Consider the following 57671-nt stretch of genomic DNA (forward strand, 5'->3'; position numbering starts at 1 on the left):
GCGTACTAACGACCAGGTAGCGAAAGCGATGATGGACAACTTGTCATTCACAACTGTTAAGAACAAACAGGGTGAAGACGAGAAACAGAAATCATTCAACAGCATCTACATGATGTCTGACTCTGGTGCCCGTGGTTCCGCAGCTCAGATTCGTCAGTTGGCTGGTATGCGTGGTCTGATGGCGAAACCGGATGGTTCGATCATTGAGACACCAATTAAAGCGAACTTCCGTGAAGGTCTGACAGTACTTCAGTACTTCATTTCAACACACGGTGCGCGTAAAGGTTTGGCCGATACAGCACTGAAAACAGCGAACTCTGGTTACCTGACTCGTCGTTTGGTAGACGTTGCGCAAGACTTGGTTATCACTGAGCCGGATTGTGGTACGTTGTCTGGTCTTGTCATGACTCCGTTCATTCAAGGCGGCGACGTGATCGAGAACCTGGGTAGTCGAGTACTGGGTCGTGTAGTTGCTGAAGATGTGAAACGTGCGGGTACTGAAGAAGTTATTCTGCCGCGTAACACATTGATCGATGAAAAACTTGCAAACTACCTGGAAGAGCAAGGTGTCGATGAAGTTAAAGTACGTTCAGTCGTATCTTGTGAATCTACTTTCGGTGTTTGTGCGAAATGTTACGGTCGTGACCTTGCACGCGGTCACTTGGTAAACCCAGGTGAATCTGTGGGTGTTATGGCTGCTCAGTCAATTGGTGAGCCGGGTACACAGTTAACCATGCGTACCTTCCACGTAGGTGGTGCTGCGAGCCGAACTTCTGCTGCAAACAGCGTACAAGTTCGTAATAAAGGTACTGTACGTTTCCATAACGTAAAAACTGTACAACATGCCAAAGGTCACTTGGTATCAACTTCACGTTCAGGTGAAATCGGTATTGCAGATGACTTAGGCCGTGAACGTGAACGTTACAAACTGCCATATGGTGCGTCTATCTTGCTGAAAGATGGTGAAGCTGTAGAAGCAGGCGGTATCGTAGCGACTTGGGATCCGCATACACATCCACTGGTTACAGAAGTAGCTGGTAAAGTTCGCTTCAGCCAGATTGCTGATGGTGTAACTGCAACATCGAAAACTGATGATGCAACTGGTATGACCACTGTTGAAATCTTGCCTGTAACAGCACGTCCTGCTTCTGGTAAAGATTTACGTCCAGCTGTTGTGCTTGACACAGTAGATGGCGGCGAACAGTTCTACTTCTTGCCACAAAACACTATTCTTTCTGTCCGTGATGGCGAAACAATTGGTGTGGGTGACGTAATTGGTCGTGTACCACAAGAATCTTCACGTACTCGTGATATTACCGGTGGTCTGCCACGTGTTGCTGACTTGTTCGAAGCACGTAAACCGAAAGAACACGCAATCCTTGCAGAAGTGTCAGGTGTTGTAAGCTTCGGTAAAGAGACTAAAGGTAAAAACCGTCTGGTCATTACTCCAGATGACGGTTCAGAGATTTACGAAGAGCTGATTCCGAAATGGCGTACCATTAACGTGTTCGAAGGCGAACATGTGAACCGTGGTGAAACTATTTCTGATGGTCCACAGAACCCGCATGACATCTTACGTCTGAAAGGTGAAGTGGCGTTGACCAACTACATCGTGAACGAAGTTCAGGACGTTTACCGTCTGCAAGGTGTAAAAATCAACGATAAACACATCGAAGTGATCGTACGTCAAATGCTGCGTAAAGTGGACATCACTGACGGTGGCGATACAAGCTTCATCAAAGGTGAACAAGTGGATTACATCCGTGTGATGCAAGAGAACCAAGCTGTTCTTGCGCAAAACAAGTTCCCTGCGAAGTTTGAACGTCAATTGATGGGTATTACCAAAGCGTCGCTTTCTACTGACTCGTTCATCTCTGCTGCATCGTTCCAGGAAACTACTCGTGTGTTAACTGAAGCGGCTGTAACAGGTAAAGAAGATGATCTACGCGGTCTGAAAGAAAACGTAGTTGTAGGTCGTCTGATCCCAGCGGGTACAGGTCTGGCTTACCACTTAGAGCGTCGTCGTCAAGAAGCAGAAGCTGCAGAATTTGAACTGCACAATGACTTCTCTGATGTAGACCAAGCGTTGAGCCAAGCATTCAGCGATGAATTTAACGGTCTGTAATTAGCCGCTAAATCATTTTAAAAAGCCACCTCCGGGTGGCTTTTTTATTTCCTAAAATTATTCATATTTATATCGCTAGAAAAGGTCAGATTGTCTGAAATTTACTGATCCTAAATATGGATAAATCCTCAATAAAACATGATCTTTCATGCGCTCTTTACAAAATAAATCATGAGGGTTTCAAGATTTAACATCTTGTTATGAATCGCTCCTTAAAATCAGGTTAATCTTAAGTCAAAGCACGAAGGAAGGCCAAGATCATGAAAAAGTTAATGAGCGTAATGGCTGTTGCAACTATCTCCACTTTTATGTTGGCAGGCTGTGAAAATATGTCTGCTAAAGATCAGCGTATTGGCGCAGCTGCGCTCGGTGGTGCAGTGGGTGGTGGTGTAGGTAACAGAGTAGGTGGTGGTGTTGGTGCAGCAGTTGGCGGTGGTGCCGGTGCAGCAGTCGGTAGTAAAGCTCAAGGTGGTTCAAACCGTAATGCGACCTATAGTGGTGTCGGTGGTGCTGTAGGTTCTGCAGTGGGTAAAAGCATCTTTGGCGGTACAGGTGGGGCTGCAATTGGTGGTGCCATCGGTGGTGGTGCTGGTGCAGCGATCGAACAGAATAACCGTCGTCGTTAATCGACAGAACTATCCTCCAGATCGATTTAAAAGCGCCTCCATGGCGCTTTTAGTTTATTCAATTTCGTTATTTAGCTTCTCGAGGCTTGCCTTTGCTCTGTTTAAGGCGGATATAAACGGTCTTTTGTACCTCAGCGATACGCACACCGGAATCATCATAAATATTAAGCTGATACTGGCGATAAACCGGACTATGGTTAGCTGCCAGTTCTTTCACTGTTTGTACTTCCTGCTTGGAAATCCGGATGTCAGCATAGACTGTTCCGCGTCCTGGCGCCAGAAACTGAATGGTAGAGCTTTTATCCCAAACAATGTATTTCGGACCAAGATGATGCATCAGCAATAACATATAAAAAGGGTCGACCATGGAATACAGGCTGCCACCAAAATGTACTCCCACAATATTCTGATTCTTGCGAGTCAGTGGCATTTTCACGCGAACGTGATAATTGGCAAAGTCCATTTCATCAATGACAATGCCTGCTCCACGATAGGGGGCATAGCGATTCAGGATAAATTTGGATAATAAAGGCAGTTGCTGAATTTTTCGTAATAGGCTCATGCGGATATTCTTTTTTCTGGTCTTGTATGCATACTAGAACAACAAAAATAAGCTGGCATTGATAAATCGTGCCTATTTCAACAATAAAAGAGTCAATCAGCGAATAAGGATACATCTATGCAAAGACATAGCCAGTGGGTAGATACTAGCGATCATCAACGTCTCTATGTGAAAACCTGGGGTGAGCCTGAGCGACCGGCTTTGGTGCTGGTTCATGGTTATCCTGACCATCAGGATGTCTGGGAAGCGGTGATTTCTCACCTCGTTCAGGATTATTTTGTGGTGACCTATGATGTACGCGGAGCAGGAGACTCTAGCGTTCCCAAGAAAATTCGGGATTATCGTCTGGAACGTCTGTGTGCAGATTTAGAGCAAGTGGTCGATCAGGTCTTGCCAGGACGAGCTTTCCACCTTGCGGCTCATGACTGGGGGTCAATCCAGGCTTGGGAAGCAGTCACCGAACCTAAATTTAAAGGCCGGATTTTGTCTTTTAGCACCATGTCAGGTCCATGTCTGGATCATGCTGCTTTCTGGATGCGTGAACAGTTTAAACAGTATAAGGCCAAGTTTTTTAAACAGATGACCAAGTCTTGGTATATCGCGGTATTCCAGCTACCTTTTATAGCACCTACAGCATGGAATTTCTTTAATGCAGAACGTTGGGGCAAAATGATCAGTCAGCTGGAACAGCAGGATAATCTGCCGCTAAACCAGAATATTGTCAAAGATGGAAAATATGGCGTCAATCTGTATCGGGCGAACTTTTTGCCGCGTTTATCTCGACCTAGACAGCGTTTTGCGGTCTGTCCGGTACAGGCAATTGTGCTCAAAAAAGACCAGTTTGTTGGCCCGGATCTGATTGATGAAATGCCAAAATGGGTGGAAGATTTTTCCAGGGTAGAATTAAATGCCAATCACTGGGCGATTTTGAGTCAGCCGGAACAGGTGGCTCATCTGATTCATAATTTTATTCAGCAAAAATTAACAGCAACTACTTAATATGGAGATTGGGAACGTGACTCGGCAGGGATAAGTGGAAGAATTTTTATCCGGATTTTCTGATAAAATAGCCGTTTTCTCTCATTCCCAATTCATTATGTTCGCAATTCTTGCTGCTATTGGAGTCATGTTTGGACTCTCATTGGCACGTGTACCTGTGGTTTTTGCCCTGGTCATTGGTGCTGTTACGGGTGGTTTGCTGGCAGGTCTTGGCCTCCAGGGAACTTTAGATGCATTTAACAATGGTCTGGGCGGCGGCGCTAAAATTGCCTTGGCTTATGGCATCTTGGGTGCTTTTGCTTTGGCCTTGGCACGTTCCGGTTTGCCTGACTTGCTGGCCTATAAAATGATTACCACCTTAAAAGGTGAGGCATCAGAAAAGGCACAGAACAAGGTTAAATATCTGATCTTCTGTACAGTGGCATTGGCTGCCGTTTTCTCACAAAACGTGATTCCGGTACACATTGCCTTTATTCCGGTTCTGATTCCACCATTATTGCTGGTATTTAACCATCTGAAGCTGGATCGCCGTTTGGTGGCCTGTCTGCTGACCTTTGGTCTGGTGGGAACATATATGCTGGTTCCAGTCGGTTTTGGTGCCATCTTCCTGAATGATATTCTGGGCCATAACATCAATACCTTTGGTAAACCTTATGGCTTTGAGATTACTTATGACCAGATTCCCGCTGCGATGGCGATTCCGGTCTCAGGTATGCTCGTGGGTTTGCTGGTGGCCATGTTTATCAGCTACCGTAAGCCGCGTCTCTATAAAGATATCCATGTGGAACAGCAGCAAAGTATCTCTGCTGAACTGGGTGTAGAACAAAAATCAGCGAAACCGCAAATTGCCAAACTGACCATCTGGATGGCAGCGATCGCGGTGATTGCAACTCTTGTGGTACAGCTCTATTCAGATTCCATGATTCTTGCCGGTCTGGTCGGTGTCGCAATCTTGAGTTGTGCCGGAATCTTTAAATGGAAAGAAGCAGATGATGTGATCATCACCGGTATGCGTATGATGGCCCTGGTTGGCTTTATCATGATTGCCGCGCAAGGTTTTGCTGCCGTGATTGAGGCAACAGGACAGGTTCCTGCGCTGGTTGAAGCGTCGGTTGACTGGATTGGTAATAGCCAGGCACTTGCCGCCTTTTTAATGTTGTTGATTGGTCTGCTGATTACTCTGGGTATCGGTTCATCATTCTCTACCATTCCGATTCTGGCGATTATTTATGTACCGCTCTGTATTCAATTTGGTTTTAGTCCTGCAGCAACTATTGCGATCATTGGGACTGCGGCTGCTTTGGGCGATGCCGGTTCTCCAGCATCAGATTCAACTTTAGGCCCAACATCCGGTCTGAATATGGATGGTCAGCATGACCATATGAAGGATAGTGTGGTTCCAACCTTCATTCATTTTAATATTCCGCTTATCATTTTTGGCTGGATTGCAGCCATGGTTCTGTAAGTCCTTTTTATAATCTGCTCTGATATAAATCGGAGCAGATTTGCCTAGATTTAAAATAAATTATAAGATGTATTTAAAATATATATTTAAATAAAAAATTAATATAAACCTGATTATTTTACTCTGAATATTATTATTTTAATCTGATTAAATTACTGGGTATTTAAAACCAACCAATATGGTCAATTTAAAATAAATATATAATAATTACATATACTTAAATAATAAATAAAATTTATTTTTATAATCTCTATTGCATAATAATTTAAGCCATGTTTATTATTAATTAAGAAATATTTTCTTAATAATTATTCTTCCCTTGGGGGTATTTTAAAATGTTAAAGCAAGTAGCTCTTATTGCATTAATGGGTCTTTCAGCATCTGCGATGGCAGGGCAATGGCAAGTGAAAGTGGGGGCTTCTGTATTAGCGCCTACTCAGGAAACTGACCTGATTCCTGGTGTAGTTGAAGATGCTAAAGCAAGTAGCGAACTCAATTTTACTCCTTCAGTCGAATATTTCTTCAATGACAATATTTCAGCCGAATTATTATTGGCTACCCCATTTAAACATGATGTTGAGATGGCGGGTGATGTGAAAATTGCATCATTAAAACATCTACCACCAACGATTACAGCCAAATATAATTTTAAAAATTCAAGCCGCTTTACTCCATATATCGGTGTAGGTGCTACAGTATTCATTCCATGGGATGAAGAATTTAGCCAAACTGCAAAAGACGCATTAGGTGCATTAGGTGTAGCAAAGCTTGATGCAGATGTTGCTTATGGGGTAGCTGGCCAAGTCGGCTTTAACTTCCAGCCAGCGGATGCAAAAAACTGGGGTGTCTTTGTTGATGCACGTTATGCAGACTTAGATACAGATCTGGAAGCAAAGACTGCTGATGGGACAAAAATTAATTTAGGTGAATTTGGAATCGATCCTTGGGTTTATACGATCGGTTATAGCTATAAATTCTAAGCTCCAATTTTTTGGTTCACTTTTCCAAAAGCCTCATCCTGAATGGGGCTTTTTTTCAAAATAACAACGATTTATAACGTATTGAAATTGAGCAGATTGGCAATACTCAAATATATTAAAACGAATAAAGTAAATATTAATTGAATACGACTTAATAATAAGGAAGATCAAAGCATGAGTTTTTTGTCGAAGAGTCTTTTGATCTTCAGCACGCTGTTTATTTCACAGAGTTATGCTGCCAGTTTTAATTGTCAGAAAGCGACAACCGCGACTGAGAAAACAATTTGTGAACATCGTTTGCTGAATGATGCTGATGTCAAAATGAGTACCAGCTATAACATCTTGCGCCGTATGGTGCCGATGGGAACACGTTCGGTGATTCAACGCGATCAGGTGAAATGGCTGCAGTTCCGTGACCGCTGCCAGGAATCCGTATCCTGCTTGAGTCAGGTCTATAATATGCGTCAGCAGCAGCTGGATCTGCATTTTGATCGTATCTATAAGATGGGACCTTATTAAGTCTTGTCCATCCCATCAATTAAACTGATAAAAATGAAAGCCATAAAAATATTTTTTGCGAAAAAATTATTTTGAGGCTATTGAAAATTATTGAACTCACTCCATTCATATAGGCAGCAGTTAACATCTGTATCTAAAATAATAGGAGTGATTCATGAGCGATTTAAGCGTACAAAAACACAGTTTCCAGGCTGAGGTAGCGCAGTTACTGCACCTCGTGACCCATTCGCTTTATTCAAATCCTGAAATTTTCCTGCGTGAATTAATTTCTAATGCTTCAGATGCGTGTGACAAATTACGTTTTGAAGGGATCAACCATCCTGAATATTATGAAAATGATCCTGACCTTCGCGTTCGTGTCAGCCTCGATCCAGAAAATAAAACTATTACCATTTCAGATAACGGGATCGGTTTAAGTCAGCAAGAAGCCATTGAAAATCTGGGGACGATTGCCAAATCAGGGACCAAAGACTTTATGTCAAAACTGACGGGTGATCAGAAAGCTGATGCGCAGCTGATTGGCCAGTTTGGTGTCGGTTTCTACTCAGGCTTTATTGTGGCTGATAAGATTACTGTAGAATCACGTCGTGCCGGTACGGATACCTCAGAAGGGGTGCGCTGGATCAGTGGCGGTACTGGTGAATTCGAAGTTGAACAGATCACTAAAGAAGGTCGTGGTACCGATATTATCCTGCATCTGCGTGAAGATGCACTGGATTATCTGCAAAGCTATAAAGTCAAACAGATCATCAATAAATACTCAGATCACATCAGCCTGCCAATCCAGATGCAAAAAGAAGTCTGGCAGGAAGAAGAAGCTGCTGAAGGTGAAACACCAAAAGGCGGTCAATATGTGAAGACCGATGAGTGGGAAGCGATTAACTCGGCCAGCGCACTGTGGACTCGGAATAAATCTGAGATTACTGAAGAGCAATATACCGAATTCTATAAAAACCTAACCCATGATTTTGCTGCACCATTGGCTTGGGCGCATAATCGTGTTGAAGGTAGTACTGAATATACCCAACTGCTTTATATCCCAAGCAAAGCACCACAGGATATTTTCACTCGTGAAGCCAAGGCCGGCATCAAGCTCTATGTGAAACGTGTCTTCATTATGGATGATGCGGATAACCTGATTCCAAACTATCTGCGCTTTGTACAGGGCGTGGTGGACAGTGCTGATCTGCCATTAAACGTGAGTCGTGAATTGCTGCAGGAAAGCCGTGATGTGAAAACCATCCGTGAAGGCAATACCCGCCGTATTCTGACCACTTTGGATAATCTGGCAAAATCTGAAGATGAAAAAGATCAGGAAAACTTCAAAACTTTCTACCGCGAATTTGGTGCGGTGCTGAAAGAAGGTTTAGGTGAAGATTTCGGTAACCGCGAACGTATCTTGAAACTGCTGCGCTATGCAACTTCGACCAATGATGAGGTGAGCACTTCATTGGCAGACTATAAAGCACGCATGAAAGAAGGCCAGAAAGCGATTTACTACATTACCGCTGAAAGCCTGAATGCTGCGAAAAACTCACCGCAACTGGAAGTATTCAAGAAAAAAGGCATTGAAGTATTGCTGATGTCAGAACGCGTCGATGAATGGGCAATGAACTTCGTGCATGAGTTTGATGGTACCCCATTGCAAAACGTATCTAAGGGTGCAGTCGACCTAGGTGATCTGCAAGATGCAGAAGAGAAAAAAGCACTGGAAGCTGCTGCTGAACAGTTCAAACCTGTGGTTGAAAAGCTGACAGATTCTTTGAAAGACAAAACCAAAGAAGTACGTGTAACGACTCGTCTGGTTGATTCACCAGCCTGTCTGGTCACAGGGGAAGGGGAGCTTTCTCCACAACTGATCCGTATGCTGAAAGATGCAGGTCAGCCTGTACCGGATGTGAAGCCGATTCTGGAGATTAACCCGGAACATCCATTGGTGAAAAAACTGGAAGGTTCTGCCCAGTTTGATGATCTGGCCAATGTGATCTTTGATCAGGCAATGATTGCAGAAGGTGGTCTACCAGAAAATCCGGCTGAGTATGTAAAACGTATTAACAGTCTATTGTTGGGTTAATTTTTATATTTCAAAAATCCCTCTACGGAGGGATTTTTTATGTTCTGAAATTAGCTATTAAAACTTTAATTTTCTTTTAATAATTTAAAAAAACGATAGCCAGAATAAAAAAATACCTTTAAGTTTTAAATCTGAAAAATAGATAATATTTTATATATTAATTTATAATATCGATTATTAAGTTTAGAGAATTCTCCCATGAAAAAATCACTGATGATGAGTCTGAGTACAGTCATTCTGATGTCAATGAGCGCAGCCACAATGGCCGATACTGAGTCCAAAAAAGTGACTCGTAGCGATCGTATTAGTTTTCAGGCACCCATGAAAAAAGAAGCGCCAAAAGTAAAACGAATGCAGCGTACCGACCGCGCGGTATGGAATATGCCACAGATGGAACAGCCTTCTTTGCAGCAAAAACGTATGATTCGTAGTGATCGAATTGCCTTTACAACGGTTGAGCACCGCCAATAAAAACTTATTGGATTCAGACATTAAAAAGCCCATATTTTATGGGCTTTTATAGTTTCGGATTTGTTCAAATTTAGAAAATGGCCTCAAGACGTACCATCGCACCCAGATAATGGCTTCGGTCCAGTCGGTCATCATTCAGATAGTTCAGGTCGCCTTGCACAAAGAACCATTCACGTAAGAAAGGCTGTCTCCAGGACACATAAGGTCCCCAGCGATTTAAGCGTAAATCTTTATCATCCAGATAGCCGCCCGTATAGATGCCATAGTTAAAGCGGTTGCCTTGGAAAAATTGATGCTGTCTGAAGGTATAGTTGTCCCAGGTCAAATCGTCTTCCTGCTCATCTGCATAGGTTAAACTTAACTGATTGGAAAAAAAGGCCTCATTGGGACGAGCATGGATCAGTTCCAGGTTGGTCCGCAAATAATTTTCACTCTGCAATCCATAGCGATAAATCTGTTCGGCATGAAAAGAGAAGTCATTCTGCATCGCCCAGTCTTTACTGATTTTGGCCCGTACATAGATATCATCCCCAGAACGTACTCCCAGATCCAGATCGCTATCGAAAGGTAGGCCATTTGAAAATTCTGACCAGCGTAGTGCAAACGAGCTGTTGTTTTCACGGGTACGGCGAATATCCAGATTTTTATCCCGGGCATTGCCAGGATTTTCATTGGTAATTGCGACATTGCTATCCAGTTCGTTATCCAGGCTGTCATCACCAAAGACCAGACTTAACTTTTGTTCCAAGGTTGGAAGCTTGATTTTTCCTCGAATCCTCGGCTTGATTTCATAGTTTTCATATTTGTCCCAGCTATTATCCAGGATGATTCGCAAAGTCGCAGTTGCTGGCTCATCCGGGTTGGTCTGGCCAAACCAGTTATCAATCTTATGTGCGGTGCGGTCTGCCCATTCACGGATTCTTTTCTGCTTTTTGTCAGCCCAAGATTTATCTTCTGTTTCTTCGGTGGTGGGCACCATCGCTTCGTCTGACTGTTCAGGTAAAATCGTAGGCGTGGCATCGATCAAGCGTGGAATCTGATCTAAAATACCTGTACCTGTACCTGTACCTGTACCTGTACCTGTACCTGTAGGCTGTTCTGTTTCTGCAGGTTCTGTAGGAGATGCTTCTGCCCAAACTGGGCTACTACTTAATCCCACGCCAAGTGATAGCAATAAGATTCGAGTAATTTGGTTTATTCGCATGAGTTGATTCTTGCTCTTATCGTATTTTATTTACTGCGCTAGTTTTCTAAAAAATAAGGAAAAAAAGCAAGGATAAACTACATAACTACATCAATTATTTAATGATTTGTGCCTGAATTGCCATATAAAGATCTAAAACCCGTACCGGCTGTGACAATCCTAAAACAATTTGATGAATTTTTTGCCAATTCAAATCCTTATCACGTTTGAGTATTAAATAAGGATAAGCGATTTCCTGATTGGACAATGCCAGGCGACGTTCTCCATGAATCACCCGAATTTTCTGATGTTCCTGTAGCAATAAAATTGGAGTAGAAAAATCAGCGGGCGCTTCCTCAAAAGTAATAAATTTCTTTTGATGAATACACCGAGCCGGAATATAGGCATAGCTTTCCTCAGGCATCCAGACCGTTTCGGCTTGTTGCAGATATATTTCACTGAAAAGATCTATCTGATCAAGACAGGCACCTAAAGCTGCCCATGATATGGATTTTATCTCTATACAACGCCGTCCACGTTGCGTGCCCCAGTGCTGGATACAGGAATTGGCCTGCAAGAGGCTCGGTGCGCCTAAGAGCATCAGATATTTCAGACCTTGCCCTTGCTGATCGGTCTGCATGGAGAGATAAACAGGACGTGCCTGCCAGTGCTCTTCCTCGGCATAATATAGCGCTATTTCCAGATCGGCCGGTTGGGAGACAGTCGGTTGTAATTCTAGGGCACAGAGACGCCGTATAGTCGCTCCAGCATGTTCTAAGGGATGCAGCAGGGCAGAGAATTTACCTAGCTGTATAGATTCAGGAAAATTAATATTTTCATCTATTATCAAAATAGAGGATGAACTATCCGTATTGTCTATTTCTATAGACAGCTCAGCTGTTTCAGCTTCTTCTGTTTCGCTAGTTGCTCTGTCTAAATCAGGTTTAATTGTTTTAGACAATTGAGGTGCAGTGATCTTGGTCTGGATCTGCAAACTGCCCTGATGATAACGCGCGATTTCTAGGGTAAGCGTATTGAATTCGGCATCCTGAACAGATAAAGCCGGAATACTCAGTTGGGGATCGAGAGGAAAATATGCGCCTTGTTGCTGTTGCTGCAAAAGCCAGTGATGGCAATTTGCTAATTCATCCCATTCACTATGTAAAAAATCAGATTGCTCTACAGGACCCAGCCAGATTTGCCAGCCTTGTTGTGGCTGATGCAAAAAGGCCCAGCCTGTTTCTCTATGCGCAGTCAGTGCCTGTTGCAACTGGACAGGATTCTTAAAATAACTGCGATAACAGTGATGAAACTCGGTGCTCGCCGCAAACTGATGTGCTGCCAGCTCAGGCTGGACACGGGATTTAAAACTTAAAATCTGATTTTTAAAAACAGGTTCATCACAGAGATGAAAAATATCCTGGAGTCGTTTTTTGGTTCGGGCGGCTTCATATAAACTGAGGGATTTATGTTCTAGTTGCTGCCCCAATTCATTTAATTCTTTAATTAACTTTGCTTTTTCTAAAGCATTCATTTTAGCTCTCTAGATATATTTGAGTGCTTTATCCAGTGACTTGGCCATGATCATATTGACTGCAAGTTCTACCAGTTTATATTCGGTAGAGTTGGGATCTGGATAACGCTCAGCCATTTCAATCAAAAAATCCACAGAAATTGCCTGCGGAGAAATTTTTCCCTGTATTAATGCTTGAAGCTGGTTCATAACAAGAAAGTCTGAAATCCATAAAAGATCAGGTTCTGATTATAAGCATCTGATTGAAAAAATACTTGATTATTTTGAGTATTTTTTAAGCGAATTTGGTGGTTTTTTTTGAATAAAAAGTGAACGAAATCAAAATAAAATAAAAAATAATGAGGTTTTTAATGCTCTTTAAATAGAAGAACAAGTTAAATTTTCGAAGCCCTGAAATAAAAACAGGCTGAATAATTCAGCCTGCTGGGAGATTTTGCTTAAAGACTTAAGCCGCTTTTTCAGTTTCTGCAGTTGCAGTATCTGTAGCTACAGTTTCAACTGGAGCTTTGCTCACAGGGAAATCTGGAAGATAAACCACTTGAGCCATTTGTGCTGAAGCTTGTAGAGAAAAAGCCATCACAGTTGCTGCGCATAAAAATTTAACAGTTTTCATAACATGACCTTTTGATATCTGGATGTTCAAGAGCTTGAACAAGGAAAAAATTAGTCTTAAATCACGTGAAAAATAATATCAAATGGCAATTAATAAAAAATGATCAAATCGGCAAGAAAAGCAACTAAATTTAGATAAAATACTCTATAAAACAATATATTAGAATATTTGCTCTAGATGGTTTTGGATTGTTTTTTATACATTTTTTAGATGTTTTAGAAGCTTTTAAGCAAACATTTATTTGTTGATTATTTAAAACTAGAGATCCAGATTTAAATTTTTTTTAAAGCAGTAAGGGCAGATCAGTATTTGTTCATTCCCTGTAAGTTTTTGCTATTACTTGTTTGCTAGGAGCTGTAGAGAAATTTAAATCGACTAAGATGAATGCTTCTATCTTCACAGAGTGAGTGTTGAATCATGGCAATTGCAAAAGTGGTAGAAGTCAATTCAAGCAGTAGTAAAAGCTTTGAGGATGCAATTCAAAGTGGCATCGCAAAAGTCACAGAGACGATCAAAAATGTTCAAGGTGCCTGGATCAATGAACAGAAAGTCGTGATTAATGACAATAAAATTACCGAATATCGTGTCAATCTAAAGATCAGTTTTCTGGTTGAATAATTCACATCATTCATAAAAAAATCCCCATCTTAAATGGGGATTTTTTGATTTAGTTTTTACTCAGGCTTTGCCGGAACATCACAAGCATCTGTAGAACACTGATCAGCTGCTGGCTGTTGTTGTGGTTCCTCTAAAGCTTTTTCAAGAACTTGCAAGAAAACTTCCTTCGGCTGAGCACCCGCCAAAGCAATGCGTTGATCAAATACAAAGAACGGAACACCGGTAACTTTGAGCTGGTCATGCGCTACTTCCTGGTCAAACTTAACAAAATCCGCAAATTCATCCGAGTCGAGTAAATCATCTACTTCAACCGGGTTCAGGCCAATACGCGCCGCGACATCTTCCAACGTTTCACGTTCACCAATTGGCAGGCCTTGCGTCATATAGCTGTAGAAAAAAGCTTCCTGAGCTTCATTGCCCAAGCCTTTGCTTTGTGCCAGGTGAATGATGCGATGCGCATTCAAGGTATTGCCAGAGTTGGCACCTTCCCAGTTAAATTCAATGCCTTCCTGTTTGGCCATGGCTGCGATATTGCGCTGCATGTCTTCAACTTCTGCCACTGAACGGCCATATTTTTGTGCCAAACGCTCAGAGTTGGAAACTTCCTGACGGACTGGCGCTTCAGGATCTAGCTGAAAACTATGCCAATGGACTTCAAGTTCAATTCCGCTTTCCTTTGCAGCAGCTTCCAGCCGTTTTTTACCAATATAGCAAAAAGGGCAGACCACATCTGACCAAATATCTACGCGCATGTCATGTCTCTAATCTTTGTCTTGTTAGAAGTATGAGGGTGAAGAACTGGAATTTAAAGCCCTGCATCCAGACTAAGTGCAGTTTTTTAATCATTCAAAATATTTAAGAAGTTAAGCTGATCAGATTCTTATGGATAGATTTGTCTTTGTTTATTTATTATTTTTCCCATAAAAAAACGCCCCGTGGGGCGTTTTCTGAAGCGGTCAATTAAGCAGTTTTGACTGCAGCTTCTACTGCAAGCATATGACCATTTTCTGCAAAGTTAGAGTGCCAAGATAATGCTTCACGAAGCAGGTGAGGTGTATGGCCACCTTTTGCACATGCACGGTCGAAGTAGTCATTCAATGCATCTCGGTACATTGGGTGTGCACAGTTGTCGATGATCGCACGAGCACGTTCACGTGGCGCCAAACCACGAAGATCTGCCAGACCTTGTTCAGTCACTAAGATATCTACATCATGTTCAGCATGGTCAACGTGAGACGCAAATGGTACTACTGAAGAGATGTCGCCACCTTTCGCGATTGATTTAGTCACGAAGATTGCAAGGTGCGCATTACGAGCGAAGTCACCTGAACCACCGATACCGTTCATCATTTTGGTACCACAAACGTGAGTTGAGTTCACGTTACCGTAGATATCGAATTCAAGCGCAGTGTTGATCCCGATAATACCTAAACGGCGTACCAGTTCAGGATGGTTTGAAATTTCCTGTGGACGTAATACCAGTTTGTCTTTGTAGTGCTCAAGGTTGTTAAATACTTTTTCGCCATATTTAGCAGAAAGTGTAATAGAAGAACCTGAAGCAAACTTCATTTTACCGGCATCGATCAATTCAAAGGTACAGTCTTGTAGTACTTCTGAGTACATGATCAAGTCTTCGAAGTTTGAATCTTTCAGACCCGTCAATACGGCGTTTGCAATGGAACCGATCCCTGCTTGAAGAGGGCCAAGGTTTTTCGGTAAACGCTCTTCAGCTACTTCTTTTTCAAAGAAAGCGATCAAGTGGTTAGCAATTGATTGAGTCTCATCATCTGGTGCAGTTACAGTTGATGGAGAGTCATGCAATTCATTGTTGAATACGATACCCACGATTTTTGAAGGATCAATATTGATTGCATGTGTACCGATACGCTCATCCACTTGAGTCAATGGAATTGCTTGACGTGTTGGACGGTAAGTCGGGATGTAGATGTCGTGCAAGCCTTCAAATGCAGGACTTAAATTCGTGTTGATTTCAACAATCACTTTCTCAGCAAAAATTGCAAAACTTGCAGAGTTACCTACAGAAGTTGTTGGAATGATGCCGCCATCTTCAGTGATCGCAACTGCTTCAATCACCGCTACATCAGGTTTTTTTAACTGTTGGTTACGCATCTGTTCAACGGTTTCAGACAAATGCTGATCGATGAACATCACTTCGCCTTTGTTGATCGCTTTACGTAAAGTGCTATCTACCTGGAAGGGTAAACGACGTGCCAATACGCCTGCTTCAGTGAGTTGCTTGTCCAAATCGTTACCGAGTGATGCACCTGTGATCAACGTGATTTTCAGTGGATTTGCTTTTGCGCGTTGTACCAAAGCTAAAGGAACCGCCTTCGCTTCACCAGCGCGAGTAAAGCCACTCATACCCACAGTCATACCATCTTCGATGAATTCAGCAGCTTGTTCAGGGCTGATGACTTTGTTGTGTAGGGAGGCTAAACGGATACGATCTAAAGACATTTCAACTCTCATAAATTCTTAAATAATGATACGGATTGTACCGATCAAAAAATGTATTTTGCATAGGTGTTAGGCTAAGGTCTAATTTTTTAGCTAAATGTAGGTATAATGAAAAATGATGTTTTTTAAATGATTGAATTATTGAAAATTAAAATGAATTGTATAGAAATACTAAAAAGTCGTTTGTTGCTTTTATGATCACTTACTAGAAGTGATCAGTGAGCGTTTGACGAATTTTATCTAAGGTGGTTGGGGCAGCGGGTGCCTCGGAATCTGCTGTTTTCAGGGGTAAGGCGATAATGGCTTCCAGACCGCCTTCAGGCCGATTCTGGATATGCAGCTCACCTGAGTGAATATCTACAATACGTTTGACAATGGCCAGACCCAGACCACTGCCTTGTACGGTACGCGCAGAATTTCCACGAACAAAGGGTTGCATCAGTGCTTCAATCTGGTCTTCTGGAATCCCTTCACCATGATCGGCCACACTGATCATCAGTTTATGGTCCTGCACATAGGCAGCCAGCTCGATCGGTTCCGCACCATAGCGTTTTGAGTTGTTGATCAGATTACCAATCAGACGTTTCAGCGACATGCTGCGTACCTCAACCAGCGGTATCTCTTGAGGTGTAAAGCGAATATCGAGTGGCTTAAACTGCTTGACCAGTTCCTGCAACAGCACATTGACATTGGTTTCTTGCAGCTCTTCATCGGAGCCATCCCGCATATAGGAAATGAACTGATTTAAAATCGCATCCATATCCTCGACGTCATAAATCAGACCTTCCTTGAGGAAGTCTTCATCCGGCATCATTTCTGCACTAAGACGGATACGGGTCAACGGTGTACGCAGGTCATGTGAAATCCCCGCGAGCATAATTCGACGATCACGCTCGGTTTGATCCAAGGTATAAATCATCTGGTTAAAGGCATGATTCACCTGACGGATTTCCAGCGGACCATGATTGGTATCCAGATAAGGGGCGGAACCATTTTTACTATAGCTGTTTGCTGCATTCTGTAGGCGGCGTAAAGGACGGTTCAGCTGACGCACCAAGGTCAGGATAATAATTCCGGCAATGAGTGGCGTACCAAGCAGCCAGCCTAGAATCAGTTCAGGGCTATAGTTGGCATAGGTTTTAAGAGGCTCACGTACCCAGTTGCCATTCATTTCTGGAGTTTGAATCCAGATGCGTGGACTTGGCTTGAACTGGAAATAAACGGTTGCCTGTTCGATTCTTAATTCTTTGGCCAGTTTGGTTTCAATCTGGTTAGTAAAGAATTCGGCAATGACCTTGTCTTTTACATTCGGATATTCAGCCGGATTGGTGACATATTCGATTCCGATCCGGTTTTTGAGCCAGGTATCAATATCGACTTCCTGTTCTTTATGATAAAGACGCAGGTCCGGATTATTGAGAATTTCCAGCTCCATGGCCAGATAACGCGCGTGTTGCTGAATTTCAGGTAAATAAAGCGTACGCCAGAAAAACCAGATTGACATGAACAGGCTGAAACAGACCACAAAGACCACCAGTACAGTGGTTCGCATCGCTGCGGAGCGCGGCTTGATCTTGTCCAGAAAGCGTTCCCAAGGGGTACGTTTTTTTTCTGAGTAACTGACAAAATCGGTAAATTTTTGTGGGTCGATGGGGTCGAGTCTCACTGAGCAATCCTGTGCTATGACTTCAGCAAATTATTATGAGTTGATTAAAAGGCCTTATCACACCGGAGTCAAACCATCTGTAATTTAGATATAGGTTGAAACCTTCGGTTCGACCTACTTTTGTTTTGGCAAAAGTAGGCAAAACCATTTTCATTCGCAAAACTCGTCAAATTGCGGCAAGTAATCAATTTATCGCAGAAACATTAGAGATGAATACCTCCTGCCTCAAACAGTTGCGAATGAATTTGTCACGTAATTCAAAACTAGATTTATAGACGGACGAATATTTTACTTTCTTCTAATAAGAAAATTATTCAGCACCATCTGGAACAAACACATAACCGACACCCCAAACGGTTTGAATATAACGCGCACGGGCAGGGTTTTCTTCAATCAGGCGACGTAAGCGTGATACCTGAACATCAATTGAACGCTCCATCGCACCCCATTCACGGCCACGTGCCAGATTCATCAGTTTGTCACGCGTTAAAGGTTCACGTGGATGCTGAACCAGTGCTTTCAATACCGCAAATTCACCAGTGGTCAGGGTCACTACCTGGCCCTCACGAGTCAGGGTACGTGTCGACAGATCCAGTGACCATGGGCCAAAGGATACCACTTCCATTTGCTGGCTAGGAGCGCCTGGAACTTCACGGACTTGACGACGTAACACTGCACGGATACGTGCCAGCAATTCATTTGGATTAAATGGTTTAGGCAGGTAATCATCTGCACCGGCTTCCAGACCTGCAATACGATCTGAATCGCTGCCACGTGCGGTGAGCATAATGATTGGAATATCAATATTCGACTGGCGTAGGCGACGACAGATGCTGAGGCCGTCTTCTACAGGCAGCATAAAATCGAGCACAATCAGAGAAAACAGTTCCCGCTGTAATAGTCGATCCATCTGGGTAGCATCGTGCGCAGTTTTAACGACGAAGCCTTTATCTTCAAGGAAACGTTGTAACAGGGTACGCAGACGCACATCATCATCGACAACCAGGATGCGCTCGACCCGGTCGGTTTCGGTATGTACAGCATCGGGTTTTTCAGCAGGTACCACTAAACTCATGAGGTGCTCCTTTATTCTTTATTGTCGTCATAAACAAAAAATGAAATATGCTTTGAGTATACGATTCATTACTATTAATTGACTATGCTCTAAAGCATCAAATATTGCAGTTAAAATCAAGACATAGATACCAAATATATACATCTATATGCGAAAAAAATCGCCCCGGAACAAGAATAAAATGCAAAGTTCATGCAAACTTTAGTGGAAAAACTGGAAAACGATCGTATACGGTTATCTGAAGCTTATATAAATTAATAAAAACAATGGTGGATTTTATAGACCTGGTCTTTATAATCATGCCATTTAGTACTTATCCTTGTGGGATCAAACACGATGACTGACTTAGTTCAGCAGTTGGCAAAAGAACTTGCCGTACGTCCAAATCAAGTAGAAGCTGCCATCAAACTGATTGATGAGGGTGCCAGCGTTCCTTTCATTGCACGTTACCGTAAAGAAGTAACGCAGGGCTTAGACGATACGCAACTACGCCAGCTCGATACACGTTTATCGTATTTGCGTGATTTATATGAACGCCGTGAAAAGGTGATCGAATCACTAAAAGAACAAAATAAATTATCTGATGATTTATTGGCACGGGTGAATGCGGCAGAAACTAAAAATGCCCTAGAAGAAATTTACGCACCATACCGTCCAAAACGTACCAGCAAATCGTTTAAAGCCAAAGAAGCCGGTTTAGGTCCGATTGCAGAAAAAATCTTTACTGAAGCCGTGGATCCAGCAGAAGCTTTAGCGGGCTTTAGCCATGAAGATTATCCAGATCAGGAAAGCCAGCTCAATGCGATCCAGCATATCGTGATTGATGACTGGGCGCAGAATATTGCGTTGACCACTGAGCTTAAAGCAATGTTTGCTAAAACTGCCGTGCTGAAAAGTCTGGTCGCTAGCGAAGAGAAAAAAGAAGTTGGTAAAAAATTCCGTGATTACTTCGATTTCTCTGAAAATCTGAACAAGGTACCTTCTCATCGTTTATTGGCAATGCTACGTGGCCGTCAGGAAAATGTACTGGGCCTTAAAGTAGATGGTGAAGATGATGCACCATTGGCACGTATTGAAACTGAATACAACCTGGATACCATTCAGCCGCAATCTCGTCAGGATTTCTTAAAGCAAACTGCGAAACTGTTCTGGCTTGGTAAAGTTCGTCCAACGATCGAACATTCATTATTGACTGAAAAACGTCTGGCTGCTGAAGCTGAAGCAATGCAGGTCTTTGCTGAAAACCTGCGTCATCTACTGCTTTCTGCGCCTGCAGGCGCACGTACGACACTGGGCGTAGATCCTGGTATCCGTACTGGCGTAAAACTGGCAGTGGTGAATGAATCAGGTGATGTATTGGCACATAGCACCATTTACCCATTTGCACCGAAAGATGATAAAGAAGGTTCACTGGCTGAATTGGCACGTCTTTGCCGCGAATTCAATGTTGACCTGATTGCAATCGGTAATGGTACGGCAAGCCGTGAAACTGAAGCGTTAGTTGCTGAAATGATGGCTGCAAATAGCGACCTGAAATTGACTCGTGTTTCTGTTTCAGAAGCGGGTGCTTCTGTTTATTCAGCATCTGAACTGGCTTCTCAGGAATTGCCTCAACTGGATGTATCGATCCGTGGTGCAGTATCAATTGCACGCCGTCTGCAAGATCCATTGGCTGAACTGGTGAAAATCGATCCTAAGTCCATTGGTGTAGGTCAGTACCAGCATGATGTAAACCAGACCGGTCTGGCAAAAACTCTTGAAGCAGTGGTTGAAGACTGTGTGAACTCGGTCGGTGTGGATGTGAATACTGCATCTGCTGCGATTTTGGGTTATATCGCAGGTCTGAACAAATCAATCGCGCAGCAAATCGTGGACTTCCGTAAGGAAAATGGCCGTTTTGACAACCGTCAGGACCTGAAAAAAGTGCCACGTCTAGGTGAACGTACTTTTGAACAGGCAGCGGGTTTCTTGCGTATCCAGCAAGGTTCAGAACCACTAGATGCGTCTGCAGTTCACCCTGAGTCTTATCCACTGGTATCTAAAATTGTTGAAGCGAAAGCAACCACTGTAAAAGATATTATTGGTAATACTGAAATCATTCGTCAAGTGAATGCAGAAGAGTTTGTCGATGATAAATTCGGGCTGCCAACCGTTCAGGACGTTTTGGCTGAACTGGAAAAACCTGGCCGTGACCCGCGTCCAGAATTCCGTACCGCAAAATTCCGTGATGATATTACTGAAGTGGCTCAATTGACTGAAGGCATGCAGCTGGAAGGTGTAGTTACCAATGTGACTAACTTCGGTGCTTTCGTGGATGTTGGTGTACATCAGGACGGTTTGGTACATATTTCTGAACTAGCGAATGAATTTGTGGCTGATCCGCATAAAGTGGTGAAACCAGGTCAAATCGTACAAGTTCGTGTACTGAACGTCGATGTTGAACGTAACCGTGTCAATCTGTCGATGCGTCCTGAAGGTTCGGAAGCACCAGTGAAAGCACCACGTCAACCACGTCGTGACAATGAGCAACGTGGTGAGCGCAAGCCACAAGGCAAACGTCCACAGCATGCGCGTCCGCAAGGTGATCGCCCGCATGGCAAGAAACCTCAAGCGGCTAAACCACAAGAAAATAAAATTGGCGGTTTAGGGGCATTGTTATTGCAAGCAGGGATTAAAGGTTCGAAATAATCTTTAGGCTCTAAAAGAAAAACCTCCCGTATGGGAGGTTTTTTTATTTAGGTAACTTCATGCTGGAAAGAAATATCTCGGATCTTTATAAAAGATATAGGCATTGAAGTGTCACAATGACAATGTGTATCGTCAAATAACACAATATTAAAACCGTCACCATATGAGCTGTTAAAAATAATACCGTCCTTATTACCATGAGTTTTAAAAAACTCGGTAATAAATTGGGTTGGAATATATTCTCGTTGAGAATTGTTTGGTGAAACAGGTAATGAAAGCTCGCTAGCAAAAGTTTCTAATAAACTTACCAATTTTAAAATATCGGTATAATTCATTGATGATAATGATAAAAATGAAATATTTTCCCTAGGGGTTCTGAGATCAATCACATTTAACTCTTGGTCAACGCGGAATTTAGCAATCGAAATAGTGTCTCCATTATTAGGTCTAATTTCTTTGATGCAAATTTTTTCTGTTTCAGCTAAGTAAAGGTATGAAATCCCATAGGGATTAGCGCGTCCCAAAGTTGCTAAAGATTCAGGTGGTTTACCCATATCTTTATGTTCTAACGGCACTGAACTTAATCGACCTCTAAAAAATTGTTCATTTGGATGTAAAGATAAATTTAGTTGTTCTATAAGCTGTTGGAATGTGTTGTATAAATCACTACCACGTAAAAATGCTTCTTGATATATAGTATTTTGTGGGAAAAATCTGTTCTTGTGAAGAATTTCGCTTTTGAATTCAATCCATTGCTCGTGCATTTCCTTAGTGTTTACGGACCTGTAAGATTTATTGAATAGAAAAGGTAAGCTTGTTTGAAATTCTCTTTTAAGAAGATGAATATTAGTTTTTTTACTAAAAACTTTAAAATCAATATCTAAAATATCTATAAATTCAGTTCCAGCATTATCCTCATCAAACATATCTGAAAGGGCTTCAAGTATAGGAGTTATTTCAGTGATTAACTGAGAAACTGAAATAGTTGCTACTCTATTGGTATTACAATAATGACAACGTCCAATATACTGGTGACCATTAATTATCTTTTTTATCGTGTCATCGTGAAAACATTCAACACAGCAAAGAGAGGTACTCATCCATTTACCTCCACGGAGGCAGATAAGAAGCTATTTATAGTTTCAATATGATGCTTTATAGACAGTTTTTTGACTTGCCCTAAGCCTGGAAAATGTTCAATTTTGTGTAAATATTGAAATTCTGTTAGAGAAAAGGTAGGGATGAATGGGATTTGACCAATACCAATATCTTTAATAAGTTTGTCTAGGGCTTCAAGAAATTTAGCCCCTGGGTTAGTTGGTGTGCCATCATTTTCTGAAGAGTAATGTCGAATAAAGAGCTCATCAAATCTTTTTTGATCAATATATGAAATATGGATTGTAACGACATAAGCTGGTCCACCACCTTCACTAAAATCATCACCAGTAATTGTATAGTCTGAAAAACCTACGTTATTTTCTTCTAGATAATAACTATGGAGAGAAGAAAAAGGTGACTCTATAGGGTAGTCTGCGTTTCTAATTTGCTTTCTAAAAAAGTCCTCATAAGAAACCCTATTTTTTATTCTCTTTTTAATATTTGGATTTATATCATTTTGAATAAAATTAATTTTTGAAAAATTGGTGAAATCTAATAGATCTTGATCTATTCCTTTTTGTATAAATAAACCAAAGCTACCGATTTCAAGAAAATCATTATATTTTTCTGTATTTTGATTAATAGAATACAAAACTTGGTATTCAATATTGTCGAATAATTTTAGTGCTTTAAATAAACTGTGAGGATCTGATGCGAAATCACCGACAGTTGGATTAATGATTATGTAAGGTTCTATAGAGTATTCATTAAGACTTTCAATAGTCTTAACTAATGCTTTGATATCCTTTTTAACAGGTTCAATAACAGGCGTAAAGTTTTTAAGCTCCAATTGAGCAAGCTCTCGTAGGGCTAAAAGCTCATTCAGTTTTCCCCTCAAAATTGGATAGTACATCGGTTTGGTTCTCCGAGAATTTTCTTATTAATGCGTTGATTTTATTTTCATCAAACTTGTAGCTAATTAGAGCATTAGTTAAAAAGAAAGGCAAAGAATTAATAGCTTTGGCATTGTTTTTACGAGTTTTCTTTAAAGTTGCTATGAAGGCTTTTCTTACAGCTAAAGGATCGTGAGATTTGACAATTTTTTCACAGAGTTCGTAGAGACGTGTGTTTGGCACATCAATTTTTAATTTATATAATTCTTCTGCAATAGATTGATATTCATTTTTTCTTAGAGATTTCATCATCAATTCGACATCTAATTGATTTGTCTGAATCGGTTCACGAATAACTCTTAACGTATTTTTAGAACTTAGTTCAATCACACCTACTTCTATGGGGGATATATGTAGGACAGATTCAAGCATATATTGTGAACAAACCACGTTTACTTTATCAAAAATTTTGAGATAGGAATCTAACTGATCTTCGAGACGAACCAAGCTATCGTATTCAGTTTTAATCTCATAGCATGTAGAAGATCCATTTAGGAGGACAAGATCCGCTTTATTTGTACCGACTCTAAATTCAGATAAAAGGATCGATGATTCTAATGAGTGTCTCCCTAAGAGTATCTTTTGGGCTATTAAGTTCTTATAGATATATTCATTTCGATAATTTTTGCTTAAATCAATATAAGCTTTATAGTAAAGATCATAGTAGTTATAAGCATGATATTTATAAGATATTTCTTTAATTTTTGATTTTTGAAGAGATGACAAATCTTCACTAGCAATTGCATTAAGGCAATTACTTGTAAATAGTTTGGCAATTTCTCTTTCAGCAATCATATTCATAACTTAAGTTAAGTATCGTTCTATTGTATAAAAAAACCTCCATAAAAGAAGGTTTTTTATTGGAACTTTATGAATTAATAATCGGAACAATCCAGCTGGTAATAATCAATAAAATACCCAGATGTCCCAGTTTACGTGTCACATAAACCAGTTTAGACGGTGGTTGTTCCAGCTGTTTGGCATACTCTTCCATGGTGATGCCTTGTTTGCCTTTACTGGTATATAAAAACACACCCAAATCCAGACAGATCAGAATGGTGCCAATATCTGCCACCAGTTCCATCAGCTCAAATTGCTGGGTATACAGCGACATGCTAACGCTATAAATTAGATAAAGTCCAAAGGCTATACATACATATTGCAGGATCACTAAAAATTTCTGCATAAATCTCAACAGTTCAAAAAATTAAGGCAATTATACAAACAATTCGGACAGGCTGTGCCCATTACAGGCTTTGCATCACATCGGCAAAATTCTGCTTCTCGACCAGTTCCAGAAATTCATCTCCCAGGCGCTGACTTTCAGCAATACATTGCTTCCAGAGCTGAATCCGCTGAGCTTGATCCAAACCTTTCAAAGTGAAGTCTTTACGATCCGGTAAACGACCCAAAGGCAAACTTTGCAAATATTCCTGAGAGGGTGAAATTAGCAAAGTTCGTGCCTGATTTTCCGGGCGTGCCGTGCGTTTAAACAGTTTATCGAACCAGCCGGGAGTAATGCTGTCAGTAAAATGCGGATACAGCACGATGCCTTTGCTCTGGAAAGGCAGGTCAATATGATAGTCAATCAGACCGCCATCGCGATAATAACCTTGCGGTGCATCCGGAATATTATTGACTGCTGCCATCACGCCCGGAATAGAGGCAGAAGCCATCAGCCAGGACAAAACACTTTGCTCAGTCAAGGCGTGATAATGTGTAGTAAATCCATCATCGGCAATTTTAAACTGTTCACCGGTATTCGGCTGGCTAATCACACGTTGCATAAAATGGCGGCTATGTTTACGCGCTACAGCGGTAGTTCCCACAATGCCAGCTACAGAGGCGAGTAGGGGGAGCGCCTTGTCACTCTGGAAAATGTGCTGGGCTTTAATCGACAATACCGTCAGATGATAATCTGGATGATTCACCAGATCGGTTTCTTTGCCTTGTACCAGATCCAGCAGCATGCCACGACAAACGTCACTGACCTCCTTACGGGTCATTTTCTTGTGAAAGTATAGATGGGTATACAAGTCGGCAAGACGTTCAGTGCCTGCTTTGGCTCCCCACGCCGCGACACTGGCAAAACGCCAGCTACCAATGGATGAACCGACTAAGGTTCTACGCTGAGGAGCACGTGGGAAAAACTCGCCAAAAATGGCCTGATCCAGTCCCTGAATACCAATACCTTTGGGTCCACCTGCAGCACCCGGCACAATATCGACCTGTTCGGGTTGCAAACCTTCTTTCAGAATCAGCTCACGAGCCTGATGCCCAGCGCGGATTTTCAGAGCAGGCGCATGTTTTTGTAAAATCTGCATAAAGGTTCAACCCATATTTGACCAATGAGGACATATTTTAAGCATCTGGTCACAGAGCCCAATGGCAAGATGTACCCTAAAGTGACTTTGCAGTCATAGGGGAGGAGAAAAATAAAAAAACCTGAACAATGTCAGGTCTTTTAAGAAGGTTATTTCAGTTATTTTGCAATCCGCCAGACTGCGAGTACGCTTGCCAGTACGATCAAAATCACTGACACAAACCATGGTGAAATGATCGCAATCGAAAGCAGAATGGCCATGATGCTGCCGAAAATCCAGCTACGTTTTTGCTGATGTTCCATTTGCAGGCGCATGCTTTGCAATTCATTGAGCTGCTTGGCATGCCAGGCGGACTGGTTTTTCAGACCGTTCAGGCTGTCGATCATCAGGGTCGGTAAATCCTGCGCGCCCAAAAGCAGATCCGGGATTTTTTGTCCGAGTTCCTTGATATTCTTTTGCGGATTCATCTGGGCTTTGACCCAATCGGTGAGGATCGGTTTAGCCAGACTCCAGATATCCAGCTCAGGATATAAGTCTGTTCCCAGACCTTCCACATGCACGAGTGTTTTCAATAGCAACATCAGTTGTGGCGGGATTTCCAGATGGAAACGACGGGCGATGTCCATGACCTGAATCAGAATCCCGGCAAAATCCAGTTCATGCATCGGCTTGGAGACCATTGGACCCACGGTGCGACGCATTTCGCGTGCTAGCGCGTCCTGATCGGTACCCGGTGGAATCCAGCCGGCCTGATGCACAATCTGAATCAGCTGCATGAAGTCGCTGTTCATGACCGCCAACAGCATACGTGCTACGGTCATCTGGTCATGCTTAGACAGCTCTCCCATAATCGCGCAGTCCAGCGCAATAAAGCGCGGATTGGCCGGATTGATAGTTTCTACAAAGACATTGCCTGGATGCATGTCCGCATGGAAGAAGTTGTCGCGGAAGACCTGAGTAAAGAAGATAGTTAAACCTTTACGTGCCAGATCAGCACGGTCCATACCCAGTTCATCAAAGGTGGCAATATCCGAAATCGGAACACCGGTAATCCGTTCTGCTACCAGCACGTCCTTACTGTCCATATAGACTTCAGGCACATACATCATGCTGGAGCCAGTGAAGTAATGACGCATACGGCGGGTATTGTCCGCTTCCAGAGTCAGGTCCAGCTCATTCAGAATGATCTGGCGATAGTCCTGAATAATTTCAGACAAGTGTAGGGCACGCGCTGCTTCCAGACGCTTTTCCAGAAAATCACCCAGCCAGCTTAGAATCTCAAAATCCTGCAAGATCTGTTGACGAATATTCGGGCGGGTCACTTTGACCACCACTTCACGGCCATCATGCAGGGCTGCAGTATGCACCTGTGCAATCGAGGCGGCTGCCAATGGCTGAACATCAAATCGGGCGAACAGGGTATTTACATCCGCTTTTAAGGATTCCTGAATACGCATCTTGGCGACATCATTATCAAAGGGCTTGACCTGATCCTGTAGCAGGACCAGTTGTTGCAGCACTTCAGGTGGAATCAAGTCACGACGGGTCGAAAGCAACTGACCCAGCTTGATTGCCAGTGGTCCCATTTCTTCCAATGCCAGTTTCAGCTTGAGCGGGTTTTTACGCTCACGGCTGGACCAAGCTGCCGGATGCATACGGATCAAAGATAAAATATGCCGGGCTTTCTCAGGAAGTTCTTCCGCAGGAAACAACGTGTCGAGTCTATAGTGCGCGGCGATGCGCCAAAGTTCGAGTAAACGTGAAACATGCGGAATCATAAAGCGGTGTACCTAGTATTGAGAAGGAATATGAGGTGTAGCAGGAGTAAATGGCTGATCAGTAGAATCGTCAGATTCAATCTGTGCCTGAAGCTGACGGATTTTGGCTTCGACGCGATCTAAATTCTGGTTCAGGATACGGGTATCCTGATTCAGGTCATCCATTTGCCAGCGCGGGGCAAAGAGACCACTATCTTCTTTCAGGGCATCTTCAGCGAAAAATAACTGGCTTTGCAAAGTGCGTTTTAAATGCTTCGGAGCCAGCTGCAACTTGCCAATTTCATGCGCCAGAGCAGGGCCAATCCAGGGACTTAAATGCGCCGCCAGATCAGGTTCAGCCTGCTGCATAATACGCTGGATTTCTTGCAGAAGTTTATAGTCACCTTGCAGCGGAATATTGCCGACTTCATCAGCAAGCAGCAGCTTAAGCAGCTCTACGACATTATTCACCTGTAGCGTCGCCGTTGCTTCAGGAATTTGAGTACTATTGGCTTCATAAGGGCGCTGTTCAAAAATCGAAGATTCTTCAGTATGACCGGTTGGCGTTGGTTCCAGACGAACCTTGCCCTCATCAAAGAAGACATCGACGGACAGTTGCGGTGAGGCAATGACCAGCCGCAACATTTTGCCGGCTAAAGCATTGAGCTGAATGCGGGTAATCGCATCCAGATCAATCATATGATGAATCAGGCGTTCAACAGCACCGAGAGCGAGAAGTGACCACATATCGGGTACGACCCTTAAAGCTTGAAGCCACGGTGAACGGCAACGATACCGCCGGTCAGATTGTGATAATCACAGTTCTGGAAGCCAGCATTTTCCATCATACCTTTTAAAGTACGCTGGTCTGGATGCATACGGATTGATTCAGCCAAGTATTTATAGCTTTCTGAATCATTTGCCACGATTTTGCCCATGATTGGTAAAGCGGTGAATGAATACAGGTCATACAGTTTTGAGAATGGCTCAAAAACTGGTTTAGAGAATTCCAGAATCAGTAAACGACCACCTGGCTTAAGCACACGATACATGGCTGCCAGTGCAGCATCTTTATCGGTGACGTTACGCAGACCAAAAGAAATCGTTACCAGGTCAAAGCTGTTGTCGGCAAATGGCTCTAGAGTTTCTGCATTCGCCAGAACGAAATCAACATTGGTACAGCCGGCATCAATCAGACGATCACGGCCAACATTCAGCATGGATTCGTTAATATCAGACAGTACTACATGACCGGTAGGGCCCACTTCACGGCTAAATACTTTGGCCAGGTCGCCTGTACCGCCAGCAATATCCAGCACATGCTGGCCACGGCGCACGCCTGACATATTAATCGCAAAACGTTTCCACAGACGGTGAATGCCGAATGACATCAGGTCATTCATGATATCGTATTTGCTGGCCACCGAATGGAATACTTCAGCCACTTTCTGGGCTTTTTCGTCACTGCTCACAGTCTTGTAGCCGAAGTGCGTGGTTGGACCGACGTTACCGGTATTGGCACCGCGTGGCAGGTTATATTTAGGGACAGTTCCAGTCACAGGCGTATCGGTCAGGCGTTGTTCTAGAGATTGTTGCTGACCTTGTGGAGCGCCTTGCGGAAGCGGAGTGGTTAAGAATGGGCTCACTTTGTCTGTCTGTTGTGCCGACTCGGGTGTAGGGGTAGGCGTTTGATTTTCATTCGACATTGGAGTCACTCCTAACATATCAATCGGGTTAATCTTGCATTGCCTGCATAATGACAGATTCTTGGATGTTATTCAGCAATCATGATGCAATTGTTATGAATAATATACAGAAAAATAGGAATATGGGCGGAAATCTTCACTGCCAGTGATCGAATAATTCATATGATTTATCACTGGCGATGGCCTGCCATAAAAACCTGAAAATATCAGGATCAGGCAGGACCGCAAGCCTTCCTCATCATGGATGGGACAGGAGTGTATTATTGGAATGGTGTTGGATCACCTGAATGCACCTTATCAATAATACCGCGTTCAATCGCAGTAAAGTCATGCACGAATTTTTCTGCCGACTTTAACGGTTTCATGGCCTGGAAACCGTCCTGCATAAACTCATACATCACCTGAAAATGATATTTATTGGCTGCGCCTTTACACATCTTGAAGGCGGTATAAACCACAAAGGAACGCATATATTTATCCAGGCTGACACCCAGCTGATCCAGCAATGCCAGCTGTTTCAAGCGCGCCTCACCCTGATCCAGTTTCAGATAGGTCACACGCATCATTTCATCGGTCAATGGTGCGTTGGCAGGATAATCCTCTAAAAGCTGGATTGCGACCTGTTCATCCAGCTGTACCGCCAGAATCGCCAGTTCGACACCTGAGGTTCCGGTTTTTAGGGCATTTTCCGGAATCATTTTTTCTGCCTTGTGCGCATATTTCATCAGTCGGGCAATCTGCTCGGCCAGTGCATCAAAGTCCGGGCCGCCGTAGAGCCGGTTCAGGAAATATTCGGCCATCAGCTGGTTATTTTTTTCAGAAAAATGCTGATGATGGCTACGCTGCATCCGTGCCTTTTGCCATGCCTGCACATCCTGTAAACGGCTTAAAATTTCAGGCTGAGTGTGATACTTCAGCTGATAATACTGTTCTAAGAGTTCATCTAATCGGGCAAGTTTGGACATGTATTTTCAAATATGATTTTTCGATCTCAGAATCTTAGAGGGTGTGGCGCAATCTCGCTATGACAAATTGATCAATGATTCCTTATTTGAATGTCAATTTGCTGTTTAAACAGACAATCTAATCGTGTGAAAAACGTTGCTAATGCTATTTTTGCGTTCAGACTCCTCGCTATACTGCCCACAAGAATAAAAGATGAGGGATCTCCATGCGTACAGAAGAACAAAGTTTCCAGTTAATGGATGAAGACGAGCTATCCCTTGCATTGATCAATGCCCAGTATGATCTGAGAAAAACCCAAGGTCAGAAAAATGGCAAAAGCCTGATTGTTCTGGTCAATGGAATCGAGCTGGCAGGTAAGGGCGAAGCAGTCAAACAGTTACGTGAATGGGTAGATCCTCGTTATTTGCAGGTGAAGGCCGATCAGCCGCAAGTATTAGGAGAAAAACAGACCTTCTGGCAACCCTATACACGGTTTATTCCTGCCCAAGGCCAGATCATGGTCTTGTTTGGTAACTGGTACAGCGATCTGCTCAGAACCACCATGCAGACTGGTGCCATTGATGATGCCCAGTTTGATGCCTATCTGGAAGATATGCGTGTCTTTGAGCAGGATCTAAAAAATAACTATGTTGATGTGGTCAAGGTCTGGTTCGACTTGCCTTGGAAAACGCTACAAAAACGCCTGGATCAGATTGATCCGAGTGAAATGCAGTGGCACAAACTGCATGGCCTGGACTGGCGCGACAAAAAAAAGTACGACACCGTGCAGCGTTTGCGAGAGCGGTTTACTAAAGACGACGACTGGCTGATCATTGATGGGGAAGATGAAAAACGGCGTGACCAGCAGTTTGCACAGCATATTTTGCAGGCTTTAAAACATTGTCCGAATCATCCGGTTCGGGCCAAAGGACGATGGAAACAGGCCAAAATTCCAGAATTATTGCAGCATCCTTCGCAAGAGCTTGCCAAGACAGAGGACTATAAGGCGGAACTGAAAAAACTGTCTCCTCAGGTGGCCAAGGCGCTGCGCTCAGACCCACGTAATGTGATTTTGCTGTTTGAAGGGATGGATGCAGCAGGCAAGGGCGGAGCAATCAAGCGGATTGTGAAAAAGCTGGATCCACGTGAATATGAAATCCAGACCATCGGGGCGCCGGAAAAATATGAACTGAATCGTCCTTATTTATGGCGTTTCTGGAACAAGCTGCAAACTGATGATGATATCTGTATTTTTGACCGCTCCTGGTATGGTCGGGTGCTGGTAGAACGGGTAGAAGGCTTTGCCAGCCCGGCAGAATGGCAGCGGGCCTATGATGAAATTAACCGATTTGAACAGAGCCTGATTAACCATCAAACCGTAATTATTAAATTCTGGCTGGCGATTTCCCAGGAAGAGCAGGCGGCCCGTTTCAAGGCGCGTGAAGATACCCCACATAAGCGCTTTAAAATCACCGATGAGGACTGGCGTAACCGGGAACGTTGGGATGATTATTTAAAAGCGGCAGCCGACATGTTTGAACGTACGTCGACAGAACAGGCACCATGGCATATTATTGCCACTGATGATAAAAACACCGCTCGGGTCGAAATTTTAAAAACAATTTTAAAGCAGCTTCAGGCAGATTAATCTGCCTGAGTTTTGAAAAGTTTGGGGATAAAAAATGGGGCGGGAAATTTATTTGCCTTGAGCAATCTGTTTTTGCTGGATATTTTTTGCTGTGCGATAACAATCTTCAACATGCGCTTCAGCAATTTTCTTCATGACAAAATAACCGAGGCTCGCGGCTACCAGTTGACCACCCAGCGGAATGAATTTTGTGACTTGCTTTGTGATCACTTTCGCTGCAACATTGTTCAAAGATTTTTTGACTGCTGTACGTGCTACTACCAGACCGGAAAACTCGATTCCGCGTTTACGCAGTTCATTCCAGTGCACCTGCTTGGTTGCAGGATCAAACACACTGATCTGTTCAGGGGCCAGACCAAAGCGGGCATTGATCTCCGGGATCAGTTGCGACAGAATGCCGACATCAATGACCACGTCCAGAAATGGCACCGGAATCACAGCTGCTCCGGCAGAATAATAGGCACGTTTTTTGGTTAGCTCTAAGCACTCGTTGCGAATTCTGTCTAAATCTAAACTTGGATCGATACGATCTGGAATTTTGTCTAATTTCATGGGCATTACCTAAAGCTAGATGTTGTTTTTTTCTGTTCAAACATCAATAAGATGCTTTTTTCAAAGAACTTTTTTGACTGAAGTATGAGTTTTAAAGTGACATAGACAGTTCGGTAAGTATAGTAAATAATCTTTATCATTTTGTAGTACTGCTCCATCTCATTTTTCAGGGGAAACGATGGCAATTCATGTTATTCAGAGTCAACGCATTGATGTGCTTTTGGATAGTATGCTGCGTATCGTCAACCAGAGCGCAAAAAATCCCTTGGCTGTGTTACAGCCGCGGCATTTTATTGTGCCATCTCCTGCAGTCGAGGCCTGGCTGACCCAAAAAATTGCCGAGAAAAAGGGCATCAGTGCCAATACCCAGTTTCATCATCGGATCCGTGCCTTTCAGTGGACTTCCTATCAGTGGGTGCTGAATAATCCCAAAGAAGTCGAACAGGTTCGTGAAGCCAATATTCCCCGAATTATTATTAAATGGCGGGTATTTCAGGCATTACGTAAATGCATTTTGCCTGAGCAGATTCCATTAGAGATCGATCATCCACTGTATTCGATTATCAAACGGATTTATGACAGCGCAGATCGTCTGGAACAGGGCATAGAGAAGCAGCTGAAAAAACAAAGCATGCTGTACTGGGTATCCGAACAGGTCTCGCGCCTGTTTAGCCATTATATGGATTACCGTGGTTATTGCGCGCGGAATTGCCCACCACAGGAATGTCGTTGTCCCACTAACTGGCTGGCGTCCTGGGGGCAGGATATTGCGCTCGATGTTGAGCATATGATCTATATTCCTAAAGATGAAAATGGCCATGAAATTCCGGTGGCAGACTTCGTCAAGATTCAGGCACGCGAACTGGAAGCCTGGCAGCGCTGGTTGTGGCAGCATGTCTTTCAGGATGATTATGCCAAGATTCTGGACATCGAACAGATGTACTGGGAACGTCTGGAAAATGAAGATACTCAGGTACAGGCTTTAAAACGTTTGCCAGAACAGGTCGTGGTCTTTACCTTGCTAGAATTGCCACCGAGTCAGCTGGATTTCTTGCGCCGTCTCGGTCAATACATCGATATTTATATTTTCCACTTTAACCCGTCACAGGAATACTGGGCCGATAGTGTCGATCCAGACTGGAAAGCACGTTATGACCTTGGCGTGCAGGAACGTTTCATCAAGAAATTTGAAAAATCTCAGGGACGTTTGCCGACTGATACCGAAATCCAGCATTTCTTTGCAGCCTTTCAGTTGAACTTTAATGCCGAAGACCGAGAATCGCGTCATCCCTTGCTGACCCGCTTTGGCAAGCAGGCACGTGATCATTTCTCGTTATTGTCCAAACTGTCTTCAGGTGAAGAAGGTCTCTGGGCCGATGCTTTCGTGGATGAATATCAGGATAAGTTACTGGCCAAAATCCAGTCGGATATTTTGTACCTGCTGGAACCGGAAAAACACCAGTATCCGCTCAAACCCGACGATGATTCGGTACAGATTCATGTCTGTCATTCCTCACTGCGCCAGCTGGAAGTCTTAAAAGAACAGATGATTCACTGGCTGGCCCAAGGCACGGAAGATGCCCCACGTCAGCCGAGCGATATTCTGGTGCTGGCCCCGAACCTGAAAGAGCTGGAGCCGGCGATCCGGAGTGTCTTTGCACCACCACCGCGAGAACGGGAAGGCCATAGCCAGCGTCTGCAAAAAGACAACCTATATCTGCCAATCCAGATTGCCGGGGTGTCCCGACTCGATGTCAGCAATGCCTGGCGCGCGGTACTGGGCCGGATTCAGCTGGTGCATCGACGTTTCAGTATCGAAGATTTTGCCGACTGGCTCAGCCTGAATGCGACCCAGCAACTATATGCGCTGGACTACGCGCAAGTTGAGCGCATGTTGCAGTTACTGGGCGAAGCGGGCTTTAAACGCGGTCTGGATCAGCAGCATTTACAGCAAAGCCTGACTGCCGGTGATGAAGACTACCGCTTCAGTTTTAAGTTTGCGCTGGATCGGCTGGCACTCGGGCTTGCAGTTCCGGAACATGCCCTGTTTCAGGATACCTTAAGCTATGCTCGGGTCTTGAGTAGTGATTTTCCTCTCATTTCGACTCTGATCCAGATTTATCAGGATCTGGTACAGCGCCGTGACTGGCTGATTTTGCATGAACAGGGACAACGTACCCCGGTAAAAACTTGGCTGGAATATCTGCGTGAAGACTTGAATGAGTTCCGTGAAGCCGGGGTTGAGTCCTTAAAGACGGTCGCAGAAATCATTGACAAGCAGATGCGGATGCTGACGTTGGCCGATTACCATGATCAGGATGATCCGCAGGCCAGCCAGGAGCTGGTCGCCTTAAGTCTGCCATTGCCTTATGTACTGGAAGAAATTCAGAATACGTTGGAGATGCAACTGGATCAGGCCGAGCCGACCGGACAAATTACCTTTAGTCAAATCGGCCAGATCCGTCCGTTGCCGTATAAGCTGGTGGTGATGCTGAATCTGGATACCGGTAAATTTCCGAGCCGGAATCAGCAGGTGCCATTTGACCTGATGAACAGTCTGAAGCCGCAACTAGGGGATCGTTCCCGTCTGGATGATGACCAAGGTGCTTTTCTGGATGCATTGCTATTGGCGCAGGACAATTTATGGCTGTTCTATAATGGCTTTGATGTTGATGATGGTGAAGCGCGTGATCCATCCACTTCATTGCAGGAACTGATCCAGCATATTGCCCTGATCTGCCAGTCAGACCAGCCCGATGCTGAAGTCGATGAAACGGTTGAGATGAATGGTTTGAGCGTGGCCAAGCATATCCGTCAGCTCTATCATGTGCATCCACTACAGCCGTTCGATCCGATCGGTTACGTCGAATCTCATACTCCACGTTATCAGACCCAGTGGTTTGCTGTAGCAGAATATATTCGCAGTGCAGAGGGCAAGCGCAGCAGCTGGATCAATGCCCATTATCCGGCCTTGATGCAGAAAGAAATCCGGGTGCTGAAAGGGGATGAGTGGATTCGTGACATGATTTTCCCAGCACGTCTATTCCTGAAAAGTATCGGTGTTTCCAGTGTGAGATATGCCGATCTGCCAAGTTCACGAGAACCCTTATTGCTGAATAAACTGGAACAGTATCAGGTCCGTGATTTCCTATTACAACAGGATCAAGAGATTGAGCCACAGCTGATGCTGGACCGCTTGCCGGTCGGAAAAACTCAGGAAGCGACCTGGCTCAGCAGTCAGCAGGAACAGCAATCGCTAAAAGAACGTTTATTGCAGCTGAATAAAGAGCTGACACCTGTAACGCAGCAAACTTGGCAATATAACCCTGAATTGCTGATTCATATTACCTTGCCGCAAGTGCCGCACAGCAGTTACTGGCTGAGTATGCAGTCTTCCTCCGCTTCGGAAAAACGTCGGGCACAGGTCTGGCTGGAATATCTGCTCTGGCTGGCCTATCTGAATAATGATGAACTGTCGCCGCAGCTGGAACGGATTGTCATTTTCAGTAATAAAACCCTGAAATTCTCCGGACTGCGTTCTAGTCAGGCACGTCATCATTTACAGGCTTGGCTGAAAGCTTGGGAAGTGGGACAGACCCAGCCGCTGGTATTGCCTGCCGAATTGCTGATGAAAAAAGCCTGGGAATGGACCGAAAATGAACAGGGACAGATCACCATTGCCGAGATGCAGGAACTGCTAAAAGCCTGGAACAACAGCTATGAAAGTGCCAAGCCTTTGGCCAGCGATGAATCCAGCCAGTTGCATCAGGACTGGCAGTTTATTTTGCAGGATCAGGACCCGGATCTGGCCTTGCAACGCTGTTGCCATGACTTTGCCCATGCGCTATATGCGCCGATTCATGAACATCTGGAATGGATAAAAGAACAATGACCATGTTACCGAACCAGAGCAGTAAAAAGATTTCAACCAATCCGATTCAGGACATGCGCTTTAGCGGCCTGCACTGGATTGAAGCTTCGGCGGGGACGGGTAAGACCTATACCTTATCCAGTTTGATGGTGCGGATTTTTCTGGATCAGTATTATCCGCATCAGGTGATTGCCACAACCTTTACCCGTAAGGCTACAGCTGAACTGAAAAACCGGGTACGTCTTAGGGTTGAAGAAACACTAGCCTTCATTCAGCGTCATCAGGAGCTGAATTCGGTCGAAATCACCGCCAAAATCCAGACTGAATCGGATCCACTATTTCAGCAGGTGTTGAAAGATTATGGCTCACGCATGGACTATGCCCGGCGCCGTCTACGTCTGGTTCTGAACCAGCTGGATGAGCTGTTTGTCGGAACACTGGACAGCTTTAGCCAGAAATTATTGCGTGAATTTGCCTTTGAAAGCGGCAAGATTGAACGGGCCGAACTGACTGAAGATCAGGACCTATATATCCAGCAGCTGATTCATGATGTGCTACGAGAATGGATCCAGCAGCAGCCGCAGTATATGGTCAATCATCTATATCTGCAAAACCTGTTGAAACCAGTAGAACACTATACTGGACTAGTTCGTGATGCTCTAAATTTCCGTGTGCAATACTTTCAGAAGGTAGAAAAAGTCGAATGGGATCTAGCTGAACTAGAGCACTGCATCCAGCGCTTATTCGATGTGCATGAATATGAAATTGAAATCATTCGGGAGTATTGCCAGAATTCTCCGAAGTATTTTCATAAGAGTTTTTTGACCAGATTAAGTGACGTTTGTGAAAACTTTATGACCTGGATGGCGGCACTGAAAACCAAAGGTGTGATGAGCTTTTTTGATCCAGAACTGCATGCGATCTTATTGAATCTGTGTTATTTGCGCCGCAAGAAAACCGATTTTCAACCGGTCTCAATGAAGCAAGTATTTAACAAAAGCTGTCCGGAAGCAGAGCAGCAGCAGATTCTGCAACATAGCCTGATTCAGGCCATTGATGGATTGTGCGAAGTCAAAGAGAAGATGGATGCACAGTTGAAGCAGCTGACCACCTATCTTGAATATCATATTATTCGCAGTGTGCAGAACCGTCTGCCGCAAACCTTGCAAAAACAGGGTGAAACCACATTTTCCCAACAGATTCGAACCTTGGCTGAAGCTTTACAGGGACAGCAAGGTCAACGCTTTGCCCAGTTTGTACAGGCACGCTATCCACTCATTCTGGTGGATGAATTTCAGGATACCAACCAGGATCAGGATGATCTGCTGGCTAAAATCTGGCGTGATCCGAATCGAGTCAAAGCCGGTTGTATGATCATGGTGGGTGATCCGAAACAGGCGATTTACGGTTTCCGTGGCGGTGACATGCTGACCTATAACAAGGCGCGTGCCGATGTGCTGCAAAAGCAGGGCCGTGAATATACTCTGATCCAGAACCATCGCTCGGTAAAGCCTTTAGTCGAGGTGGTGGACGCGTTGTTTCAACGCCAGATGGATTTTGGTGAACAGGTGCATTACACCCTGATTCAGGCGGGGAGCCGGCCACATCCGGATTTAATCGATAAAACGCTGAGCAATCCGCATCCACTGCGCTGGATTCAACTCGGTGAACAGGACGTTGAAGCGGATCAGGTGGTCTGGAAAATCCGCCAGTTATTGAATCAGTCTGAACAGCAGCAACTGTATTTCCAGCAGGGTGACAATGTTCGGCACTTAAAAGCGGATGATATTGCAGTCCTGAGTTTTGGCCATTATGCGCTGGAACAGGTCAAGCAGCGTCTGCAACGTATGGGTATTCCCTGTTATAAGGAATCCAAGCAGAGCATCTTTGCCAGCCCGGTGGCTCAGGATGTTGCAGCTGTTCTGACCGCGATCATGGAGCCTTTTAATGAAGCCAAAGTCAAACGTGCCTTATTGACCCGTTTATTGGGCTTTAACCTGAAAAAGCTAATCGAACTGCAAGAGCAGAGCGAAGGTCTAAGCCGCTATATTGCCGATTTTGATGCCATCCGGGAAATGTGGTTTGAAAAAGGGTTTCTGACGGCCTGGAATTATGCCTTAAACCTGTTTCAGGTCTGGACCAATCTGGTTGCAAGCCAGAGCCTGGACAATGAACGGGTAGTGGTGAATTTACGTCATCTGACCGAGATCCTGTGTCAGCAAAGTGAATATTATCAGGGTGCTCAAAAGCTGTATCACTGGTATTTGCGTCAGTTGCAATCACCTTCAGGCAAGGATAACGAAAAAGAGCGAAAACTCTCTGGCGATCATGGGGTACAGCTCTTAACCATCCATGCTTCCAAAGGTCTGGAATTTAAAGTGGTGTTCCTGTTAGGTGCCGATGCACCTTTTGATGTAAATAAGGGGAATTTGAACTTTTCCCTGTCAGCCGCAGAAAATGTACTGGAACAATCCCGGGTGATTACAGTTAACCATAAGGACTTGCATGAGCAGGCAATTTTGCAAAATGCAGCCCGGAATGCCGCAGAAAATCACCGGCTTTGGTATGTGGCACTGACCCGGGCCAGTCACCGGGTTTATGCCATGTTGCAAGATCAGAGCGGACAGGCGGATTCAGGCCTGGCATTCTGGCGTGGACAAGGTGAGGCGGCATTTCAGCATGCCCTAAGTCTGCTGGAACAACCTCTGGCTTCTGAGCCGCCTAGAATTGTGGCAAAACAGACAGAAGCACCGTTACAGATGCAGGCTCATCCTTTACCGGAGCGACAGTTCTATCCACGGACCAAAACCAGTTTTACTGCACTGTCACAGCATCTCCCGCATCAGGCAATATTGCAGGATGATCTGGTCATCGCTTCTGAACATCCAGACAGTGCTGCAGATGAAATGAATCTGCTAGAACTGGAACAGCAGGCAGCCAGTCAACCACTGGACTGGATCAAGCTGAATTTTCCTAAAGGCACGGTGGCCGGAACCTTCTTGCACAGTATTTTTGAGCATATCGATTTTCAGGATCGCAGTTACTGGAATCTGGAAATCCGCCGCCGTTTTAAAAATACCGCACCACAAATCTGGCAGGAACTGAAAGAGAAATTTCATCAGGCCTTTCATGTTCGTGCATTGTTACAGCAGGCATTTACTCAGGGCTATCAGACGGCCTGTGTGAATTTACAGACCCTGTTCAGTCAGGTGGCTCGTCAAGGTCAAATGCAGCCGGAGAAATTGCAGCAAAGTATGCAAAAAGTACTCTCCAGCCTGAATTATAAAATCCTGACCGGAATTCGTCTGCATGATCAGAGTGAAGCTTATCGTCAGGAATGGCAGCAGTTTTTCCGTTCAGCTCAAACATTCGATCACTCTGAATGGTTGAACTTCTTAGGGCAGTTTCAGCGCTATTTTACAGAACTGGATGATGAACCTTTTATCCAGTTTTTCGAACAGGAAATGGCGCAGATGATGCCTGCTGAGACAGCAGCGCAACTGGATGTAGAAGCCGTTTTTCAGCAGGCATTCGATCATTTCATTGATGAGATGATTGAAGATCTTCTGCTCAATCGGGTTCATGACTGGCTCAAAGAAATTCTGGCTGCACCCCTACAGGCAGAGTTCAGCCTGGAGCAGTTGCAGCAAGGTACTTATTTGTCTGAATTCCCGTTTTACCTGTCTTTAACCGATGTGCCGTTACAGATTCGTCAGATCCAGCAACTGTTTGCCGAGCATGATATTCTCATGCCTGATTTTAATGAGGCAAAATCAGCACGCTATCTGACCGGTTCTATCGATTTGGTTTATTTTGATGGCCAGCGTTATCATATTGCCGATTATAAAAGCAATTTTCTCGGGCCGGATCAGCAGCATTACACGGCCGAGGCCATCCAGCAGAATATGACCCACTCCAGTTACTGGCTGCAAGCGGCCTTATATCTGGTGGCATTGCATCGTTATCTAAGCGTGAACATGCAGGGATATGACATGCAGCAGCATCTGGGTGGGGCGACTTATCTGTATTTGCGCGGTATGAATGGTCAGGCTGAACAAGGCGCTTATCACTGGCAGCCTGGTCTGGAATTTATTCTGAAACTGGATGAAATTCTGGGCTATTTTGAGCAGAAAAAATCAGCATAATTTTGATGATTTATAAAATTTTAAGAGTTTAAACAGAAGATTATCCTGTGGATAACTTTGAGGATAACTGTGTGGAAAATGAGCAAATTCACGTGTCTCAGCAATCAGCCCATTTAATGGCCTGGATTGACTATCTATGTCAGCCACCGTTCAGTTCGGCGACCTTTGATGCTGCCGCAAAATTGCTGATTCAGCAGCTCCTTGAAGCGATGCAGGAGGGCAATAGTTGTATTCCGGCCAGTGCTGAGCAAAAAGCTCTATTGCATCATTTGGTATTGGATCGTAGCCAGCAGGCTCAAGGCATTGCACCTTTTATTTTTGAAAACCAGCAATTGTATTTATACCGCTACTGGCAGCTGGAACAAGCGGTCGCCACCCAGATCGCCCGGATCAAGTCACAAGCCATCACACCAGTAAATTTAAGTGAGCGTGATCGTAACCTCCTGACAGATCCACAGCAAAAGCAAGCGCTGGAAATGGTCGCCAAGCAGGGACTGAATATTATTACCGGTGGGCCAGGAACTGGTAAAACCTACACCTTGGCACATATGATTGCTGTACTACATGAAGCCCTACCCAATATCCGGATTGCGATGGCTGCTCCGACGGGTAAAGCGGCGCAGCGGATGCAAGAGGCCTTGCAGAAAGCTTTACATAGTGAAAAGTTACAAGCTTTTGAACTGGAGGCTTTAAAGCAGGTTCAACCCGTTACTTTGCACCGCTTACTGGGCTTGGGGCGGTTGGGACGCCCACGGTTTCATGCCAAGCAGCCTTTACCCTATGATGTGATCGTGGTTGATGAAGCATCCATGTTGGACTTAAGCGTGTCACAGATGCTTCTTGCTGCAGTGCCAGATTCAGCCCGCTTAATTTTATTAGGCGATGCAGATCAGCTGGCCTCGGTGGATGTCGGCACTGTACTGGCAGATTTACAGCAGACTTCTGTTTTGGCGGATAACCGAGTGAATTTAATCACGACGCGCCGTTTTGCTTCAGGCGCCCGGATTGGAGCGATGGCACACTTTATCCAGCAGGAGCATGTTCCAGCATCAGTTTTAAACCAGTTTGAACAACAAGTAGTTACTGCGAGTGAGCTGCAAGCAATTGCACTGGACCAAGTGGAAATTGACCAGCTGCAACTGCAATATTTGTCAGAAATAAACCCAACTACAGGTCTACAGTTAGACCAATATTATGATCAACTGATGTATGGCTATCAGGGTTATGCAGACGCGATCAAGCTGGCTCAGGATCAGGCTGGTTTCGAGCAATATGTGCAGCAGGCAATTCAGTACTTTGATCATTACCGGATTCTTACAGCAATTCGGCATGGTGATCTGGGTTTGAATAAAATCAATCAGCAGATTGAACAGCGTTTTCTGGCCAGTGTAGGCAAGTTAAAACAGGGCGACTGGTATACCGGTCGACCAGTGATGATGACTTATAACGATTATCAGCTGGGTCTGTCCAATGGTGATATTGGCATCTGTTTCTGGAGAGAACAAGAAGGACAGTCACAATTTGAAGTGTATTTCCCGAGCTTAGAAAAATGGGTGCTGGCGACCCGCTTACCGAAAAGTATCGAAACGGCATTTGCTTTGACGATTCATAAATCGCAAGGTTCAGAATTTACTCATACGGCTGTAGTACTCGATCAACAGGCCAAAAATTTGCTGAGTAAGGAACTGATTTATACAGCGATTACCCGGGCCAAAAAAGTTGTGAGCTTACTGGTAGATCGCGACGCGTTTACACAAGCGCTATGCGTCAGAACCACACGAAAGAGTGGCTTAAGCGAAAAAATACTTGAACAATGCAACAATCTATTGGCAAAAAATAAATAACTGTTGTAGGTAAATGCTTACATGGATTCAGGAAATTGGCGCATGGAGCTTTTACTCGGTTTTTGAGAAGATTGGTCACACAAAAGAACTCAACACGGAAAGTTGGGTATAAATCGCATAATAAGAACAAGAATGTCACCAGACAGCGAACTTACAGTGAAGTAAGTGAAAGAGGAAACTTACAGCCGCTAAGCCTTGTAGTTTTGGGAGAGACTACAAGGCTTTTTTATATCTGCCATTAATGGAATTTTGCCGTAATCTTATAGTTCAATTAAGTTGGCAGAATAAGTAAATTTAAGTAAATAGTGTAATTAAAAGATATATAAGTGTAATATTTTGCAAATTTCGATGACAATTTTGTACGCAATGGCTTACAGCGAGTGAGGATAAATGCCTCTATGAGCATTTCGACAATATGGCAAAATCTACCACACAAGGAAGTTATTTTTAGTCAGGAAGATTTGAAAATAATAAAGCGTAAAACGCACTAAAAAAAAAACAATAAATAAAAAATGATAATAGAAGAAACTACAGCGCGAAAAAGCCCGAGTTTACTCGGGCTTTTTTTTATCATTTATTTCTAAGCGCGACCAGAAATATTTTAAATATAAAAAGATCAGTTAATTTCTGCAGTTATCTAAACAGCTATTCGTAAGCCAGATCAAGTCCAATTCCTGAAATTATGTGTAAATTGAACCATATGGGATTTCTTCATATCAGTAAATAAGCCAAGACAGCTGGCAGTTAAAACTATCAAAATTCATGATCTATTTTTGCAATCTGACGCAATTTCCCTTAAAATATGCAACTTGCTGTAGTGATGCACGGCAGTCAATGTATTGAATTCTCATTACTTTGATTTTTATCAAGATATATAAGCATCTCGGAGAAATCGAATGGCTTTAACAAACGCAGATCGCGCAGAGATCATTGCTAAATTTGCTCGCGCTGAAAACGACACTGGTTCACCAGAAGTTCAAGTAGCTCTTTTAACTGCTCAAATCAATGACTTACAAGGTCACTTCAAAGAGCACAAACACGACCATCATAGCCGTCGCGGTCTGATCCGTATGGTTAACCAACGTCGTAAGCTTCTTGACTACCTAAATGGTAAAGACCACGGTCGTTATGTTGCATTGATCGGTGCTTTAGGTTTACGTCGTTAATTCGATTTAAACTTTATTTTCGGGTTTATTGCATGCCTTGTGCTTTATTGCTGAAAACTAAAGTCGGTTTAGCCTTTGGCTAGATCAGGGGAAGGGGCGAATGTTCGCTCCTTCTTTGTGTTTAAAAATAGTGTTTATTTCTGGTGAGGTCGGCTTCTAAGCTTTGTCATTTACCCGTCCATTTGGACGTGAATGCCAAACCTTAGGGGTCTCCACTAGAATAAAATCAGGAAAAAATAAAACATGTCGATGTTTAATATTGTTCGTAAAGAATTCCAATTTGGCCAACATCAGGTTGTCCTAGAAACAGGTCGTGTTGCGCGTCAGGCCAATACCGTATTGATTACCATGGGCGGCGTAACTGTATTAGTTGCTGTTGTTGCTCAACCAACTGCTAAAGCAGGTCAAGACTTTTTCCCACTGACTGTTAACTATCAAGAAAAACAATATGCAGCTGGCCGTATTCCTGGTGGTTACGGTAAACGTGAAGGCCGTGCATCTGAAGCTGAAACGCTGATTTCACGTCTGATCGACCGTCCAATTCGTCCATTGTTCCCAGAAGGTTACTATAACGAAATCCAGGTGACTGCGACTGTTGTGTCTTCTGACAAGACTATGGAAGCTGACATTGCAGCAATGCTGGGTACTTCTGCAGCACTTGCGATTGCAGGTACACCATTCCGTGGTCCAATCGGTGCGGCACGTGTGGGTCTGATCAACGGTGAATACGTTCTAAACCCAAGCTTTGAACAATTGAAAGAAAGTGATCTTGATCTTGTCGTTGCAGGTACGGAATCTGCAGTACTGATGGTTGAATCAGAAGCGAAAGAACTTTCAGAAGACCAAATGCTGGGTGCAGTATTGTTCGGTCATGATGAAATGCAAATCGCGATCCAAGCAATCAAAGAATTCGCGACCGCAGCTGGTGCGAAAGAATCAACTTGGGTTGCTCCTGAGAAAAACGAAGACCTTCGTGCAAAACTGAAAGAAGCATTCGAAGCGAAAATCTCTGAAGCATATACCATTGCGGTGAAACAAGACCGTTATGCAGCACTTGATGCACTTCAAGCAGAAGCGCTCGCTCAGTTCGTTCCAGAAGGTGACGAAACTGGTCTTGCTGATGACGTAAACGAATTATTTGAAGATCTTAAATACCGTACCGTACGTGACAACATCTTGTCTGGTAAACCGCGTATTGACGGTCGTGATACTAAAACTGTTCGTGCCCTTGATGTACAGGTTGGCGTATTAGACCGTGCTCACGGTTCTGCATTATTCACACGTGGTGAAACTCAGGCATTGGTAACTACTACTCTGGGTAATACTCGTGATGCGTTGATGGTAGATACCTTGGCTGGTACTAAAACTGACAACTTCATGCTTCACTACAACTTCCCTGCATATTCTGTAGGTGAAACAGGTCGTGAGTCTGGTCCTAAACGTCGTGAAATCGGTCATGGCCGTCTGGCTCGTCGTGGTGTTCAAGCCGTGCTTCCAGCAGCTGACCGCTTCCCGTACGTAATCCGTATCGTATCTGACATCACTGAATCTAATGGTTCATCTTCAATGGCATCTGTATGTGGTGCTTCTCTATCATTGATGGATGCCGGTGTTCCACTTAAAGCACCAGTTGCGGGTATTGCAATGGGTCTAGTGAAAGAGGGCGAACGTTTCGCAGTACTTTCTGACATCCTGGGTGATGAAGACCATCTTGGTGATATGGACTTTAAAGTAGCGGGTTCTGCTAACGGTATTACTGCGCTGCAAATGGACATCAAGATCGAAGGTATTACTGAAGAGATCATGGAAGTTGCATTGAACCAGGCTTATGCAGGTCGTATGCACATCCTGAACGCGATGAATCAAGTAATTTCACGTGCTCGTCCAGAAATTTCTATGCACGCGCCGACTTTCCAAGTGATCACCATCAACCCTGACAAGATCCGTGACGTGATTGGTAAAGGTGGTGCGACTATCCGTCAAATCACTGAAGAAACTAAAGCTGCGATTGACATCGAAGATAACGGTACAGTACGCGTATTTGGTGAAACTAAAGCTGCTGCACAGGCTGCGATTGCAAAAATCCAGGCACTGACTGCTGAAGTTGAGCCAGGCACAATCTACACAGGTAAAGTGATTCGTATCGTTGAATTCGGTGCATTCGTGAACATCCTGCCAGGTACTGACGGTCTGCTTCATATTTCTCAAATCTCTAACGAACGTATTGCCAACGTGGCTGACGTATTGAAAGAAGGTCAGGAAGTGAAAGTACAAGTTGCTGACGTTGACAACCGTGGTCGTATTAAATTGACCATGAAAGACATCGAACAAGCATAATTCGATTACTTTTAAGTCTGAAAAAGCCTGCATCATGCGGGCTTTTTTATTTGGACAGATTCTTTATTTAAGAACCGAAATCATTTAATAATCACATTGTAGATAAAACGGATGATTAAACCTTATATTGAAAAATTCTTGGTTGAGAAAGCTGTTCTCATTTAGGTAAGCGGATCGGCTTCAGAGTTTTTCAGCATGCGATAAATCTCGTCTTTCAGTTTTAGTTTTTTGCGTTTAATCGCATCGATATCATCATTGATATGATTGACTGGATCGAGTTCAAGCTGACTAATCTGTTTGTCCAATTCACTATGTTCCTCAAACAGTCGGGCAAAGTACGGATTTTCCTCACGTAATTGCACAATTAAATCACGGTATTCTGGGAACATATATTTGATCTTTTTATTGCAGTCTTTGGTTTTCATAGGGATATTTATCACTCAAAAAATAAAAGAAAAAAGCAAAATATGCCCTAGTCCGCATTGATCTAACTCATGCAGACCGGACATTAAAGGGCATTACTTGAAATGCAGATGTTTCACCTCACGACGTAATTCCTGCACTTCATCAATGAGATCCAGCATCATGGCAACGGCACTAAAGGAAGCATCAAAATCACGCTGCAAACGGTAAGCCCGTTGTGCTCGAGTAATATCTTCCCCGAGGAAGGTACCAGGATGCGTTTTAGAACGGTTCGGCAAAATTCCATGTTCAATGAGTTGCATCACCCATTCCGGACTTTGGCCACATGCTTCAGAAAAGTGGAACAAATCAAAGGTACGATCATCCATGATTTCAGAGGGGATATAACCGTTGGAAAAGTTTTCTCTATATTGAATTGTAGTCATAGCTCTACTCCTTAAACAGCCAGGCTTGAGACATTCAGAAAGGAAGGTCGTCCTGAAGTAGGGGAATGCCATAATATTTTATGGCCGCTGCGCTGTGCCCTAACGGTATGGGATGCTAGTTGAACCAGCACCCTGCCTAGAAGAGGAACTCCTATCCTGTGGAAATCCTGCTTGACCCTGAACAGCTCAGTCTGAGCAGGGAAACAAAGATATAGGCGGGCATCTGTTTTTATAGTTTTATCTGTCATTTGCAAACCATCCGCTGTTTGCAACACACATTTACCCATGCCTATCAATTGAGGAATACTTGTTGCATGGATACTCCGTTCCAGAGGTTCCAGAGTCCGTAGCAGATTGAATTGCAGCTGAAGATAGATCATTGTGTGAATAAAAAATAACCGTCTTCAATTCATTATTATGAGTTTGCGCTAAGGGAAACAGTTTTTATTTGTACTTAATTGTTTCAAATCATAACCATTAAAAAAGCCCCTGAAACAGGGGCATGGAAAACTGACAAAAATTAGTATTTTATCCAGGTAACACTGCGTCCGATAACCGAAACGCCTACATAACCACGCAGGGTCAGGCGTTTGCCATTGGCGCTTAAACGTGCTTTACCTTTGTAAACTTTACCGCTGATTGGATCAAGTATCTTGCCATCATGGAATTCGCGAGGTTTTTTGGGGTCTGCCTTAAAATCCCAGATAAATGGCAAGCCAATAAATGGTTTATTCTTAAGCTGTCCTGGACATTTGCTACAGATTCCCAGTCTTTCTGCACCTGGCAGGCTACGGGTTTCTACGATAATTCCCTCATAGCTGCCATCTGGTTTTTTACGGATTTCGACATCAGCACGAGAATAACCGGATTGATCATCGATAGTCTTCCATTTCCCCAGTAGTGGATCTTCAGAAGCAAAGCTTAAACCTGCTGCTGTTGCCAATGTGATCCCCATCATTAAGCGACTTAAAATTTTCTTCATAACATGCCTGTTGATCAATGATTATTCGTATTAGATTTATTACTCTAATTTATTCATAAAATGTAACGAAATCAATAGCACAAAATGTGATGAGATTGGCATAAAATTAATGAATTCATGTGAATTATCACATGACCTAAAATAAAAAAGCTCCTAAGGAGCTTTTATTAATACTCTGAATTCGAAACTAGTTTTTAATCCAGGTCATATTGCGTCCGACCGGTGCACCTTCAGCACGACTATGAATGGCAAGATGCCTGCCATTATTTTTCAGGCGGGCACGAGCCTGATAAAGCTGACCAGAAACCGGGTCGAGCAGAGTGCCGTTAATAAATTCATTGCTATGCTCGGGATGACTACTCAGTCCCTTAAGCATCGTCAGTCCAATGAGCGGCTGATCCTTCAATGCGCCTTTGCATAGGGTGCAAGTCTGCTGTCGAGCTGCCCCTGGAATCTCACGAACATGCACAATTTTGGCAATATAGTGATTCTGAGCATCCTTACTAATCACCACATCTGCCAGGGAATAACCAGTACGGTCATCAATGGTTTTCCAGTGGCCAAGTAATGGGTCACTGTTGGCGAAAGCAGATAGACTGATGGTGCTTGCTGCTGTAAGAATGATAGAACAAAGCAGTTTGAATCTCATTGCCACATTACCCCATGCTATTGAAAATATATTTAACTTCTTAAAGGCATAAAAAAATTATGGGATTAATATAGCGTGAAAAATACACTAAATACCAGTCAATAATCACATTAAATTAAGAAAAATGAATATGAGTTAAAAATTACGTTCATTCAGCATGATGAGAATGAGTAAGTATTTACGTGATAAGGAATGGGATAAAGATAATGATTTTAAGCTGTCCAAGTCTTTGATCTGGCTAGACAGCTTGCAGATGAGAATTTATAAAAAATGAGATTTATTCGACTTTCACCCAGGACACTGTTCGTCCGAGCATGGGTGTACCTACATAGCCACGAAGCGTCAGCACATTGCCTCGGGAATTCAGCGTTGCCTTGCTTTTATAGACATTGCCGGTTAGTGGATCGAGAATTGAACCATTAACGAATTCATTTTTCTTTTCTGGATTTGGTTTTAGACCTGATAAGACAGATAGACCCAGAATAGGCACGTCTTTCAGTGCGCCTTTACATTTAGAACAGTGGGTATGTGCAGGACGATTTGGAATGGCATGGATACGAACAACTTTACCCTGATAAGTACCATTATTGAGTTTACTGATTTCAACATCAGCACGTGCATAGCCCGTTTTGTCATCAATGGCTTTCCATGTCCCCGTGATTTCGGCTGCATAGCTGAAGCTCTGCGCAGCACATAACATCACACCCATTAAATATCGAAATTTCATTTAAAATCTTCCACTTATTTTTTTTTATTTTTTTACTTTGAAAATACCGTTGATCTTCTGATTCTATCGGTGTGCAAATTTTAATCATGAGGCAAGCTTGAAATTAAGTACATTTGTCTTTTTTTTATGAGGAATTTTGGTCAATATTTTATGAAAATATAAAATGAAAAAAGCACTCAATATTGAGTGCTTTTTTTGAGTCGAGCAGGGGCTGTTATTAACTGAGGTGTTCACCAAACAGGCTCAAAGCTTCTTCAGCCGTAAAAATATAACGGCTATTACAGAACTGACAGTCCATCTCAATTGGATTCTGGAATTCTAAAGTTTCACGAACCGATTCTACCCCAATCTGCTGTAAGGCAATTGCACAACGTTCTTTAGAACAGGTACAGCCAAACTGCAAATGTTCTACTTCTGGTAAGCGCACTTCTTCTTCGTTATATAAACGATAGAGAATTTCATTGGCCTCCAGAGTGACCAGTTCTTCTGTTTTTAATGTTTCAGTCAGCATGGTCAGACGTGGCCATAAGTCTTCATCGACACGGCGTTGTTCTTCTTCACTGTTACGCGGTAGCAATTGAATCAGCAAACCACCTGCACGGTTGTTGTCACTGGCCAGCACGATACGTGTCGGAATCTGGGCAGACAGGTCATAATATTGCATTAGACAGCCAGCCAGATTTTCCTGATCAAGCGGAACAATACCCTGATAACGTTCACCAAATTCAGGCTCGATATTGATAAACAGCACTGGATTAGTCAGTGATTTTAAAACTGTGCTGCTATCTTCTGCTGCCTGAAAGTGTGGATCTTCTTCGTAATCCGCCAGTGCACGTACTTCACCGCGATGGTTACATTCAGCCATTGCCCATTTAAATGTGCCTGAAGCCTGAATTTGTAGGCTGATACGCCCTTTAATTTTCAGGGTGCTGGCCAATAGTGCAGTGGCGCTCAGCATTTCACCTAACAGGATTTTTACTGCAGGCGCATAATCACGCTGGGCCAAAATTGTTTGTAAAGCTTCTTCAAGATGCACCACTTCACCACGAACAGGGCTATCTTCAATAAAAAAGCGTTGGCGTAAATCAGACATAAAATTCTCCATAACCCTGCTTTAATGGTGGCATTATTGTAAAACACAAGTTATGCCAGATCATCTCTTATGGCATCAATTCCTGAAGCGTTGTTGTCCTGTTGCGTGTGCGTATCCTGTTCCGATACTTTTTTTAGCTGATCCTGAGCAAAAAGATGCTCCAGTTCTGCCAGTGTATTCCTTGAGCCTGCGGAATTAAATGGGCTCTCCGTATCCGGATGAAATTGATGACTGAGCAGGTTTTCATCGTAAGTATGAAACTCATGGATCTTTTGTTGCGCCTGCTCTTCAGACAGTCCGCTCAGCTGACCTAGCAGACACTGACTTAGTTCTAGTGCAGAAGCATAGGTTTCTCGCCAGATTCGTTCCACGCCCAGCTCCTGAAGTAGATGGACATGATGCCGGTCACGTGCCCGTACCCATAAAGACATATCAGGATAATTTAATCGCAGATGCCGGACGGTCAGCAGTGAATCTTCAATATCATCAATGGCGACAATCACATGCTGAACCGTATCCAGATGTGCCTGAGCTAAAGCCTCTGGCTCAGTCGCATTGGCCTGATAGAAGGTAATACCGTAAGAGGTGAGCAATTCAGTTGCTTCGATATTGCTGTCCATGACACTGAATTTTTGCTGCTGTTGCAGCAAAATACGGGTAATGATCTGGCCAAAACGGCCAAAACCGATTAATAAAATTGGTGCAGTATTTGGTGGAAGGCTTTCAATGTCAAAGGTCGCTGCCAAATGATTTTGCCGATCCAGTCGTGGCAGAATCTGGTTATGTAATAACCAGTAAAATGCCGGTGTGAGTAGCATGGATAAACTTGCCATCCACATCAATGGGGAGAGCAGGGTTGGAGTAATGATCTGCTGCGAAAGTGCAATGATGAGTGCCAGAAAAGCGAACTCACCACTTTGTGCCACACTGGCGGCGAGTAGCGTACTGTTGCGCCAGCTATGTTGATAATAACGTGCCAATCCTAAGGTAATCGCAAATTTAATCAGGATCAGCGAAAGTGTTCCGGCAATAATCAATACGGGTTGCGTCAGTATATCGGCAAACTGCAATGACATGCCCAGGCTGATAAAAGCCAGCCCAATCAATAATCCGCTAAAAGGCTGCAGACTCTTTTCGACCGAAATCCGGAAATCAGAATCAGCCAGTAACATGCCAGCAAATAATGCCGCGAGGTACAGATTCAGTCCCAGCGTATCCATCAGGACTAGTAAGCCCAAGAAAATGACAATGGTAACAATGCTATGCAATTCATGACGACCACTTTTGGCAATCCAGCGATAGAGCGGCTGCATGAAATAGCGGTTACATAGAAATAAGCCAGTAAAGGTAGCCATCATGGCAGCAAAATAAGCTATGCCATGTTCTGTTGAACTGACCCCAGCAAAAAGCGGAATCGCTGCAATGATAGGAATTGCAATCAGTGCATGAACCAGGGTGTTGGCATAAGCGGATTGACCATAACTGGTCGCCAGTTGTTGCTGATTATTTAAAAACTGGGTCACCAACGTCATGGCAGAGAGGCTGCCGGCCAGTCCGATGACAATGCTGGAAACCAGATGCTGATCGAGAAAGAACCAGGCCAGCAGGCTCAAAATCAGGGCCGTGCTCAGTACCTGTAAAATGGCCATAAACCACAGGGGTTGCCCAAGCTGAAGAATTCGTTGTGGTCTGAGTTGCAGACCAATCCAGAACATTAGGGCCAACAGGCTGATTTGAATAAAAGTCTGCATCACCTCAGGAGCAGAGATCAGCGCTAAGGCACTCGACCCAATGATTAAACCTGTCAGTAAATAGCCCAGCACTGTTGGCAGTCTGAGTTTATGGCTCAGTGGCACCATGAACAGTGCAATCGCCAGAACCAGCGCTATTTGTAACAGTATCGACATTTTTCCGCCTTAAATTTTATTTTCATCCAGTCTTAAAGTTGAGCCTTTATCAAATGAAGATGGTCTCAATATTTTAGCTGAGTTCTTGTGGATCGATATCCAGTGTCAGCTTCATATTGGATGGCTTATCCTGTAACAGGTTTTGCCACCAGCTACGGACATAATAATGCAAACGGGCACGGTCTGCGGACAATAGCACCATATGGGATTGATAGCGTCCGGCTTTGCGTTCCATCGGGGCAGGAATGGGACCCCAGATGTCCAGCACCAGATCGGGATATTGCCTGAGCAGGGCAGCATGTTTCTGTAAGAATTCGGTATTTTGTGCCTGATCTTTGGATTCACAGCGAATCAGCACGGCATAACGAAAAGGAGGCATCTGGGCGATTTGCCGTTCGGTCAAAGTCTGCTTGGCAAAAGCGCGGTAATTTTCAGTGACTAAGGTATTCAGCAGCGCATGATCAGGTCTTAGGGTCTGTAAATATACATCCCCTTTATGTTCCCCGCGTCCTGCACGACCTGCGACCTGTACGATCAATTGTGCTGTACGTTCTGTGGCCCGGAAATCAACGCTAAGAAGACCAGAATCGATATCCAAAATTGCAACCAGCGTGACATAAGGAAAATGATGGCCTTTGGCGAGCATCTGGGTGCCGAGCAGAATTGCAGGCTCGCTTTTTTGAATCTTGTCATAGATTTTCTGCCAGCTGCCAACCCGGCTGGTTGAGTCGCGATCGACCCGGATCACTTCAGAATCTGGAAAAAGCTCATTCAGATGTTCTTCAACTTTTCCAGTCCCCATCCCTAAAGTAGCCAGCTCCTGATGCTGGCATTGCGGACACTGTTCAGGCATACGATGAATGGTGCCACAGTGATGACAATGCAGATGCTGATAAGGTTGCCGATGCACAGTGAAATTGGCATCACAATTCGGACACTGCGCCTGCCAACCACAACTGCCACAGATCAATACGGGTGCATAACCACGACGATTCAGAAAAATGAGCACCTGTTCTTTTTTGGCCAGGCGTTTTTTGATTTCTTCAATCAGATGCAGGCTGATGCCATGCTGCTTGGGCGCTACTTTTAAATCCAGAATATGGATTTTTGGCATTAGTGCTGTACCCGCGCGTTGATTCAGTTCCAGCACCTGCATTTTGCCTTGCTGCACCAGCGCATAGCTGTCAATGCTGGGGGTGGCCGAACCCAAGAGGACTGGACATTGCTGTAAATGTCCCCGGTACAATGCCACATCACGGGCATGATAGCGAAAGCCTTCCTGCTGTTTAAAAGATAGATCATGCTCTTCATCCAGAATGATCAAACCCAGATTCGGCATCGGTGTATAAATCGCAGAACGGGTGCCAAGCACAATGGAAGCTTTACCGGTTTCAGCGGCTTGCCAGGCTTGTAAGCGTTTACTGTCATTCAGGCCAGAATGCAGCAGGGCAATATGACAATGGAAACGGGACTGAAAGCGGCTAATGGTTTGTGGCGTCAGTCCGATTTCAGGCACCAGTACCAGTACCTGCTTGCCCTGTTTAAGTACCTGTTCCATGATCTGAAGATAGACTTCAGTTTTGCCGCTGCCAGTCAGGCCATCGAGTAAAAAGGCCTGATATTGCTTGCGGTATTTCAGCACTTGCTGAATGGCATGCTTTTGTTCCGGATTGGCCGTTAATGGCATCTGGGCCAGTTGTACAGGTTGCGGGCTAAAATCCTGTGCTTCCAGGACACATTCGCAAATTCCTTTTTTTTCGAGCGCTTTTAAAGTCGCTGTTTCTATTCCGGCCAGATTTAAGAGATTCTCAGTTGTTCCCACCGGATGCAGTTTTAGAATCCGATAGGCTTCCTGTTGCCTCTCGGAACGGCGAACCTTGGCTTCAGCCTCATGATCCAGCAATTTCCAGTTTCGGGCCAGCAGGTTATAAGGTTTGCCCTGACGCAATAAAGTCGGTAAGGCAGTCTGGATCACTTCCCCGATAGGAAACTGGTAATACTGTGCTGACCAGGTCAATACACTTAAAACCTGGGAATTGATAATGGCACGGTCATCTAAAAGCTCGGTAATTGCTTTCAGTTTGAAACTGGGATCAATCGGAGCATCTAGCGGTAATTTTTCAGTAATCACGCCGACCAGATTTTGCCGGCCAAAAGAAACCGCGACTCGGGCACCCACTTCTGCCTGCTGATATTGTTCCTGACTCAAGCTATAGTCAAAACAGTCAAACAGATGCACCGGCACTGCAACACGAACACGATAAACAGGGGCAGTAACGGGAACAGAATTTGGCATAGTAACAGAGTGGGTCCTGATGAAATTTCGTCGTGCTCAAAGTTCAGTTATGTTAGAGTGAGCAGATAATTTATATTGAAGAATATGAATGATTTTGATGGTCTGACGCAACAGCGTTAAGCAAAATTTTGGAAAATTAGAGCATTACAATGCCTGCATATCAGTTTACTGCGCTTGACGCTTCAGGGAAGCAGCAAAAAGGCGTGCTTGAGGGGGATTCAGCACGACAAATCCGGCAACAGCTTCGGGATCAGGCGCTGATTCCGGTCTCTGTAGATCCGGTTGAGAAAAAAGACCAGCACTACCGTCGCAAATGGTTTGAAAAAAGCATTACTGCTTATGATTTGGCTCTTATGACCCGACAACTCTCGGTACTGGTCGCTGCCGCAATTCCGCTGGAAGAAGCTATTCGCGCCGTCGGCAAGCAGAGCGAAAAAGTTCATGTGCAAAATCTGCTGATGTCAGTACGTTCTAAAGTGCTGGAAGGACATAGCTTGGCTCAGGCGCTACAACAGTCTGGACGTTTTCCAGAGCTGTATATTGCCACCATTGCGGCTGGTGAACGTTCTGGTCACTTGGACCTGATTCTGGATCAGTTAGCTGACTATACCGAAAACCGTTTTGCTATGCAGAAAAAGATTCAAGGGGCGATGATCTATCCGATTATTTTGCTCTTGATGTCTTTTGCAATTGTGATGGGTCTGATGACCTATGTAGTACCGGATATCGTCAAGACCTTTGATCAAAGTAAAGATGCCTTGCCTTGGATTACAGTGACTTTAATGAAAGCCAGCGATTTTATCCGGATCGCGTGGCCATTTTTATTGATAGGGAGTGCGGTAGGTATTTTTCTTCTGGTACGGTTTTTAAGAACAACGGCTGGGCATTATGCTTTTGATCGTCTAACTCTGAAACTACCTTTATTCGGAAAATTATCACGTGGCATTAATGCTGCCCGTTTTGCCAGTACTCTATCGATTCTGACTCAGTCTGGTGTGCCATTGGTGGATGCCTTACGCATCGGGGCAGCGGTAAGTAATAACTGGGTGATCCGGGATTCGGTTAATCTGGCTGCTGAAAAAGTCACTGAAGGCGGGAACCTGGCTACCCAGCTGGAACGTAGTGGTTATTTCCCCCCGATGATGGTACAAATGATCAAAAGTGGTGAAGCCTCGGGGGAGCTGGATCGTATGCTGGAACGGGCATCGACCATGCAGGATCGGGAAGTGACCACACTGATTTCGACATTACTTGCGCTTCTGGAGCCGCTGATGCTGGTACTCATGGCCAGTATTGTGCTGGTAATTGTGATCGCGGTGATGCTGCCAATCGTCAATATGAATAATATGATTTAAATAACATGTGTAACGTCTACGAAGAATTGAAAGTGCCTGAAACTTTCTAAAGATGAATGAGAGATATTGAATGAAAAGGAATCCAAATCAAGCCAAAGCCCCTTCAATTACAGCTGTTAAACCTACCGTACGTGTGAGCCAGTTACGTGCCCATCGTGCCTCAGGTTTTACCCTGATTGAAGTAATGGTGGTTATTGTTATTCTCGGTGTGCTTGCGGCCCTAATTGTTCCAAATGTAATGGGACGCGGTGAAAAGGCTAAAGTGGATACCACAGTCATCAAATTGCAAAGTATTGCGGGTTCACTGGATCAATATAAGCTGGACAATGGCAAATATCCAAGCATGCAGGAAGGTGGTCTGGATGCGCTGGTAAATCAGCCGGCAACAGCGAAGAACTGGCTCCCAGGCGGCTATGTGAAAGGTGGTTATCCAAAAGACAGCTGGGATAATGACCTGCAATACGTGATTCCGGGAACTAACGGCCGTGCCTTCGACTTGTATTCTTTTGGTGCTGATGGACAGGCGGGTGGCGAAGGAACTGATGCTGATATTTATTACCAACCTTAACTGATAATTATTATAAATTAGTAGGTTATTGAATATATCACTTCACTTGATTGATTGTTTCAATATTGGGTGAAGTGATAATAACTCTCAATCATAAAATATAATATAAATAACTGAATTTAATGCTATTACTATAATATTGATGATTTGATAGTTATAATAAGAATTATTCCCATATTTATCTATTACAATTATCGTAAAATGTGAATAAATATAGACTTTCTATTTACAAAAAATAGCTCATAATATTCTTAATGGCCCTTTTTTAGCCAAAGGAGAATGGTATGAAAGCATTAATATTGTCGGATGAAATAAACCAGTTTCATTGGTCGATGCTGAAATCTGTTCTTTTGGTTTTAAGCATTCTTCCAGCCAGCCAAGGAATTTTGCATTTATGGCAGACCACTGAAGGCAGCAGCCAGATTATGGTGGGTTTCTTTGCCATTAGCATGATGAGTACCTTATTCGTACTATGCTTCTGGTCAGCATTAAAAGCATCTGTCGTGCAGTTTAAACAAGAACAGGCTTCTGCATTTGAAAACGGTATTGTACAGATCTATCGTTATATTCCAATGTTGTCACTGGCGAGCATGTTGTCTTATCTGGTGATCCAGTTTTAATAACATTCTTAATAAATATATAGATAAAAAACGAGGCATGAACCTCGGTTTTTTATCGCCCCTCTCTTTTTAAAAGGGAGGTCGGGAGGGGTTTAGAAAATTAATCCCCCTTCTTGCGCCATATAGGACTCACCTTTTGCAAAGGGGGCTTTTGAGAGAACTATCTTCTAGACTTAAAGCTGATATCCACTTTACGTGGGCGGAAGCGCCAACCTAGTAATAAGAGCAATACGGAGAAAATCAGCACTGGCCAGTCGCTGAGTTTCATGTAGAGCGTTTCACCCTGCATGGCGGGTAGCTCACCGCGGAGTATAGCTTCTTTATCCATAGGTGCACGTTTCACAATATGGCCATTGTGGTCGATGAACGCAGTTACCCCAGTATTGGTAGCACGAATAAACCAGCGACCATTTTCCTTGGCCCGCATTTGTACCATCTGTAAATGTTGCTGTGGACCGGCAGTGCCAGTAAACCAGGCATCATTAGATACGGTCACCAGAAAATCGCTTTGGCTGGCATTACGACGAGTCAGGTTTGGATAAGCCACTTCATAGCAAATTGCCGCACCTAGAGGATGGTTTTTCACATTTAATGGTTTCTGGAT

General features: G+C 43.8%; 47 protein-coding genes (2 of these 47 running past the window's edge). 19 read left to right on the top strand and 28 right to left on the bottom strand.

What is annotated here, in order from left to right; all coding sequences use genetic code 11:
• Nucleotides 1-2125: the 3' portion of a DNA-directed RNA polymerase subunit beta' gene (gene rpoC / locus FTU00_RS01125; protein ID WP_180178918.1), read on the top strand. The gene continues 2075 nt to the left of window position 1, outside the view; 2125 of the gene's 4200 nt are visible here — the last part of the coding sequence; the start codon falls outside the window, past its left edge; its stop codon occupies nucleotides 2123-2125.
• 260 nt (nucleotides 2126-2385) lie between these two features.
• On the top strand, nucleotides 2386-2751 hold the full coding sequence (locus tag FTU00_RS01130) for a DNA transfer protein p32 (protein WP_034170980.1): 366 nt from the start codon (nucleotides 2386-2388) through the stop codon (nucleotides 2749-2751).
• Between the two features lie 67 nt (nucleotides 2752-2818).
• Here the strand turns inward: FTU00_RS01130 and FTU00_RS01135 are convergent, their stop codons facing one another.
• Complete coding sequence (locus tag FTU00_RS01135) at nucleotides 2819-3313, bottom strand: DUF4442 domain-containing protein (protein ID WP_159123442.1); 495 nt, start codon at nucleotides 3311-3313, stop codon at nucleotides 2819-2821.
• A 117-nt stretch (nucleotides 3314-3430) separates the two neighbouring features.
• Here FTU00_RS01135 and FTU00_RS01140 point away from each other — a divergent pair, with 117 nt between their 5' ends.
• The 6 genes from FTU00_RS01140 to FTU00_RS01165 all read left to right on the top strand — a co-directional run bounded on the left by FTU00_RS01140 (nucleotide 3431) and on the right by FTU00_RS01165 (nucleotide 9821).
• Nucleotides 3431-4312 carry an alpha/beta fold hydrolase gene (locus FTU00_RS01140; RefSeq protein ID WP_180178919.1) on the top strand — a complete coding sequence of 294 codons (882 nt, stop codon included), beginning with the start codon at nucleotides 3431-3433 and terminating at the stop codon, nucleotides 4310-4312.
• Nucleotides 4313-4409: 97 nt separating this feature from the next.
• A complete protein-coding gene (locus FTU00_RS01145; RefSeq protein WP_180178920.1) occupies nucleotides 4410-5777 on the top strand; it encodes a Na+/H+ antiporter family protein in 1368 nt (455 codons plus the stop codon).
• A 335-nt stretch (nucleotides 5778-6112) separates the two neighbouring features.
• Nucleotides 6113-6757, top strand: a complete 645-nt coding sequence (locus FTU00_RS01150) for an OmpW family protein (protein ID WP_180178921.1) — start codon at nucleotides 6113-6115, stop codon at nucleotides 6755-6757.
• 174 nt (nucleotides 6758-6931) lie between these two features.
• Nucleotides 6932-7276: a lysozyme inhibitor LprI family protein gene (locus FTU00_RS01155; protein WP_034170983.1), complete on the top strand. Its 345-nt coding sequence runs from the start codon at nucleotides 6932-6934 to the stop codon at nucleotides 7274-7276.
• Between the two features lie 154 nt (nucleotides 7277-7430).
• Entirely contained in the window at nucleotides 7431-9350 is a 1920-nt protein-coding gene (gene htpG / locus FTU00_RS01160) for a molecular chaperone HtpG (protein WP_005232515.1), read from the top strand.
• A 198-nt stretch (nucleotides 9351-9548) separates the two neighbouring features.
• Nucleotides 9549-9821 carry a hypothetical protein gene (locus tag FTU00_RS01165; protein WP_159123438.1) on the top strand — a complete coding sequence of 91 codons (273 nt, stop codon included), beginning with the start codon at nucleotides 9549-9551 and terminating at the stop codon, nucleotides 9819-9821.
• A gap of 70 nt (nucleotides 9822-9891) precedes the next feature.
• On the opposite strand, the gene FTU00_RS01170 is transcribed toward FTU00_RS01165, so the two are convergent.
• The 4 genes from FTU00_RS01170 to FTU00_RS01185 all read right to left on the bottom strand — a co-directional run bounded on the left by FTU00_RS01170 (nucleotide 9892) and on the right by FTU00_RS01185 (nucleotide 13151).
• Nucleotides 9892-11025, bottom strand: a complete 1134-nt coding sequence (locus FTU00_RS01170) for a hypothetical protein (protein WP_180025231.1) — start codon at nucleotides 11023-11025, stop codon at nucleotides 9892-9894.
• Between the two features lie 94 nt (nucleotides 11026-11119).
• Nucleotides 11120-12538, bottom strand: coding sequence for a hypothetical protein (locus FTU00_RS01175; protein WP_180178922.1), 1419 nt, complete (start codon nucleotides 12536-12538; stop codon nucleotides 11120-11122).
• Nucleotides 12539-12547: 9 nt separating this feature from the next.
• Nucleotides 12548-12727 (bottom strand): hypothetical protein, encoded by a 180-nt coding sequence (locus FTU00_RS01180; RefSeq protein ID WP_004781696.1) that lies wholly within the window; start codon nucleotides 12725-12727, stop codon nucleotides 12548-12550.
• A 256-nt stretch (nucleotides 12728-12983) separates the two neighbouring features.
• Nucleotides 12984-13151, bottom strand: coding sequence for a hypothetical protein (locus FTU00_RS01185; RefSeq protein ID WP_004781698.1), 168 nt, complete (start codon nucleotides 13149-13151; stop codon nucleotides 12984-12986).
• Nucleotides 13152-13568: 417 nt separating this feature from the next.
• Between FTU00_RS01185 and FTU00_RS01190 the strand changes: the two genes are divergently transcribed.
• Entirely contained in the window at nucleotides 13569-13769 is a 201-nt protein-coding gene (locus FTU00_RS01190; RefSeq protein WP_179991974.1) for a dodecin family protein, read from the top strand.
• 56 nt (nucleotides 13770-13825) lie between these two features.
• Here the strand turns inward: FTU00_RS01190 and FTU00_RS01195 are convergent, their stop codons facing one another.
• The 4 genes from FTU00_RS01195 to ompR form a co-directional block, all read right to left on the bottom strand.
• The gene (locus tag FTU00_RS01195) at nucleotides 13826-14521 is read right to left on the bottom strand and encodes a DsbA family oxidoreductase (RefSeq protein ID WP_179991975.1); all 696 of its coding nucleotides are present in this window, start codon (nucleotides 14519-14521) and stop codon (nucleotides 13826-13828) included.
• A gap of 208 nt (nucleotides 14522-14729) precedes the next feature.
• Nucleotides 14730-16247: an acetyl-CoA hydrolase/transferase family protein gene (locus FTU00_RS01200; protein ID WP_180178923.1), complete on the bottom strand. Its 1518-nt coding sequence runs from the start codon at nucleotides 16245-16247 to the stop codon at nucleotides 14730-14732.
• 205 nt (nucleotides 16248-16452) lie between these two features.
• Nucleotides 16453-17913 carry an ATP-binding protein gene (locus tag FTU00_RS01205; protein ID WP_180178924.1) on the bottom strand — a complete coding sequence of 487 codons (1461 nt, stop codon included), beginning with the start codon at nucleotides 17911-17913 and terminating at the stop codon, nucleotides 16453-16455.
• A gap of 310 nt (nucleotides 17914-18223) precedes the next feature.
• Entirely contained in the window at nucleotides 18224-18988 is a 765-nt protein-coding gene (gene ompR / locus FTU00_RS01210; RefSeq protein ID WP_004781707.1) for a two-component system response regulator OmpR, read from the bottom strand.
• 336 nt (nucleotides 18989-19324) lie between these two features.
• Between ompR and FTU00_RS01215 the strand changes: the two genes are divergently transcribed.
• Nucleotides 19325-21676: a Tex family protein gene (locus FTU00_RS01215; RefSeq protein WP_180178925.1), complete on the top strand. Its 2352-nt coding sequence runs from the start codon at nucleotides 19325-19327 to the stop codon at nucleotides 21674-21676.
• Nucleotides 21677-21723: 47 nt separating this feature from the next.
• Here the strand turns inward: FTU00_RS01215 and FTU00_RS01220 are convergent, their stop codons facing one another.
• The 9 genes from FTU00_RS01220 to FTU00_RS01260 form a co-directional block, all read right to left on the bottom strand.
• Nucleotides 21724-22776 carry an RES family NAD+ phosphorylase gene (locus tag FTU00_RS01220; RefSeq protein WP_180178926.1) on the bottom strand — a complete coding sequence of 351 codons (1053 nt, stop codon included), beginning with the start codon at nucleotides 22774-22776 and terminating at the stop codon, nucleotides 21724-21726.
• On the bottom strand, nucleotides 22773-23687 hold the full coding sequence (locus FTU00_RS01225) for a sce7725 family protein (protein WP_180178927.1): 915 nt from the start codon (nucleotides 23685-23687) through the stop codon (nucleotides 22773-22775). Before FTU00_RS01225 ends, FTU00_RS01220 begins: the two co-directional genes overlap by 4 nt.
• Entirely contained in the window at nucleotides 23653-24522 is an 870-nt protein-coding gene (locus FTU00_RS01230) for a sce7726 family protein (protein WP_180178928.1), read from the bottom strand. Before FTU00_RS01230 ends, FTU00_RS01225 begins: the two co-directional genes overlap by 35 nt.
• Nucleotides 24523-24595: 73 nt before the next feature.
• Nucleotides 24596-24913: a hypothetical protein gene (locus tag FTU00_RS01235; RefSeq protein WP_180178929.1), complete on the bottom strand. Its 318-nt coding sequence runs from the start codon at nucleotides 24911-24913 to the stop codon at nucleotides 24596-24598.
• 61 nt (nucleotides 24914-24974) lie between these two features.
• On the bottom strand, nucleotides 24975-26051 hold the full coding sequence (locus tag FTU00_RS01240; RefSeq protein ID WP_166134788.1) for a patatin-like phospholipase family protein: 1077 nt from the start codon (nucleotides 26049-26051) through the stop codon (nucleotides 24975-24977).
• A gap of 158 nt (nucleotides 26052-26209) precedes the next feature.
• Nucleotides 26210-27829, bottom strand: coding sequence for an AarF/ABC1/UbiB kinase family protein (locus FTU00_RS01245; protein WP_159123429.1), 1620 nt, complete (start codon nucleotides 27827-27829; stop codon nucleotides 26210-26212).
• Between the two features lie 12 nt (nucleotides 27830-27841).
• Nucleotides 27842-28555 (bottom strand): SCP2 domain-containing protein, encoded by a 714-nt coding sequence (locus FTU00_RS01250; RefSeq protein WP_180034178.1) that lies wholly within the window; start codon nucleotides 28553-28555, stop codon nucleotides 27842-27844.
• Between the two features lie 14 nt (nucleotides 28556-28569).
• A complete protein-coding gene (gene ubiE, locus FTU00_RS01255; protein WP_005232491.1) occupies nucleotides 28570-29514 on the bottom strand; it encodes a bifunctional demethylmenaquinone methyltransferase/2-methoxy-6-polyprenyl-1,4-benzoquinol methylase UbiE in 945 nt (314 codons plus the stop codon).
• Between the two features lie 260 nt (nucleotides 29515-29774).
• Complete coding sequence (locus FTU00_RS01260) at nucleotides 29775-30479, bottom strand: hypothetical protein (protein WP_104426682.1); 705 nt, start codon at nucleotides 30477-30479, stop codon at nucleotides 29775-29777.
• A 206-nt stretch (nucleotides 30480-30685) separates the two neighbouring features.
• On the opposite strand from FTU00_RS01260, the gene FTU00_RS01265 reads away from it, so the two are divergent.
• Nucleotides 30686-32107: a phosphate--AMP phosphotransferase gene (locus tag FTU00_RS01265; RefSeq protein WP_180031130.1), complete on the top strand. Its 1422-nt coding sequence runs from the start codon at nucleotides 30686-30688 to the stop codon at nucleotides 32105-32107.
• A 48-nt stretch (nucleotides 32108-32155) separates the two neighbouring features.
• Here FTU00_RS01265 and FTU00_RS01270 read toward each other — a convergent pair whose 3' ends face one another.
• Nucleotides 32156-32659: a hypothetical protein gene (locus tag FTU00_RS01270; RefSeq protein WP_159123426.1), complete on the bottom strand. Its 504-nt coding sequence runs from the start codon at nucleotides 32657-32659 to the stop codon at nucleotides 32156-32158.
• Between the two features lie 178 nt (nucleotides 32660-32837).
• Between FTU00_RS01270 and FTU00_RS01275 the strand changes: the two genes are divergently transcribed.
• The 5 genes from FTU00_RS01275 (at nucleotide 32838) to pnp (ending at nucleotide 46022) form a co-directional block, all read left to right on the top strand.
• Nucleotides 32838-36551 (top strand): exodeoxyribonuclease V subunit gamma, encoded by a 3714-nt coding sequence (locus tag FTU00_RS01275; RefSeq protein ID WP_180178930.1) that lies wholly within the window; start codon nucleotides 32838-32840, stop codon nucleotides 36549-36551.
• Nucleotides 36548-40675, top strand: coding sequence for a UvrD-helicase domain-containing protein (locus FTU00_RS01280; RefSeq protein ID WP_180179001.1), 4128 nt, complete (start codon nucleotides 36548-36550; stop codon nucleotides 40673-40675). Before FTU00_RS01275 ends, FTU00_RS01280 begins: the two co-directional genes overlap by 4 nt.
• Before the next feature lie 71 nt (nucleotides 40676-40746).
• Nucleotides 40747-42519, top strand: a complete 1773-nt coding sequence (gene recD, locus FTU00_RS01285) for an exodeoxyribonuclease V subunit alpha (RefSeq protein WP_373686150.1) — start codon at nucleotides 40747-40749, stop codon at nucleotides 42517-42519.
• Between the two features lie 896 nt (nucleotides 42520-43415).
• Entirely contained in the window at nucleotides 43416-43685 is a 270-nt protein-coding gene (gene rpsO, locus FTU00_RS01290; RefSeq protein WP_004637724.1) for a 30S ribosomal protein S15, read from the top strand.
• Nucleotides 43686-43934: 249 nt separating this feature from the next.
• Nucleotides 43935-46022, top strand: a complete 2088-nt coding sequence (gene pnp, locus FTU00_RS01295; RefSeq protein ID WP_180179003.1) for a polyribonucleotide nucleotidyltransferase — start codon at nucleotides 43935-43937, stop codon at nucleotides 46020-46022.
• A 161-nt stretch (nucleotides 46023-46183) separates the two neighbouring features.
• Here the strand turns inward: pnp and FTU00_RS01300 are convergent, their stop codons facing one another.
• From FTU00_RS01300 to FTU00_RS01335, 8 genes are all read right to left on the bottom strand, one after another.
• A complete protein-coding gene (locus FTU00_RS01300) occupies nucleotides 46184-46447 on the bottom strand; it encodes a YdcH family protein (protein ID WP_004781728.1) in 264 nt (87 codons plus the stop codon).
• Between the two features lie 93 nt (nucleotides 46448-46540).
• Nucleotides 46541-46870 carry a chaperone modulator CbpM gene (locus FTU00_RS01305; RefSeq protein ID WP_004781729.1) on the bottom strand — a complete coding sequence of 110 codons (330 nt, stop codon included), beginning with the start codon at nucleotides 46868-46870 and terminating at the stop codon, nucleotides 46541-46543.
• Nucleotides 46871-47390: 520 nt separating this feature from the next.
• Nucleotides 47391-47852, bottom strand: a complete 462-nt coding sequence (locus FTU00_RS01310; protein WP_180002540.1) for a DUF2147 domain-containing protein — start codon at nucleotides 47850-47852, stop codon at nucleotides 47391-47393.
• A 187-nt stretch (nucleotides 47853-48039) separates the two neighbouring features.
• Nucleotides 48040-48501 (bottom strand): DUF2147 domain-containing protein, encoded by a 462-nt coding sequence (locus tag FTU00_RS01315; protein WP_159123421.1) that lies wholly within the window; start codon nucleotides 48499-48501, stop codon nucleotides 48040-48042.
• Between the two features lie 277 nt (nucleotides 48502-48778).
• Complete coding sequence (locus FTU00_RS01320) at nucleotides 48779-49228, bottom strand: DUF2147 domain-containing protein (protein WP_180052873.1); 450 nt, start codon at nucleotides 49226-49228, stop codon at nucleotides 48779-48781.
• Nucleotides 49229-49445: 217 nt separating this feature from the next.
• A complete protein-coding gene (gene hslO / locus FTU00_RS01325; protein WP_004781734.1) occupies nucleotides 49446-50321 on the bottom strand; it encodes an Hsp33 family molecular chaperone HslO in 876 nt (291 codons plus the stop codon).
• A gap of 50 nt (nucleotides 50322-50371) precedes the next feature.
• Nucleotides 50372-52228, bottom strand: coding sequence for a cation:proton antiporter (locus tag FTU00_RS01330; protein WP_180178931.1), 1857 nt, complete (start codon nucleotides 52226-52228; stop codon nucleotides 50372-50374).
• Between the two features lie 73 nt (nucleotides 52229-52301).
• The gene (locus FTU00_RS01335; RefSeq protein WP_166134820.1) at nucleotides 52302-54524 is read right to left on the bottom strand and encodes a primosomal protein N'; all 2223 of its coding nucleotides are present in this window, start codon (nucleotides 54522-54524) and stop codon (nucleotides 52302-52304) included.
• Nucleotides 54525-54673: 149 nt separating this feature from the next.
• On the opposite strand from FTU00_RS01335, the gene gspF reads away from it, so the two are divergent.
• The 3 genes from gspF (at nucleotide 54674) to FTU00_RS01350 (ending at nucleotide 57067) form a co-directional block, all read left to right on the top strand.
• Nucleotides 54674-55879 (top strand): type II secretion system inner membrane protein GspF, encoded by a 1206-nt coding sequence (gene gspF / locus FTU00_RS01340; RefSeq protein ID WP_034705070.1) that lies wholly within the window; start codon nucleotides 54674-54676, stop codon nucleotides 55877-55879.
• A gap of 70 nt (nucleotides 55880-55949) precedes the next feature.
• Nucleotides 55950-56447 carry a type II secretion system major pseudopilin GspG gene (gene gspG, locus FTU00_RS01345; RefSeq protein ID WP_218946463.1) on the top strand — a complete coding sequence of 166 codons (498 nt, stop codon included), beginning with the start codon at nucleotides 55950-55952 and terminating at the stop codon, nucleotides 56445-56447.
• A 284-nt stretch (nucleotides 56448-56731) separates the two neighbouring features.
• The gene (locus FTU00_RS01350; protein ID WP_034705833.1) at nucleotides 56732-57067 is read left to right on the top strand and encodes a hypothetical protein; all 336 of its coding nucleotides are present in this window, start codon (nucleotides 56732-56734) and stop codon (nucleotides 57065-57067) included.
• Nucleotides 57068-57227: 160 nt separating this feature from the next.
• Here FTU00_RS01350 and lnt read toward each other — a convergent pair whose 3' ends face one another.
• Nucleotides 57228-57671, bottom strand: the 3' portion of a protein-coding gene (gene lnt, locus FTU00_RS01355; RefSeq protein WP_180178932.1) for an apolipoprotein N-acyltransferase. It continues 1116 nt past the right edge of the window; the window shows 444 of its 1560 coding nt (coding positions 1117-1560); its start codon lies beyond the right edge, outside the window; it ends in the stop codon at nucleotides 57228-57230.

The organism is Acinetobacter sp. YH12041, from assembly GCF_013419975.1.
GTDB lineage: Bacteria > Pseudomonadota > Gammaproteobacteria > Pseudomonadales > Moraxellaceae > Acinetobacter.

Excerpts from the sequence above, each read along its gene's own strand:
- FTU00_RS01130 (WP_034170980.1), top strand. The coding sequence starts at position 2,386 with ATGAAAAAGTTAATGAGCGTAATGGCTGTTGCAACTATCTCCACTTTT.
- FTU00_RS01135 (WP_159123442.1), bottom strand. The coding sequence starts at position 3,313 with ATGAGCCTATTACGAAAAATTCAGCAACTGCCTTTATTATCCAAATTT.
- FTU00_RS01140 (WP_180178919.1), top strand. The coding sequence starts at position 3,431 with ATGCAAAGACATAGCCAGTGGGTAGATACTAGCGATCATCAACGTCTC.
- FTU00_RS01145 (WP_180178920.1), top strand. The coding sequence starts at position 4,410 with ATGTTCGCAATTCTTGCTGCTATTGGAGTCATGTTTGGACTCTCATTG.
- FTU00_RS01150 (WP_180178921.1), top strand. The coding sequence starts at position 6,113 with ATGTTAAAGCAAGTAGCTCTTATTGCATTAATGGGTCTTTCAGCATCT.
- FTU00_RS01155 (WP_034170983.1), top strand. The coding sequence starts at position 6,932 with ATGAGTTTTTTGTCGAAGAGTCTTTTGATCTTCAGCACGCTGTTTATT.
- htpG (WP_005232515.1), top strand. The coding sequence starts at position 7,431 with ATGAGCGATTTAAGCGTACAAAAACACAGTTTCCAGGCTGAGGTAGCG.
- FTU00_RS01165 (WP_159123438.1), top strand. The coding sequence starts at position 9,549 with ATGAAAAAATCACTGATGATGAGTCTGAGTACAGTCATTCTGATGTCA.
- FTU00_RS01170 (WP_180025231.1), bottom strand. The coding sequence starts at position 11,025 with ATGCGAATAAACCAAATTACTCGAATCTTATTGCTATCACTTGGCGTG.
- FTU00_RS01175 (WP_180178922.1), bottom strand. The coding sequence starts at position 12,538 with ATGAATGCTTTAGAAAAAGCAAAGTTAATTAAAGAATTAAATGAATTG.
- FTU00_RS01180 (WP_004781696.1), bottom strand. The coding sequence starts at position 12,727 with ATGAACCAGCTTCAAGCATTAATACAGGGAAAAATTTCTCCGCAGGCA.
- FTU00_RS01185 (WP_004781698.1), bottom strand. The coding sequence starts at position 13,151 with ATGAAAACTGTTAAATTTTTATGCGCAGCAACTGTGATGGCTTTTTCT.
- FTU00_RS01190 (WP_179991974.1), top strand. The coding sequence starts at position 13,569 with ATGGCAATTGCAAAAGTGGTAGAAGTCAATTCAAGCAGTAGTAAAAGC.
- FTU00_RS01195 (WP_179991975.1), bottom strand. The coding sequence starts at position 14,521 with ATGCGCGTAGATATTTGGTCAGATGTGGTCTGCCCTTTTTGCTATATT.
- FTU00_RS01200 (WP_180178923.1), bottom strand. The coding sequence starts at position 16,247 with ATGTCTTTAGATCGTATCCGTTTAGCCTCCCTACACAACAAAGTCATC.
- ompR (WP_004781707.1), bottom strand. The coding sequence starts at position 18,988 with ATGAGTTTAGTGGTACCTGCTGAAAAACCCGATGCTGTACATACCGAA.
- FTU00_RS01215 (WP_180178925.1), top strand. The coding sequence starts at position 19,325 with ATGACTGACTTAGTTCAGCAGTTGGCAAAAGAACTTGCCGTACGTCCA.
- FTU00_RS01220 (WP_180178926.1), bottom strand. The coding sequence starts at position 22,776 with ATGAGTACCTCTCTTTGCTGTGTTGAATGTTTTCACGATGACACGATA.
- FTU00_RS01225 (WP_180178927.1), bottom strand. The coding sequence starts at position 23,687 with ATGTACTATCCAATTTTGAGGGGAAAACTGAATGAGCTTTTAGCCCTA.
- FTU00_RS01230 (WP_180178928.1), bottom strand. The coding sequence starts at position 24,522 with ATGATTGCTGAAAGAGAAATTGCCAAACTATTTACAAGTAATTGCCTT.
- FTU00_RS01235 (WP_180178929.1), bottom strand. The coding sequence starts at position 24,913 with ATGCAGAAATTTTTAGTGATCCTGCAATATGTATGTATAGCCTTTGGA.
- FTU00_RS01240 (WP_166134788.1), bottom strand. The coding sequence starts at position 26,051 with ATGCAGATTTTACAAAAACATGCGCCTGCTCTGAAAATCCGCGCTGGG.
- FTU00_RS01245 (WP_159123429.1), bottom strand. The coding sequence starts at position 27,829 with ATGATTCCGCATGTTTCACGTTTACTCGAACTTTGGCGCATCGCCGCG.
- FTU00_RS01250 (WP_180034178.1), bottom strand. The coding sequence starts at position 28,555 with ATGTGGTCACTTCTCGCTCTCGGTGCTGTTGAACGCCTGATTCATCAT.
- ubiE (WP_005232491.1), bottom strand. The coding sequence starts at position 29,514 with ATGTCGAATGAAAATCAAACGCCTACCCCTACACCCGAGTCGGCACAA.
- FTU00_RS01260 (WP_104426682.1), bottom strand. The coding sequence starts at position 30,479 with ATGTCCAAACTTGCCCGATTAGATGAACTCTTAGAACAGTATTATCAG.
- FTU00_RS01265 (WP_180031130.1), top strand. The coding sequence starts at position 30,686 with ATGCGTACAGAAGAACAAAGTTTCCAGTTAATGGATGAAGACGAGCTA.
- FTU00_RS01270 (WP_159123426.1), bottom strand. The coding sequence starts at position 32,659 with ATGAAATTAGACAAAATTCCAGATCGTATCGATCCAAGTTTAGATTTA.
- FTU00_RS01275 (WP_180178930.1), top strand. The coding sequence starts at position 32,838 with ATGGCAATTCATGTTATTCAGAGTCAACGCATTGATGTGCTTTTGGAT.
- FTU00_RS01280 (WP_180179001.1), top strand. The coding sequence starts at position 36,548 with ATGACCATGTTACCGAACCAGAGCAGTAAAAAGATTTCAACCAATCCG.
- rpsO (WP_004637724.1), top strand. The coding sequence starts at position 43,416 with ATGGCTTTAACAAACGCAGATCGCGCAGAGATCATTGCTAAATTTGCT.
- pnp (WP_180179003.1), top strand. The coding sequence starts at position 43,935 with ATGTTTAATATTGTTCGTAAAGAATTCCAATTTGGCCAACATCAGGTT.
- FTU00_RS01300 (WP_004781728.1), bottom strand. The coding sequence starts at position 46,447 with ATGAAAACCAAAGACTGCAATAAAAAGATCAAATATATGTTCCCAGAA.
- FTU00_RS01305 (WP_004781729.1), bottom strand. The coding sequence starts at position 46,870 with ATGACTACAATTCAATATAGAGAAAACTTTTCCAACGGTTATATCCCC.
- FTU00_RS01310 (WP_180002540.1), bottom strand. The coding sequence starts at position 47,852 with ATGAAGAAAATTTTAAGTCGCTTAATGATGGGGATCACATTGGCAACA.
- FTU00_RS01315 (WP_159123421.1), bottom strand. The coding sequence starts at position 48,501 with ATGAGATTCAAACTGCTTTGTTCTATCATTCTTACAGCAGCAAGCACC.
- FTU00_RS01320 (WP_180052873.1), bottom strand. The coding sequence starts at position 49,228 with ATGAAATTTCGATATTTAATGGGTGTGATGTTATGTGCTGCGCAGAGC.
- hslO (WP_004781734.1), bottom strand. The coding sequence starts at position 50,321 with ATGTCTGATTTACGCCAACGCTTTTTTATTGAAGATAGCCCTGTTCGT.
- FTU00_RS01330 (WP_180178931.1), bottom strand. The coding sequence starts at position 52,228 with ATGTCGATACTGTTACAAATAGCGCTGGTTCTGGCGATTGCACTGTTC.
- FTU00_RS01335 (WP_166134820.1), bottom strand. The coding sequence starts at position 54,524 with ATGCCAAATTCTGTTCCCGTTACTGCCCCTGTTTATCGTGTTCGTGTT.
- gspF (WP_034705070.1), top strand. The coding sequence starts at position 54,674 with ATGCCTGCATATCAGTTTACTGCGCTTGACGCTTCAGGGAAGCAGCAA.
- gspG (WP_218946463.1), top strand. The coding sequence starts at position 55,950 with ATGAAAAGGAATCCAAATCAAGCCAAAGCCCCTTCAATTACAGCTGTT.
- FTU00_RS01350 (WP_034705833.1), top strand. The coding sequence starts at position 56,732 with ATGAAAGCATTAATATTGTCGGATGAAATAAACCAGTTTCATTGGTCG.